We start from the raw sequence: 56,946 nt of genomic DNA, 5'->3' as shown, positions 1-56,946 counted from the left end.
TCGCCGGACACCTCGATGTCACCGGAGACGTACGCCCGCGCCAGTCCCAGCCCGCCGTTGGCCGTCGCCAGGTAGTTCAGCGCCCGCGGGCTGCGGATCTCGATGGTGACGTCCGCGTCGGGCGGGCCCGCGCTGCTGCCGTCGAACGCGGTGAACCGCACCGGCACCGGGCCCGCGATGAGCCCCTCGATCACCTTCGCCACTGCCATGGACACACCTCACCGAACGCATTTGTCGTACAGGTCGGGTAGCCGCCCGTCCGGGTCGTACTCGCGTTTCACCGCGGCGTACGCCGGACCGTTGTAGAGCTCCCAGAACTCCTCGGGCGGGTAGTGCACGGTGGAGTAGAGCGACTTGTGCCCGCCCAGCTCGTCCACCCGGGCCTCGATGAGCCGGTTGTGGTGGTCCTCGGGCTGGCCCGGGCGGCGGGCCACGCTGGACCAGAACCCGAAGTTGACGTACAGCCCGCCGGGCTTGAGCGGGTAGAGCGGCCACGGCTCGGGGTGGCGCAGCCGCAGCGGGCACAGCCACACCGGCGTGATGCCGACCTCGCCGAGGAAGAACTCCAGGAACTCCGGAGCCTGCCCGACCGGCACCTCGACGTCCTGCACCACCGCCTCCTGCGGCGGGCGGCCGCGCAGCCGGTCCAGCCGGGCGCTGACCCGGTGCCGCCGGTCGAAGCCGACGATGCGGTGGTACACGTCGGAGCGGCGGTAGCGGCGCGGCCACAGCCGGCGCACCACCGGGTGCTGGGCGCCGAACGCGCGCGAGCACCAGAACCAGTCCGTGTCCCAGCGCCACAGGTAGTCGCGCACGGGCAGGTAGTCGATGGGGCGGCGCAGCGGCGACCGGTAGTAGATCTCCTGGCCGGTGTAGTCGCTGGTCCACGGCGCGGTGTCGGTGAACGAGGCGATGGTCAGGTACATCTGCCGGGGCCCGAACACGGTGCCGTCCAGGAAGTCCACCCGGGCGTCGCCGTCGTGGCCGCTCGTGCAGATCTCGTCGAGCGCGGCGAAGCAGGCCGCGGCGTCGTCGAAGCGCCGGTGTCGCAGCTTCACGAACGGCCGCACCGGCTCCAGCTCGATGGTCAGCCGCAGCGCGTAGCCGAGCGTGCCGTACGAGTTCGGGAAGGCCCGGAACAGCGCGGCGTGCTCGTTATCCGGCCGGGCGGCGATCACCCGGCCGTCGCCGGTCATGATCTCCATCTCCAGCACCGACTCGTGCGGCAGCCCGTTGCGGAACGAGGCGGACTCGATGCCCAGCCCGGCCACCGCACCGCCCAGCGTGATCGTCTTGAGCTGCGGCACGACCAGCGGCATCAGGCCGTGGCGCAGGGTCGCGTCGACCAGCCGCTCGTAGGTCACCATGCCCTGCACCCGCGCGGTGCGGGCGGCGGGGTCCACCTCGATCAACCGGTCGAAGCCGCTGACGTCGAGCCCCGGCCCGGCGCTCGCGCGCCCGAAGCGAAACAGGTTGGACGTTCTCTTCGCGAGCCGTACGGTCTCCCCGCGGGGCAGTGACTCGTACTGCGCCCGCAGTGCGCGTACGGCTCCGGCATGGTCCTCAGCGGATGGCCCCACGTTCGCAACCTACCGCCGTAAAGACCCGCGAGCGAGACAAATCACTCGTTACCGATACCCCGGCGTGAAAGGATCCAGTCGTGCGCAAGTACGTGATCATGGGAATCCAGGGCAGCGGCAAGGGCACCCAGGCCAAGCAGCTCGCCGCGGAGTTCGACCTGGTGCACATCGCGGTCGGCGACATCTACCGCTGGCACGTGCAGTACCACACCAAGCTCGGGGCGCAGGTGCGCCGGGCGATGAGCGCCGGGGAGCTGGTCGACGACGCGCTCACCGAGTCCGTGGTGCGCGACCGGCTCGCCCTGCACGACTGGAACTACGGCTTCATCCTCGACGGCTTCCCCCGCAACCGGCGCCAGGCCCAGTTCTTCATGGAGGGGTACGACGTAGACGCCGTCATCCACCTCGACCTGCCCGACAGCGAGGTGCGCCGCCGGGTGCTGGCCCGCCGCCTGTGCTCGAACTGCGGCATGGACTACAACCTGATCGAGCACCGGCCGGTGCGCGAGGGACGCTGCGACGCCTGCGGCGGCGAGCTGGTCAGCCGCGAGGACGACACCGAGGAGGCGCTAGCCGCCCGGCTGGCCGACTACCACGCGAAGACCGACCCGGCGCTGGAGCTGTTCCGGGCCAAGGAGCTGGTCGTCAGCGTGGACGCCACCGCGAGCAAGCCCGCCGTGCAGCGCGCCATCCGCGAGCAGCTCGGCCTCCCCCTGCCCACCCGCAAGTCCCGCGCCAGCTGACCTTCAGCGCTCGCCGTCGGGGTCGGCGGGCATGAACCCGGCCGGGACGGGCGGGGCGGGGGCCGCGTGGCGGGCCGCGGAGGCGAGCGGTTCGCTGCTCAGCTGCAGGTCGGCGGCCTGCGGCGGGACCAGGCCGAGGCGTACGGCGGACGTCGGCAGCAGCGCGTCGAGCAGCCAGTCGGCGGCGACCCGGCCGCGGTTGCCGGGCAGCGACAGCAGGTGGTAGCCGCGGGTGACCACGGCCGCGGGCAGCCCGGACAGCGGCACGCCGAGCGGGTTGGCGGCCGCGTCCCAGCCGCCGAGGTCGACCAGGAACCCGAGATCGTGGTGGCGGTACGCCTTGCGCGTGCCCACCCCGCACGAGGCCGCGACGTTCTGCGCGAGCACCCGCCCCTGGCGTACCGCGTGCTGGGCGGTCATCGGGGTGTACTGGCCGGGGCGGGTCAGGTCGGGCACGGCCGCGGCGTCGCCGCAGGCGAACAGCTCGGGGTGACCGGGCACGGTGAGGTACTCGTCGACCACGAGCCGGCCCTGCACCGTGGGCAGCCCGAGGCTCTCCACGAGCGGGTCGGGGCGCACGCCGACGCACCAGACCAGCGAGCGGGTCGGCACGTACGAGTCGTCGGTGAGGCGCACCCCGTCGGCCTGGGCCTCCACCACGGAGGTGCCCATGCGCACGTCCACGCCGCGGCGGGCGAGCACCCGGGCGGCGGTGCGGGACAGGCGCGGATCGAGTTCGGGCAGCACCCGCTCGGCGGTGTCGAGCAGCAGCCAGCGGGGCCGCTCCCGGAGCCGGGGCAGCGCCTGCTGGAGCGCGTCGGTGAACAGCTGCCCGTGCGCGGCGACCTCGGTGCCGGTGTAGCCCGCGCCGACCACGACGAAAGTGCAGCGGGCGCGGCGCTCCTCGGGGTCGGTGGTGTTGGCGGCGAGTTCGAGCTGGAGGGTGATGTGGTCGCGCAGGAACATCGCCTCGGCGAGGCCGCGCAGGCCGTGGGCGTACATGCCGACGCCCGGGATGGGCAGCAGCCGGTTGACGCTGCCGGGCGTGAGCACGAGGCGGTCGTACTCGACGACGGCGCTGCCGCCCTCCGGGCCGAGGCAGAGCAGGCGGCGGCGGTCGAGGTCGATGCTCTGCACCTCGCCGGGCACGAGCCGCACCTGCGGCAGCGCGCGGGCCAGCGACACGGCGATGCGCCGCGGCTCTAGCAGCCCCGCCATGACCTCGGGCAGCAGCGGCACGTAGAGCAGGTAGTCGGTCGGGTTGATCACCAGGATGTCGGCGTTGCCGTGTGCGGAGCGGGCCAGTGCGCGGGCCGCGTGGTAACCCGCGAACCCCGCCCCGACGACGACGATGCGAGGGCGCGCCATACGGGCCTGTATTCCCCCGGGCCGCAGACGGCAAACGCGCCGCCGCGCCGGCCACACACTCTGTGTAACAGAACGGCAACGAGGCGTCGCCGGTTCGCGGCGCTTGGTAATGTCCAGTCAGGCCTCGGGTTCCGCGGCTGACGGGTTCCCATCATGAGGCCACCGGTTTCCGTACGGCGTTGCGCCGGCAGAGCAGGGGGTGCGACACATGTTGGACGTTCGGAGCGAGCGGCTCGCACGGCGGTTCCGGCTGTGGGACACCGACGGCAACGGGCACGTGGACCGCTCGGACTTCGAGAACGAGGGCCGTCGCATCGTGGCCGCGTTCGGTGAGGACGAGCGTTCCCCGCGGGCCCGCGCGGTCATGGACGCCTATCTGGCCATGTGGGAGTACCTGGCCACCAAGGCGCACGTGGATCCCGACGGCACGCTGTCGGCGAAGCAGTTCGACCGGGTGGCGCAGACCGAGATCATCCTGATGGGCGACACCGGCTTCAGCGCCGTGCTGCGCCCGACCCTCAGCGCGACCCTCGACCTGTGCGACACCGACGGCGACCGCCAGATCAACCCCGTCGAGTTCCGCAACTGGATCGAGGCGATCGGCGTCACCAAGCCGCACGCCGAAGAGGCGTTCGACCAGATCGACGAGAACCACGACGGCCAGCTCAGCATCGACGAGCTGTCCCAGGCGGTCCGCGACTACCACGCCGGCATCCTCGACATCCCCCTCCTCGGCAGGTAAGGAAGGGCACCTTCGTCGGCTCGCGTCAGCGAGACGAGCGGCTGCTCAGCTCGGATTCCGTAGTAGAAGGTGCCCTTCCTAACCTCAGGATTCGCGGACGACGTCCGATGGGGACTTGTCCGGGCGCAGGCCGCGCCAGGCGGGGTGGCGCAGGCGGCCGTCGCGCGTCCACTCGGTGAAGCGCACCTCGCCGACCAGCTCCGGGCTCACCCAGTGCGCGTCGCGGGCATCCCGGGCGGGCGGCGATGCGGCCAGCGGTGAATCCGCCCGCTCCAGTTTCGACAGCCGTGCGCGCAGGTCGCCGAGCATCTGCCGGGTGAAGCCGGTGCCGACCGAGCCGACGTACACCAGGCCGCCGGTTCCCGGGATGCCGAGCAGCAGCGAGCCGATGGTGTCGGCGCGGTTGCCCTGGCCGGGCCGCCAGCCGACGATCACGGCCTCCTGGGTACGCAGATTCTTGATCTTTATCCACGCGCGGGACCTGCGGCCGGGCTCGTAGGGCGTGTCGAGCAGCTTCGCCATCACTCCCTCCAGCCCCTGCTCGCGCGAGGTCGCCAGCAGGCGCGGCCCGCCGCCCTCGGTGTAGGGCGGCGTGTCCCAGTGCGGCCCGGACAGCCCCAGCCCCTCCAGCAGCTCGCGGCGCTGCCGGTACGGCAGTCCGGTCGTGTCGCGCCCGTTCAGGTGCAGCAGGTCGAACAGGACGTAGGTGACCGGGGTCGACGCGGCCAGCCGCCGCACCCGCGCCGCGTCCTGCAGGTGCATCCGCGGCTGCAGCGCCCCGAACGAGACCCGCCCGGCGGCGTCGAACGCGATCAGCTCCCCGTCGAAGACCGCGCTCGTCGTGCCCAGCGCCGCACCGAAGGCAAGCAGCTCCGGGTATGCCGCGGTGACGTCGAGGTCGTTGCGGGTCAGCGCGCGCACCCGGCCGCCCTCGGCGTACCCGATCGCGCGTACACCGTCCCATTTGAGCTCGTAGCCGTAGCTTCCGTCCTGCGCGGGCGGGGGCAGCTCACCGAGGGTGGCCAGCATGGGCCGGATCAGCTCCGGCAACGGCGCGCGACGGTCGGCCACAGCCCCAGTTCTACCGGACAGAGCGCCTCGGCCATCCCGAATCAGGCAGAACGAGCACCCGTGACACGACCGCGACAGCCGCCCCCGCCGATCGAATGATTTAGATACCCGACGATCGTCTCTAACGTCCCTCCCACATGCATGTGAACGGCGCGGACAACCCCACCGCGCCGTGGGCAGGAGAGGTGATTCGATGAACCTGAGGCGCTCCCTCAGCACGCTCGGGCTGACCGCGCTCGTCGCGGCGTCCACTCTCACCGGAGGGGCGGCGGTCGGTGTGGCCGCGGCGCCCGCGCCGGTCTGTGTGGAACCCGCCGCCGACGCGCACGCGAAGGCCAAGCCCGGCGGCTCCGCCAAGACCGACCCCAACGAGCTGACCGCCGACCAGGTCACCGCCAACGAGAAGGCGCTGCAGGCCGCCCTCAAGGCGCGCGGCAAGGCGCCCGCCCAGGCCGCCACCGCGGCCGCGGCCGCCGTCACCATCCCGGTGGTGGTGCACGTGATCTCCGAGGACGGCACCCGCGCCAACGGCAACATCCCGGACTCGATGATCACCAGCCAGATCAACGTGCTCAACCAGGCCTACTCCGGTGGCACCGGCGGGGCCGCGACCGCGTTCGCGTTCCAGCTGCAGTCGATCAACCGGGTCACCAACGCGGCCTGGTACCCGATCGTCTACAACTCCAACACGGAGAAGGCGATGAAGGCGGCGCTGCGCGTCGGCGGCGCGGGCACCCTCAACATCTACACCGGCCTGCTCAGCCAGGACCTGCTGGGCTGGGCGACCTTCCCGCAGTCGAACCTCACCACGTACGACGGCGCGGTCATCCTCGCCGAGTCGCTGCCCGGCGGCAACGCCAGCCCGTACAACCTGGGCGACACCGCCACCCACGAGATCGGCCACTGGCTGAACCTCTACCACACCTTCCAGGGCGGCTGTAACGGCCAGGGCGACCAGGTCGCCGACACGCCCGCCGAGAAGTCGGCCGCCTTCGGCTGCCCGACCAACCTCGACACCTGCAAGAGCAAGCCGGGCCTGGACCCGATCCACAACTTCATGGACTACACCGACGACGCCTGCATGTACGAGTTCACCGCCGGCCAGGCCACCCGCATGCTCGACGCCTGGAACGCCTACCGCGCGTGACGCCCCCTTGCGGCGATCTTGCGTGAACTGTGGGGACGACACGCCCGCAACGGGCATATCCCTAACAGTTCACGCAAGATCGCCGCGATCTTGTAGATGGGTCAGCTCTGGCGGAGCGAGGGCATGGGGATGGGGATGGAGAGGGCGGTGGCGCCGGCGCCCATGCCGTTCTCACAGGTGTTGGGCGGGGCGGTGCCGATGCCGCGGGTCGAGGGCTTCTCGGCGGCCCAGAACATGAAGCCGAGCATGCCCGCCGTCGTACCGGCGCCGTTGGGCGCGACCGACTGCACGTACGGCGCGGTCGCCTTCTGCAGCGAGTTCGCGTAGTTGTTGCACTCGGGGCGGACCTTGGCGCCCTCGGCGACGTAGAGGCCGCCGGTGAACTTGGCCGGGGCCAGCGGCGGCACCGGCGGGCTGTACTGCAGCTTGCCGTCCACATGCTCCTGCCAGTTGGCCTGCGCCGACGACACGGACGGCTGCCGCGCGGGCACCATCGCGTTCGCCCAGTCCAGCACCGGGTTGTCGGTGCGCAGCCAGTCCGCGGTCGCCTTGCGGTTCAGCTCGATCAGCCACCGGTCCCCGGCCGCGATGTCGATCGTCAACCGCGCCCGCGGGTTCGCGCCCGAGGCGTCGTACGGGTGCACCGCCCGGTACGCGGTGATGAAGTTCTGCAGCGCGGCCGTGTTCGGGTTCGTGTTCTGCTCGTAGTCGATCTCGATGCCGACCCCGAACTGGGTGGCCACCGCCGCCGCGCGCTGGCCGAGCAGGGTGCCGTTGGCGGTCAGCGCCGCGTCCCAGTCGTCGGTGTACGTGATGCCGCCGATGGAGAACATGACCCGGATGCCGCGCGAGGTGAAGTGGTTGACGATCTCCTGGGTCATGCCGCGCGGCACGCCGTTGAGGGTCGCCGCGTCGGTGGTCTGGTTGAGCAGCTTCAGCGGGTTGACGAAGCTGAGCACGACCAGGTTGACCGACGGGCGGCCGTCGCCGCGGTCGACGAGCCAGTGGTTCTGGCTGTCGAACTCGGCCACCGACCGCACGGTGCCCCACGTGCAGGCGTCGTTGCTGCAGTGCCACGCGCCGTAGATCTGAATCGGCGTCGCGGCCACCGCGAGCGGCGCGGGGGCGGGTGCGGCTGCCGCGGGCATCGGCCCGGCCAGCCCGATCAGTACGGCGATGAGCAGTGCCAGGCGTCTCATGAGGACCTCCGTTGGGGTGTCGCCCGACAGGAAACAAGGTTCACTGTTAGAGCGTCCATCGATGTCCATGTGTCACTATCGAATTGGCGATCATCAACTACGTCGCCATAGCATCGTCGCCATGAATGCAGGTGGCCCAGCGGCCGGGCATGGTGACTGGCGGTCGTGGCGGGACCGGCGTATGGCCGAGTCCGGCGCTCACGAAGCGTACGAGGCGACCCGCCTGGCGTATGAACTCGGCAGGGCGGTACGCGAACTGCGCGAGCAGCGCGGCTGGAGCCAGTCCGCGCTGGCCGACGCGGCAGGCATGACACACTCCGCGATTGCTCGGTTCGAGGCGGGCGGCATGGTCCCCACCGTGAACGTGCTGGAGCGCCTCACCCGCGCACTGGACACAGAGGTCAGCGCACGGTGCGTTCCGAAGCGCCCGGTCCCGCCGCACTCGGGGACCGCCTGAGTAAGAGACCGCTATTCGAACAGCTGCACGGGGACGAACCGAGCCGAAGCTCGCGGATCCCGATCCTGGTCGTAGCGGCGCAGCAGGCCGATGTACTCGCCCTTGTCCACTGCCCAGTCGTAGACCTCGATCGTCTCTCCGTCCTGAGCGGCCAGGAATACCAGGTCAGCGAACAGCCGGGTGGTCCGGCCGTTGCCGTCCCAGAAGGGGTGGATTCTCACCGATTCCGCGTGAGCAGCGACGCCCAGCTCTCGAGCGTTCCAGTCGTCGGTGTTCTGCCAGCGATAGGCCATCGACTCGAGCGAGCTTCGCAGGGTGGTGGCGATCTGCTCCGGAGCGATGCCGATGGTCACTTCATGCCTGCGATATTGACCGGCCCACCGCCAGATGCCGCTGTACAGGTTCGTGTGCAGATCGCGAAGAAAGCCGTCCCTCAGCAGATCCTCGACATCCAGGTCCCCATCGAGCACCTGCTGGATCAGCCGCTCGGCAACGACTTCGTACTCCGCTTCCTCGAGGTCGTAGATGTCAGCCTTACGGACCGGTTCGCCCAGGGCCTCCAGGGCCGCGGGCACCAACCAGACCAGCTCATCATCGGGCAGCGGAGTCTCACCGTAACCAGGCGCAAGCGCCATCAGTCTTGTGCTCGCCGGGCGGCGAGGTAGGCCGCGACCTTCGCCGAGCGCACATGACCGGCCGGGACATCCCGACGCTCCAGCTGAGCGGAGACCTTCGCGGACTTCGCGGCGAACCGTTTGACAACGTCCTTGGTCACCGCGCGCTTCTTGCCGGCGGCACGCTGCTCCATGACCTCACCCATCCCGTCGCCCGCACATCATCGATGCTACCGGCGCGCCAAGCAGCCGGGCGAGACGGCCGCCGCCATCGTCACCAGGAGCGAGGAAGCTGTCCGTCCGTGTGGGCGACGCCGGTCAGGCGTGGGTGCGGGCGTGGGCGGTGGCGGCCCCGGTGCGCACCATGCGGTGCCAGCGCAGCCGGTCGCCGATCAGCGCCATCACCGTGGACTGGATGACGACCAGGTACATCAGCTGCCGGTACACGATCTGCTGCAGCGGCAGGCTCCAGATGGGGCCGTAGCGCTCGCCGTCCAGCCGCAGCGCGTACGCCGCCGTCAGCGCCTGCAGCGCGGTGAAGCCCAGCCAGACCGCGGCCGTCTGCAGCGGCGGCAGGAAGATCGCGCCGTATACGCCGTAGATGTCCACCATCGGCGCGGCCAGCGGCAGCAGCACCTGGAACATGGTGAGGTACGCCAGGCCACGCCGCCCCAGCCGCCCGGACGCCCCGGACTCGACGACGGCCCGCCGGTGCTTCCACATCGCCTGCATGGTGCCGTAGCACCAGCGGTAGCGCTGCCGCCACAGCTGCCGCAGCGACGCGGGCGCCTCGGTCCACGCGATGGCGTCGGGGGCGTACACCACCCGCCAGCCGGCCCGGATGATCGCCATGGTGAAGTCGGTGTCCTCGGCCAGCGTCTGGGTGGACACGCCGCCGACGTCGACCACGGCCTCGCGGCGGAACGCGCCGATCGCGCCGGGCACGGTCGGCATGCACTGCAGGATGTCGAACATGCGCCGGTCGAGGTTGAAGCCGATCACGTATTCGAGGTGCTGCCAGCGGCCGAGCAGCCCGCCCCGGTTGGCCACCTTGGTATTGCCGGAGACGGCGCCGACGGCCGGGTCGGCCAGCGGCTGCACCAGCTCGCCGATCGCGTCGGGCTCGAAGACGGTGTCGCCGTCGACCATGACCAGGATGTCGCCGCGGGCGAACATGACGCCGGTGTTCAGCGCGGTGGGCTTGCCCGCGTTCTCCTGCTCGACGACGTACACGTTGGGCAGGCGCAGCCGGCGCACGATCTCGGCGGTGCCGTCGCTGGAGCCGTCGTCGACGACGATGACCTCGACGTTCGGGTAGTCGTTGGCGAGCAGCGAGCGCACGGTCGCCTCGATGTTGGCGGCCTCGTTGTAGGCGGGCACGATCACCGACACCGTCCCGACGTAGCGCTTGCGCCTGCGGGCCGCCTTGCGCACCCGGCGTACGTGCACCCGGGCGCACCAGACCTGCACGATCAGGCGCAGCAGGGCGAGCACCACGGCGGCGAGCATGAGCCAGGTCATCGCCCCGGCCAGCCAGCCCGAGCCCACCTGCGCCCAGCGCAGGGCGTGCCCGCGCAGCCGCAGGCCCGCCTCGGCGGGCGGGGCCGCGGGCAGTTCGAGGGCCTGGGAGACGGTGGTGAAGCGGTAACCCTGCTCCTGCAGCCGCGGGATGAGCACGTCGAGCGCCGCCACGGTCTGCGACCGGTCGCCGCCGGAGTCGTGCATCATGACGACGGCGCCCGCTCCGGCCTCCGGGGTGGCCGCGGCGACGATCTGCTCGACGCCGGGCCGGGCCCAGTCGCGGGTGTCGAGGTCGGTGAGCACGGTCAGGTAGCCCTCGTCGGCGGCCTGGCGCATGGCGTCGTACGCGGCGGCGGTCACCGCGTCGGGGGTCGCCGAGTAGGGCGGGCGCATCAGGGTGGCGCGGACGCCGGTCGCGGCGGCCACGGCGTTGCCGGTCAGGTTCAGCTCGACGCTGCGCTGCCACGCCGGGGTCGACGACAGGTCGACGTGGGTGAACGTGTGCACGGCGACCTCGCTGCCCGCGTCGACGATGCGCCGGGCCAGCTCGGGGTGCCGGTTGACCTGCGCGCCGACCACGAAGAAGGTCCCGGCGGCGTCGTGCCGGGCGAGCACGTCCAGGATCTTCGGGGTCCACTGCGGGTCGGGGCCGTCGTCGAAGGTGAGCGCGATGGTCTTGGCCGGCATCGCGCTGGTGGTGACGGTGCCGTCGGCGGCGGGCCGCTGCACGGGGCCGCCCTCGATCACCTCGTCGGCGGCCGGTCGGTCGTCGGCGACCGGGTGCGGGCCGCTGCCCTCCGCGCCGACGTGCTCGACGTATCCGTTGAGGCACAGCCCGGCCAGGGCGACCGTGAGGAACAGCGCCAGCAGCAGCCAGTGGGCGCGCGGTTCACGCCGCTTCAGGTGACGGGTCATCGTTACGGGTTCTTCTTCGACTGCGTCGGGTGCGGCCGGTCGCTGGGGCGGTTGCCGCGGGTGGCCGACGACGACTGCGGCGTCGGCTTGCCGGTCTGCTTGGCCGGGGAGGGCGTCGGCGACACGGTCGCCGGCCCGGGGGCGGGCGACGGTTGTGTCTGCCGCTCAGGGCTGGGGGACGGCTCGGCCGTCGGGGACAGCTCGGCGACCGGCCGGTCCGGCAGCAACTGGGGCAGACCGGGCAGCTGGGCCGGGTCGACGCCGAGGAAGCCGGCCGCCACGACGCCGATCATCAGGGTGAGCAGCACCCCGCCGCCCGCCGCCAGCAGTGTGAACATCCGCCGGCGGCGCCCGGTGCGGTCGACGAAGACCGGTCGGTTGGCGCCTTTTCTTCTGCTCATCTCCGCTGCCCTGACCTCGTACTCGCCGTGGCCGGAGCCGGCGGCGGGCACGTGCGCACGTGCCACCGATAGAGCGTCGGGGCCCCGCCGTCCGTCACACCGGATGAGGCGAATCTGCCGCGCGTACCGGACCGGTTCGCACAGACGGGTGGGATGTGTGCACAATCAATCGCTCAGGGTCGCGTGCGAGGGGAGCTGCCGGTGACCGACGTGCGTCCGCACGCTGCCGTCGACCTGTCGGCGGCGGTGGAATCGGCTCGCCACGGTGACGAGGCCGCGTTCAACCGGCTCTACCTCGCGGTGCAGCCCGCCCTGCTGCGCTACCTGCGGCTGCTCGTCGGGTCCGACGCCGAGGACGTGGCCTCCGAGACGTGGCTGCAGATCGTGCGTGACCTGCGCACCTTCCGGGGCGACGAGAACGGGTTCCGGCGCTGGGCCGCGACCATCGCCCGGCACCGCGCCATGGACCACCTGCGGCACCACCAGCGCCGCCCGTCCGTGCCGCTGCCGGTGGAGGCGATGGCCGATCTGCCCGCCGCCGACGACACGGCGGTCGCGGTCGAGCAGCTGATGACCACCGACGGCGCGCTGGCCCTGATCGCCTCGCTGCCGCGGGACCAGGCGGAGGCGGTCCTGCTGCGCGCGGTGATGGGCCTGGACGCGCAGTCCGCCGCCGACGTGCTGGGCAAGCGATCGGGCGCGGTGCGCATGGCGGCACACCGCGGCCTGCGGCGGCTGGCCGACGTGCTCGGCGGAGAGCGGAATCGGGGCGCCGAGTGACACCGGGCGGGCGCTCGGCGCTGAAGAAGGTGATATGAGCAAGCGATTCATATGGGTGACAGCGGCTCAGACGACCGGCGGGCGAAGCGAGGAGGGGGCATGACCGAACTGTTCGACGCGCACGACCAGGCCGCCTCCGAACGGCGGCTGGATGACGCCTTCGCCCAGCGCGCCACCGGCGACCCCCTCGCCGAGCTGCTGATGCGCGCGGCCGCGCCGGGCCGCCCGGAGGAGCACGCCGGCGCCGAGACGGTGCTGGCGGCGTTCCGCGCGGCGTACCCGTCGCCCGTCACGCGGCCCGGCCGCACGCTGCGCCGGGCGCTCACGCTCAAGGTGGCCGCGCTGGTCGCCGCGCTGACGGTGGGCGGGGTCGCGTTCGCCACGGGCACCGGCGTGCTGCCGAACCCGTTCCCGATCGGCCCGCAGCAGGACCCGGGCGACTCCCCGTCGGCGGCGCACAGCTCGCGCGGGTCGGCGCCGTCGGCGACGCCCACGCCCACGCCCGGGCCCTCGTCCAGCCTGTCCCCGTCGGCGCTGCCCGGGACGTCGCTGCCCGCCAACGCGCAGGGTCTGTGCCGCAGCTTCCTGGCGACCGCGGAGAAGGACAAGCCGAAGGCCACCGACAGTCCCGAGTACGCCGCGCTGGTGGCCGCCGCGGGTGACCAGGACCTGACCACGTTCTGCGAGGCGCTGCTGGCCAACGGCGGCCAGCCGGGTGGGGACCCCGCAACGTCGCTGGACCCGAGCCAGGTCCAGCCGAGCCCGGTCCAGCCGAGCAAGGCGCATCCGTCGAAGTCGCCGAAGGAGAACGGGGCGCCCGCCCGGGCGAGCCAGACGCCGCGGGCGCCCGGACGCGGTTTCGCGGCTCCCGGCTCCTCCACCGACCTCGCCGTGTCCGGCCAGGTGCGCCCGGTGCAGTGACGCCGCCGCCACCGGCGGCGCTCTACGGGGTGGGAGCGTCTCCGGCCCATCCGGGGCGGTCCCGGTCCCACAGTTCCGCTGTACGGACCCGGTGCGCGGCCCACGGCAATCCTCCCGCAGGTGTGTCGCGCACCGGCTGGGCCGGCCGCACACAGCCGCCGGCGGCTCCGGCGCGTGCGCTTTATACCATTCTCCGCTCTGGGTAGCCTGACCTGGTTTGTCACATTTGGTGACATATTCGGGGGGCTTATCCAGCATGAATAGTGATTTCAGGGTGGGGGCGTTCGGCACAGCCCTGCTGTCCGGCGTCCTCATGTTCGCCACCGCCGCGGCGCCCGCGCCGTCGGCCGCGCGGGCGGCCGCCCCGTCGGCGCCCGTCATCACCGAACCGGAGAAGGACAACCGCGTGCTCAGCGCCGCGGACGTGCACATGGAGACGCGTCCGCTGCAGGGCAACGACGGCGGCGACGTGCACCTGTGCACCGACTGGGAGATCTGGGCGGGCAGCCCCGGCGGCGGCGAGCGGGTCTGGTTCGACTCCTGCGCCAGCGGGACCGGCCGGGTCCACGTGCACCTCGGCGACGGCGTGTTCGAGAACTCCTTCGCCGGCCGGGCCGACCTGCTCCCGGACAGGCAGTACACGCTGCGGGTCCGCCACCGCGACACGTCCGGCGGGTGGACGGCGTACTCCGCGCGGCCGTTCAAGACCGACGTGGAGCGCAAGCCGCTGCCCGGTGAGGGTGACTGGAAGGTGCACCAGCCCGGCTTCGTGGTCGAGGAGGTGGCCGAGGACTTCGCGCTGCCGGTGAACATCGCGATGGTGCCGAACCACCCGAGCGACCCGGCCAAGCCGCTGTTCTACGTCACCGAGCTGTACGGGAAGATCATCACGGTCACCGGGGACTTCAAGAAGAAGACCTACGCCAAGGACCTGCTCGACTTCGACCCCAGCGCCCAGTTCCCGGGCACCGGCGAGATGGGCCTGACCGGCATCGTGGTCGAGCCGAAGACCGGCGACGTCATCGCGGCCATGCTGTACAAGGACGACGGCGACCTGCTGGCCAAGATCGTGCGCTTCCAGAGCACCGACGGCGGGTTCACCGCCGCCAAGCAGAACACGATCATCAAGTTCCCGGGCGAGGAGCAGTCGACCTCGCACCAGATCTCGAACCTGACCATCGGCCCGGACGGCAAGCTCTACGTGCACATGGGCGACGGCTTCGTCGCCGACACCGCCGAGGACATGGACTCCTTCCGCGGCAAGGTCCTGCGGATGAACCTGGACGGCACCGCGCCCAGCGACAACCCGTTCTACAAGGGCACCGGCAAGTTCCAGGCCAGGGACTACATCTGGGCGTACGGGCTGCGCAACCCCTTCGGCGGCGCCTGGCGCACGGCCGACGGGCAGCACTACTCGGTCGAGAACGGGCCCTCGGTCAACGACCGGCTCGCCCGGATCACCAAGGGCGGCCGCTACCACTGGACCGGCGGCGCCAGCGGGCTGACCAAGAACGCCCTCTACAACTGGAAGGAGACCCAGGGCCCGGTCAACATCGCCTTCACCGAGCCGGAGGTCTACCACGCGGCGGGCTTCCCGCAGGAGAAGTACGGCAACGCGTTCGTCACGCTCAGCGGCCCGACCTACGCCACCGGCCCGCAGCGGCGCGGCAAGAAGATCGTCGAGTTCGAGTTCGACAAGGACGGCTCGGTCGACGACCCGAAGACCCTCATCGAGTACACCGGCAGCGGCAAGACCAGCGTCGCGGCGCTCGCCCCGGGACCCGACGGGCTCTACTTCTCCACGCTGTACACCAAGATCGGCGACGCCACCGACTCCGGCGCGAAGATCCTGCGCGTGCGGTACGCGCCCAAGGGCACCAGCTCGCCGGTGACGCTGTACTCCGACAGCGGCTTCAAGGGCGAGTCCCGCGGCCTCGGCACCGGCATCTTCGACGCCGCGGCAGGCGCGTTCGGCAAGCTCAAGGACAACACGGCCAGCTCGCTCAAGGTGGCCGGCGGCTACCGCGTCGTCGCCTGCGACGGCCCAGCCGCCGCGCCCAGCCTCGGCACCTGCCGCTACTTCGGCGCCGGGTCGCACGGCTCGCTCGCCGAGTTCAACGACAAGATCTCGTCGCTCGCCGTGTTCGGCGGGCCGGTCGAGGGCAGGGGCGTCGTCGGATACCGCGAGACGAACCTGAAGGGAGCGAGCCAGCCGCTGGGCGCGGGCATGCACGAGTCGGTGGCCGGGGAACTGGCCGGCGGCGACAGCACGCCGATCAGCTCGCTGAAGATCGGCGCCGGATACCGGCTCATCGCCTGCGACCGGGACCGTGCGGGCAGCGCCGACCTCGGCGTGTGCCGGATCCTCGGCAGCGGCGAGCACGCCACCCTGGGCGAGCTCAACGGCAAGGTCTCGCTGCTCGGCGTGGTCGGCCCGCCGGTCACCGTGTTCAGCGAGCCCAAGGCGAAGGGCAAGGCCCAGAGCCTGGAGGGCGGGGTGTACGAGGGCCGTCAGAAGGAACTCGCCGAGGTCGGCGACGACACGATCAGCTCGCTGCGCGTCGAGCCTGGCTACCGTGTCGTGGCCTGCGCCAACGACGGCGGCACTGGCGGCGGGACGGGCAACCTCGGCCGCTGCCGCGCGTTCCCGGCCGGCGAGCACACGCTCACCGGCACCGACCTCGACGACGCGATCTCGCTGCTGCTGGTCTCCGGCGAGACGGCGAAGGGCGCCGGCGTCACCGCGTACACCGACCGGGACTTCAAGGGCGGCAAGTCGGCGCTCGGCCCGGGCCTCTATGAGGACACGCAGGGCGGGCTCGGGGACGCGGGCAACGACGACATCAGCTCGCTGAAGGTCGCCGCCGGGCACCGGGCCGTGGCCTGCGAGCACGGCACCAAGCCGGCCGTGTTCGACGTCGGCCTGTGCCGCTACTACGCCGCGGGCGACTACGCGTACCTCGGCGCGGACCTCAACGACCTGATCACCCTGGTCGCCGTGGACACGGTGACCGCGGGCCCGAACAAGGGCTGATCACCCGCCCGGTCCTCTGGCATGACGAAGGCCCCGTCCGCTCGTGCGGACGGGGCCTTTCACATCAGGACGATCGCGAGCCTGCCGTCAGTAGCTGCTGGAGCCGCCCGAGTCGCTGCTGCCGCCGGAGGAGCTGCCGGAGTCGCCGCCGGACCAGCCGCCGCTCGACGAGCCGCCCGAGTCACCGCTCGACCAGCCGCCGGACCCCGAGCTGCCCGAGTCCCCACCGGACCAGCCGCGGGAGTCTCCGGAGTCCCCACCGGACCAGCCGCGCGACCCGCCGTCGGGGTCGCCGCCCTGCCAGGCCGGGTCGGTGTAGGACTGATCCCCGTGAGTGCCCGTGTGGTGGTGGACAGGATGGCCGCCGCCCCGTTTGTGCAGCTGTCGCTGCTTGCCCTTGCCGCTCGACGCCGCCGCGACCGCCGCGATCACGATGATCAGCGCCACGACGACCAGACAGACGAACCCGAGCACCATCAATGTCATCATTTCCACCGGCCCAAGCTAACCCACCCGCGCACCTTCAAAACCGGCCGCGATTCACGGGCCTCCCCCACCGCCGGCCCAACCCGCGACCATCTCCCGGCGCCAGCCCCTGAAAACAGGCGAAGATCGCTGCTTCGTGTCATGATCTGCGGTCCCACCGCACTTTATGACACGAAGCAGCGATCTTCGCGAGGTCCGGCGCCCAGCCGTTCGCCCGTGGCCGAGTGGGCCGGGTCAGCCCAGGTCGATGGTCGGGTAGAGCGGGAAGCCGGCGAGCAGGTCGGTGGTCTGGCCCGCGACGCGGTCGGCGACGCCGTCGGCCATCACGTACGCGGCCTTGGACGGCTTGCCGTCGTTGCCGGTGCCGGGCGTGGTGCCGGACAGCACGGTGTGGATCAGCTCGGCGATCTGGTCCATCTCGGCCGTGCCCAGGCCGCGCGTGGTCAGGGCGGGGGTGCCGAACCGGATGCCGGAGGTGTACCAGGCGCCGTTGCGGTCCTGCGGCACCGCGTTGCGGTTGGTGACGATGTTCGAGTCGAGCAGCGCCGACTCGGCCTGCCGGCCGGTGAGCCCGTACGACGACACGTCCAGCAGCACCAGGTGGTTGTCGGTGCCGCCGGTGACCAGCGTCGCGCCGCGCCGCAGCAGCCCCTCGGCCAGCGCGTTCGCGTTGTCGACGATGCGCTGCGCGTAGTCCCGGAACTCCGGCCGCTTCGCCTCGGCGAGCGCGACCGCCTTGGCGGCCATGACGTGCGGCAGCGGGCCGCCGAGCACCATCGGGCAGCCGCGGTCGACCTGGTCGGCCAGCTCGGTCTGGCACAGCACCATGCCGCCGCGCGGGCCGCGCAGCGACTTGTGCGTGGTGGTGGTGACGATCTGCGCGTGCGGGATGGGGTCGAAGTCGCCGGTGAGCACCTTGCCCGCGACCAGGCCCGCGAAGTGCGCCATGTCCACCATCAGGGTCGCGCCGACCTCGTCGGCGATCTCCCGCATGATCCGGAAGTTCACCAGGCGGGGGTACGCCGAATACCCCGCGACGATGATCAGCGGCCGGAACTCGCGCGCCGTCTTGGCCAGCGCGTCGTAGTCGAGCAGGCCCGTCGCCGGGTCGGTGCCGTAGCTGCGCTGCTCGAACATCTTGCCGGAGATGTTGGGGCGGAAGCCGTGGGTGAGGTGGCCGCCCGCGTCCAGGGACATGCCGAGCATGCGCTGGTCGCCCAGCTCGTGGCGCAGCGCGGCCCAGTCGGCCTCGCTCAGGTCGTTGACGTGCCGCGCCTGCGCCTTGGCCAGCGCCGGGGCCTCGACCCGCTGGGCGAGCACGGCCCAGAAGGCGACCAGGTTGGCGTCGATGCCGGAGTGCGGCTGCACGTACGCGTGCTGCGCGCCGAACAGCTCCCTGGCGTGCTGTGCGGCGAGCGCCTCGACGGTGTCGACGTTCTTGCAGCCGGCGTAGAAGCGGCGGCCGACGGTGCCCTCGGCGTACTTGTCGCTGAACCAGTTGCCCATGGCCAGCAGGGTCGCGGGCGAGGCGTAGTTCTCGCTGGCGATCAGCTTGAGGGAGTCGCGCTGGTCGGCGATCTCGGCGCCGATGGCGGCGGCGACGGTCGGCTCGACGGCGGCGATGACGTCCAGCGCGTGCCGGTAGGCAAGGGACTCGCTGGACAGGGACGCGTCAGACATCGGACCTCCTAGACGTGATGGAAGAGGCCCAGGCGCACGGCACAGCGTCACGATGACGGAGCCGCTCCCCGATGGTGACCCATCCCAGCGCGCCAGTCACGGCCCACCGCCCAGCCTAACAACCCGCCCGCCCTCCCCGCCCCGCCGCGCCCACATGTTGACCGGGCCTCTCAGCCGAGGGCGCGGTCGAGGTTGACGGCGGCGGAGATGAGGGAGAGGTGGGTGAACGCCTGCGGGAAGTTGCCGAGCTGCTCGCCGGTGTGGCCGATCTGCTCGGCGAACAGGCCGACGTGGTTGGCGTAGGTGAGCATCTTCTCGAAGGCCAGGCGGGCGTCGTCGAGGCGGCCGGCGCGGGCGAGGGCCTCGACGTACCAGAAGGAGCAGATGGAGAAGGTGCCCTCGACACCGCGCAGGCCGTCGGGGCTGACCTGCGGGTCGTAGCGGTAGACGAGGGAGTCGGAGACCAGGTCGTGGGTGAGGGCGTCCAGGGTGGACAGCCACTTCGGGTCCGACGGGGACATGAACTTGGCCATCGGCATCATCAGCACCGCGGCGTCGAGCACGTCGGCGTCCTCGTGCTGGGTGAACGCCTGCCGGTCGGTCGAGAAGCCCTTGCGCATGATCTGGTAGTAGATGTCGTCGCGGGTCTGCCGCCAGTGCGGCAGGTCGGCGGGCAGGCCGCGGTGCACCGCCATGCGGATGGCGCGCTCGATGGCGACCCAGCACATCAGGCGCGAGTAGAGGAAGTTGCGGCGGCCGCCGCGGGTCTCCCAGATGCCCTCGTCGGGCTGGTTCCAGTTGCCGCAGACCCAGTCGACGATCGCGATCACCTCCTCCCAGCGGTCGCTGGAGATAGGGTGCGCCCACTTGTCGTACAGGTAGATCGAGTCGATCAGCGCGCCGTAGATGTCGAGCTGGAGCTGGCCGACGGCGTCGTTGCCGATGCGCACCGGCGCGGAGCAGCGGTAGCCCTCCAGGTGCGGCAGCTCCTGCTCGGTGAGGTCGGTTCGGCCGTCGATGCCGTACATGATCTGCAGCGGGCCGTCCGGGCCGTCGCCGCGCAGCGCCACGTGCCGGTCCAGGAAGTCCATGAACGCGGCGGCCTCCTCGGAGAAGCCCAGCCGCAGCATCGCGTACAGGCAGAACGCCGCGTCGCGGATCCACACGTAGCGGTAGTCCCAGTTGCGCTCGCCGCCGATCTGCTCCGGCAGGCTGGTGGTCGCGGCGGCGACGATCGCGCCGGTCGGGGCGTACGTGAGCAGCTTGAGGGTCAGCGCCGAGCGGTGCACCATCTCCCGCCACCGGCCCCGGTAGCGCGAGCCGGCCAGCCAGCGCCGCCAGTAGCGCACGGTCTCGGCGAACTGCTCCTCCGCCTCGGCCAGCGGGCAGGACCGGGGGCGCAGCTCGTCGGAGACCCGGTCCAGCGCGAACACCGCCGTCTCGCCCTCGGCGAGGGTGAACTCGGCCCGCGCGTCACCGCCGTCCACGGTGACCTCGACGCTGCTGGTCAGCGCCAGCGTCAGCATGTGGCAGCCGAACACCGTCCGGTCGCCGTCGCAGCGCACCTCGTGGTGCGCCCGGCCGTAGTCGAACCGGGGCGCGACCAGCGCGGCGAAGGGCAGCTTGCCGCGTACGCACAGCACGCGCCGGATCAGCCGGTGCCGCCCCGCCTCGGTGGGGTCGCCCACGATCGGCATGAAGTCCTGGATCTCCCCCACGCCGTCGTACGCGTAGAAACGCGTGATCAGGACGTTGGTGTCCGGGAAGTAGAACTGCTTGGTCTCCGCGGGCACGGTCGGGGCCAGCTCGAACTTCCCGCCCCGGTCGGCGTCGAGCAGCGAGGCGAAGACGCTGGGCGAGTCGAAGCGCGGGCAGCAGTACCAGTCGATGGTGCCGTTCACCCCGACCAGGGCCACGCTGCGCAGATCGCCGATCAGCCCGTGATCGGCGATCGCGAGGTAGCGCCCCGCGGCCCCGTCCGCCACACGGCCAGCATATGCCCAGCTCAGCCGCTCAGGAGGGGCGTGCCGGGTCCTCAGCGTCGACGCGGCGCACGGCCTGCAGCGCGCCGTCGAGGCTGACGCCCAGCTCCCGGGCGGCGGCCCGGTAGGCACGCGCGGCCGCGTCGAGGCGGGTCAGCACCTCGCCGGGCGGCAGGCCGGGCCGGCGCTCGGCGACCGTGGTGCCGTGCCGGGGCCGGGTCGTCACCAGCCCCGCGGCTTCCAGCTCGCGGTACGAGCGGGCCACCGTGTTCACGGCCAGGCCCAGGTCGGCGGCGAGCTGCCGGATGGTGGGCAGGTGCGCGCCCACGGGCAGCCGCCCGCTGCCGATCAGCTCGGCGATGCCCAGCCGGACCTGCTCGTACGGCGGGACGGCGCTGTCGTGGTCGATGGTGAGCTGCACGTACGGCTCCTCAGAACGCGGTCACGGACGCGGGGGCGCGCTCGGCACGGCTCAGCGCGCGGAGCACCGCGGCCTGCCCATGGCGGCGTACGGCGAGGCCGCTGAGCAGGGCGAGCACCGGCTCCAGGACCGCGCCGGGCAGCTGCGGGGCGGGCACGCCGACGCTGTACGCCAGGTCGTCGGAGTGCACGGCGATCTCCATCATCCGGGTCACCAGGAAGTCGTCCAGTCGCAGCGCCCACGGCCCGGCGGGCGGGCTGATCAGCCGCTCGCCCGGCGCCTCGGCGAGCAGCCCCGCCAGCTCCCGTGCCGCCTCGGCGGTCTGCGCCGCCAGCGCCGCGGCACCGATCGACGCGGCCTTCTCGCCGCCTTCGCGGATCTGCACGTTGATGTCGGCGTCCAGGTCCGCGCCGATCCAGCGCACCTTGGTGTAGTGGTCCAGCAGCGCGACGGGCGGGCCGTCCGGGGCGGGCGCGGCCAGCACCCGGGGCATGGCCACGACCTGGCTGGCCAGGTGCCCGGCGAGCCCGCTGACGGTGAACCCCGCCAGCGCACTGGGCCGCTCCCACGCGGCCGCCACGGCCGGGTCGCCGAGCAGCGCCGCGGCCGCCTGTGCCGCCTGCAGGTACGCCTCACGCAACGGGTGCATCGCCGCCTCCGGGGATCTCGGGGTCCGCCGATCACCCTAAGTCCTGTCCCGTCGCGCCGTGGCCGACCGTCCCGGCCGGGCACCGGCTGACCGTGTCACGCAGCGGGCCGTATCCGGGTCGGGATTGCTCCGTTGCTTGTGTCGCGTGCCTGACTCCCCCGAGCAGGCTGCTTTGCGTACCCGCTTGGAAGGACCCGCCCGTGGCCGACAGCCCGCTGCTCACCGTCGAACGGCCGACCGCTGCCGCGCCCACGCCCGTGCCGGTCGCGGATCGCACGCCGCGCGCGGTGACCGCCGTCGTGCTGGCCGGGGCCGGGCTGACCGTGGCGGCCGCGGTGCTGGCCGCGCTGCGGCTGCTGCCCGCCGGCTCGCGCGCGGGCGCCTGGCGCTACCGCTACGTGGGCGTATTCTCATGGGAGATGCTGCTGCCGTTCGCGGGCGCGGCGGCGGTCGTGCTGGCGCTGCTGTGGCTGACCCACCGGGTGCTCGCGGGCGGCCGGGAGCGCCTGGCCGTGGGCATGTGGCTGGCCACGGCGGTGCCGCTGCAGCTGCTGCTGCGGGCGCAGGACGAGGTCTCGCTGGGCGCGATCGTGGCCAGCGACAAGGCGAACTCGTTCTACACCCCGTCGCTGCGCTTCGGCGCGTACGAGTACCTGACCCGCTTCACCGAGATCGTGCACGAGCTGCCGCAGCACGCCCGGTCCAACATGCCCGGCAAGACGCTGCTCTACCACCTGCTCGGCACGGTCAGCACGTCGCCCGCGGCGCTCGGGCTGCTGATCACGGCGCTGTCCAGCCTGGCCGCGCTGCTGATCTACCTGATCGTGCGGGAGGTGCTCGGCGACGGCCGGGTCGCGGTGTACGCCATGATCCTGTGCCTGCTGGTGCCGGGCCGGCTGTTCTTCCTGCCGATCCTGAACACGGTGTCGCCGCTGCCGATCCTGCTGGCGCTGTGGCTGTTCGTGCGCTTCCTGCGCCGCCCGCACTGGGGCTGGGCGGTGGGCCTGGGCGCCTCGCTGTACCTGGTGTTCTTCTTCGAGCCGCTGCCGCTGGTGATGGGCCTTACCTTCGCCGCGCTGGCCGCGCTGGCCCTCTACCGGCGCGAGCTGTCCGGGTTCGACCTGCTGCGGCTGGTGTCGCTGACGCTCGGCGCGTTCGCCGCGGCGTACCTGGGCATGCGGGCCCCGTTCGGCTACGACCTGTTCGTGAACCTGGCCGAGGTGCTGGCCGACGCGACCGACTTCAACGAGCGGGCGCACCGGCCGTACGACGTCTGGGTGGTGCGCAACCTGGGCGACTTCGCGCTGTGCGCGGGCATCGCCGGGTGCGTGGCGCTGGGCTGGGCCGCCTGGGACGCGGTGCGCCGGGGCGTCACCCGGACCGCGGCCGTGCTCACCCTGTCCGGGCTGGCCGTGCTCGCCTTTCTGGACCTGGTCGGCATCAACCGCGGCGAGACCACCCGGCTGTGGATCTTCCTCGCGGTGTTCATGCAGATCTCCGTGGCCTGGGTCTGCGCCCGCTCGGCCCGGATGTGGCCGGTCGCGGTGATCGCCACCGCCATGGTCCTCCAGACCACCGCCCTCACCCCGATGATCGCCTTCATCCGCCCCTGACCGCCCCGCCTGCCCCGCCCCGGCCCGCCCCGGCCCGCTCGCGCTGCGCAGTTTCGGGGAAACTGCACGTTCGCGTCCCGCGATTCGTGCACTTTCCCCGAAACCGCAGCCGCCAACCGGACGGGGGTACGCCCGGCGGCGGGTGGGTTCGGCAGACTGGGCGGGTGCTTCCCGACTCGGCTGAGACCGGCCTCCCGGTCCGCGCGGCGCTGCCCGCGCTGCTGGACGCGCTGGCCGGGCCGGGCACCGCGGTGCTGGTCGCGCCGCCGGGCTCCGGCAAGACCACGCTGGCGCCGCTCGCGCTCGCGGGCGCGTACCAGGGCCGGATCGTGGTGGCCGAGCCGCGCCGGGTGGCCGCCCGCGCCGCCGCCCGGCGCATGGCCGAGCTGACCGGCACACCGCTCGGCGGCCCGGTCGGCTACAGCGTGCGCGGCGACAGCCGCACCGGCCGCGACACCCGGGTCGAGGTGGTCACCACCGGCCTGCTGGTGCAGCGGCTCCAGCACGATCCCGAGCTGGCCGGGGTGAGCGCGATCCTGCTCGACGAGGTGCACGAGCGCCAGCTCGACACGGACCTGGCGCTGGCCTTCACCACCGACGTGCGCGCCGCGCTGCGCCCCGACCTGCGGCTGGTCGCCGCCTCCGCGACCGCGCAGGCGGCACGCCTGTCCGCCGCGCTGGGGCCGGGCACCCCCGTGGTCACCGCGACCGGCAGCCCTTACCCGGTCGAGGAGCGCTGGCGCCCGCCCACCGGGCCGGTGGACGCGCCGTACGGCCTGCGGGTCGATCCGCGCCTGCTCGACCACGTCGCCGCCGTGATCCGCGAGGCGCTGCGCGACACCGAGGGCGACGTGCTCGTCTTCCTGCCCGGCGCGGGCGAGCTGGACGGCGTCGCGGCCCGGCTGGGCGGCCTGCCCGGCGCCGACCTGCTCAAGCTGCACGGACGGCAGGCCGCGGGCACCCAGGACGCCGCGCTGCGGCCGGGCCCGCGCCGCCGCGTCGTGCTGGCCACCGCGGTCGCCGAGAGCAGCCTCACCGTGCCGGGGGTACGCGTCGTCGTCGACGCGGGGCTGGCAAGGGTGCCGCGTACCGACCTCGGCCGCGGGCTGGGCGCGCTGGTCACGGTCCGGGCCTCGCGCGCCGCGGCGCACCAGCGGGCCGGGCGCGCCGGGCGGCAGGGGCCGGGTATCGCGTACCGGTGCTGGTCGCAGGCTGAGCACGCGCGGCTGCCGGAGCACCCCGACCCCGAGATCGCGTCGGCCGACCTGACCGCGTTCGTGCTCCAGCTGGCCTGCTGGTCCAGCGCGGACGGGGCCGGGCTGGCCCTGCTCGACCCGCCGCCGGCCGCCGCCGCGCAGGTGGCCCGGGAGACGCTGACCGCGCTCGGGGCGCTCGACGCCGAGGCCCGGGTCACCGCACGCGGCCGCGCGATCGCCGCCGTCGGCGCGCACCCGCGCCTGGCCCGCGCCCTGCTCGACGCGTCCGCGGAACTCGGCGCGCACCGCGCCGCCGAGGTGGTCGCGCTGCTGGCCGCCGACGCGCCGATCCCGACCGACGACCTGTCCGCCGCCTGGCGCCGCCTGCGCGACGGCGCCGACCCCGCAGCGAGCGCCGCCTGGCGCACCGAGGTCCGCCGCCTGACCCCCGCCTCGCTGCGTGGAGCGTCGACCGCGCCCCCGGACCAGCATGGAGCGTCCACCGCACGGCCCGATCAGCGTGGAGCGTCGACCCCGCCCCCGGACCAGCATGGAGCGTCCACCGCACGGCCGGATCAGCGTGGAGCGTCCACCGCGCCACGGGATCAGCACGGCGGCGGCTCGGATCGCGCGACGACGCACCAGGACCGCGCGAGCGGCCGGCCGGGCGGCGGGCGGCTCCCGGACGACCTCGCCGCGGCGCTGGTGGTGGGGCTGGCCTATCCGGAGCGGGTGGCGCGGCTGCGCACACCCGGCGGGCGGACGTACCTGATGGCCGGGGGCACCGCGGCGGAGCTGGCGCCAGGGTCGCCGCTGACCGGGGTGCCGTGGCTGGCCGTGGCCGCCGCCGACCGGCAGCCGGGCAGCAGCTCCGCGCGCATCCGGCTGGCCGCGGCCACCGACGAGGCGACCGCGCGGCAGTCCGCCGCCGCGCTGCTGGCCACCGGCGACGAGATCGCCTGGTCCGACGGGGACGTGGTGGCCCGCCAGGTCACCCAGCTCGGCGCGATCACCCTGACCGAGCGGCCCCTGGCCAAGCCCGACCGGGAGCGGGTCGCGGCGGCCCTCGCCGAGGGACTGCGCCGGGAGGGGCTGCGGCTGCTCCGCTGGACGCCCGAGGCCACGGCGCTGCGCGAGCGGCTGGCGTTCTGCGCGTACGCGCTCGGCGAGCCGTGGCCCGCCGTCGACGACGAGGCGCTGCTGGCGCGGGCCGGGCAGTGGCTCGGCGGCGCGCTGGGCAGCGCGCGGCGCCGCGACGACCTGCAGCGGATCGACGTGGCGGCGGCGCTGCGGACGCTGCTGCCCTGGCCGCAGGCCGCGCAGCTGGACCAGCTCGCGCCGGAGCGGCTGGAGGTGCCCAGCGGCTCGCGCATCCGCGTCGACTACACCGACCCGGCCGCGCCGGTGCTGGCGGTGAAGGTGCAGGAGGTGTTCGGCTGGACCCGCACGCCCCGGCTCGCCGGGGACCGGGTGCCGGTGGTGCTGCACCTGCTCTCCCCCGCCGGGCGGCCGGCCGCCGTCACCGGTGACCTGGTCTCCTTCTGGCGCAACGGATACCCGCAGGTCCGGGCCGAGCTGCGCGGCCGCTACCCGCGCCACCCGTGGCCGGAGGACCCGACCGCGGCCGAGCCCACCCGCCGTGCCAAGCCCCGCGCCACCTGACCCTGTCCGCGACTTTGCTCTGCACACAAATACGCAACCGGTGCGTATTTGTGTGCAGAGCAAAGGCACTGCGGCGGTGGACCACCCGGCCGGTTGACGGTATATACCGGTCGCCGTACCGTCGAGGAGGTGACCGCACCGCTGCAGGAACCGACCTTTCTCATCCTCTCCGCGCTGGCCGCGGGCCCGATGCACGGATACGGCGTGATCCAGGAGGTGGCCGCGCTCTCCAGCGGCCGGGTGACACTGCGCCCCGGCACGCTCTACGGCGCGCTGGACCGGCTCAGCGAGCAGGGACTGGTGGCGCAGGAAGGCGAGGAGGTCGTCGAGGGCCGGCTGCGCCGCTACTACCGGCTCACCGACCCGGGCGCCGACGTGCTGGCGGCCGAGGTGGAACGGATGGCTGACAACGCACGCGCGGCTTCCGCGCGGCTGCGGCAGCATGTGCGCGGCACGGCCACGGCATGAGCCCGCTGGAGCGCCGCTACCGCCTGCTGCTGCGGTGCTACCCGCGCTCCTATCGCGACGTGCGGGAAGACGAGCTGCTCGCGACCCTGCTCGACCTGGCCCCGCCGGGCCGGACCCGGCCCACCGTGGGCGACGTGGCCGATCTGGTCGAGGGCGGCCTGCGGACGCGGCTGGGCCTGGCCACCGTCGACGGTCTGGCCGACGGCCTGACCCGGGCCGCGCCGGTCGCGCTGGCGCTGGCCGGCGGGCTGAGCGCATTCCTGTGGGCTCGGGTGGAGCCGCTGGGGCCGCCCACGCTCGGGCCGGTCGCGTACGCCGCGTGGCTGGCCGCCTGTGCCGTGGCGCTGCTGGCCCCGGCCCGGTTCACCCGGCCCGCCCTGGCCGGGGCGCTGGCCGTCACCGCGGTGCTGCCGCTCGCCGCGCCGGTGACGGCGTATGACCGGCCGCCGCTCTGGGTGCTCATGGCGCTCGCGGTGTTCGGGCTGGTCGCGCTGGCGGGCACGGACGGGTTCCGGCGGAACGCCGAGCGGCGGGCCGGTCCGGCGCTGGGCGCGGTCGCCGTGGCGTGCGGCGCGGACGTGGTCACCCACCTGTGGCGCGACGGCGCGCCCGGCCACCCGCACACCGGCTACTACCAGCCCGCCGTGGCGCAGGCCGGGCTCGTGGTGGCGGCGGCGGTCGCGGTGCTCGCCTGCCTGGCCCTGGCCGATCTCCGCCGCGGCGGGTCCGCCCGGTCCTGGCTGTGGGCGACCCTGCTGATCGCGCTGCCGGGCGCCTGGCTCGGGCCGTTCGACACCGCGAGCTGGCAGGTGGCGGGCGAGCTGCCGCGCTTCGGCCGCCTGGCCCAGGTGCTGCTCGGCACCTGCCTGGTCGTGGGCGCCATGGCGTATCTCCGCGTCGAAGCCGTGCGGGCCCCCCAGAGTCCGGCGCGCGCGGCGGCCGGGCCGGTGCTGGCCGGGTACGCGGCCGGGCTGCTGGCGTTCGCGTGGCTGCTGGACGCGGTCACCGGGCAGGTCGCGGCCACGGTCGCGGTGTGCGCCGGTGCGGGGCTGCTGCTCGGGCCGGGCGCCACACGCTGGCTACTCACACGGACCGGGGCCGCCGCGGCGGGCACGCTGGCGGGGGCGTACGCGGTGGGGGTCTACAGCAACGACTGGGCCGCGGACGGGTGGGTGCAGGTGCGCACCGCGGGGCTCGCCGTGATGCTGGGCGTGGTCCCGCTGGCCTACGGCGCGTACACCGCGTTCCGCCGTCCCCGGCGCGGGACCGCACCGGTCGCGGGGCTGCTCTGCCTCGGCTGGCTGGCCTGGCTGACGCTGCCGGGACTGCCCGCGTGGGGGCCGGTGCTGCCGGTGCTGCTGGCCGTCCCGGCGATCCGGGCGGCGCTGCCCAAAGCCGCCGGACCGGGGCGAGCCGGACCGTAGAGTGGCAGCGTGGGCCTGGTACACACGGTCGGGCTGGTGCTGCATCCGGAGCGTGACTCCGCGCCCGCCATCAAGACCATCACGGACTGGGCCCGGCGCCGCGACGTGACCGTGCTCGGCCTGCCCGACGAGGTGGGCCGGATCGCGTGCGAGGCGGTCGCGGTCGGCCCGGAGGAGCTGGCCGAGCGGTCCAGCCTGCTGGTCAGCCTGGGCGGCGACGGGACGATGCTGCGCACCATGCGGCTGGGCGCGGGGCGGGCGACGCCGGTGCTCGGGGTCAACCTCGGGCGGCTCGGCTTCCTGCCCGAGATCGATGTGGACGGCCTACCGACGGCGCTGTCATCGATCGACAACCACCACTACTCGGTGGAGTCGCGGCTCGCGGTGCGCACGACCCTGCCGGACGGGCGCGAGGTCACCGCGTTCAACGACATCGCGCTGTGCCGCATCCCCGGGGACGGCCTGGCCGCGGTGGCGATCCGGGTCGAGGACCACGCGTTCGTGCGGTACGCCGCCGACGCCGTCATCGTCGCCACGCCGACCGGCTCGACCGCGTACAGCTTCTCCAGCGGCGGCCCGATCGTCTCGCCGACGGTGCGGGCGGTGCTGGTCGTGGCCGCCGCCGCGCACTCCAGCTTCAACCGGGCCATGGTGCTTTCCGCCGACGAGGCGCTGGCCCTGGACGTGCTGCCGCGCAGCGGCCGGCTGGCCGTCGAGGTCGACGGGCGGGTGGACGGCCGCGTCGGGCCCGGCGACCGGCTGGCCGTGCGCGCACTGGCCGACGCGGCGCGGGTGGTGCGCCTCGGGCACACCTCGTTCTACGAACGTGCCCGGCGCAAGCTCCAGGTACGCGGCAGCGCGGAGGTCGACGGGGCGGGCGAGGGCGCGTACCCGCCGTACGGCACGATCAACCCGTGCTGATCAGACGGGAAGAACCTACCGACGTCGCGGCGGTGCGCGCGCTGACCGAGGCCGCCTTCGCTCCCCGCTACGCCCCCGCGCCGCAGGTCGAGGCCGGCCTGCTCGACGAGCTGCGCGTCGACGAGGGCTGGCTGCCTGCGCTCTCGCTGGTCGCCGTCGTCGGCGGCGAGGTCGTGGGCACGTGGTATGCACCCGCGGGCGCGTCGGCGACCGGCCCGTGCTGGGCCTGGGGCCGCTGAGCGTACGCCCCGACCGGCAGCGCTCCGGCGTGGGCAGCGCCCTGATGCACGCGGTGCTCGGCGCCGCCGACGCGCTCGGCGAGCCGCTGGTGCTGCTGCTCGGCGACCCGGGCTACTACACCCGGTTCGGCTTCCGGCCCGCGCAGGAGCTGGACGTCGTACCGCCGGTGGCCGAGTGGGGCGGCGCCTTCCAGGCGCGGGCGCTGTCGGCGTACGACCCGGCGCTGACCGGAGTGTTCAGCTACGCGACACCTTTCCAGCGCCTGTGACCGATTAAGATCATCCGGAGGGGGTGACCGTGGGCGAGGAGCAGCACCCGACGGGCGTCTCCTGGGCCTGGGCCCGGCCCCTGCGCAAGGCCGCCGAGCGCATCCGCCCGGCGGGAGCGGCCCACCCGGCCACGCCCGAGCCGGAGCCGGAGGACCTGTCCGGCCGCATCGTCGACTGCGCCGTCTACATCGAGGGCCGGCGGCGACCGGGCGCCTGCGACTACGACTCCGGCCTGGAGGCGGTGCGGGCGACGCCCGGGGCGTTCCTGTGGCTGGGCCTGCACGAGCCCACCGAGGCGGACTTCGCCCCGATCGCCAAGCGCTTCGGGCTCGACGAGCTGGCCGTGGAGGCGGCGACCACCCGGCGGCAGCGCCCGAAGATCGAGCGGTTCGCCGACGTGACCGTGTTCGTGCTGCGCACCACCCGCTACGTCGAGCACCCGGAGCTGACCGAGACGTGCGAGGTGGTGGAGACCGGCTCGGTGGCCATCTTCATCGGCGAGCGCTACGTGATCACGGTGCGGCACGGCCCGGCCGGGGAGCTGGCCCCGGTGCGCGCGGACCTGGAACGGCGGCCCGACCGGCTGGCGCTGGGGCCGTGGGCGGTGGCGCACGCGGTGGCCGACCGGCTGGTCGACTCGTACCTGGAGGTCGCGGTCGCGTTCGAGAACGACATCGACGAGCTGGAGGACCACGTCTTCGGCAACCAGCCGCAGAACCGCGCCGCGCAGATCTACCAGCTCAAGCGCGAGCTGATGGAGTTCAAGCGGGCGGTGGCCCCGCTCCAGCAGCCGCTGGGCATGCTCGCCGAGGACAAGGAGGGGCTGGCCAAGGAGATCCGCCGCTACTTCCGCGACGTCAACGACCACCTGCTGCGTACGGTGGAGCGCATCGTCACGTACGACGACCTGCTGAACTCGATCCTGCAGGCGCGGCTGGCGCAGCTGTCGGTGGACCAGAACAACGACATGCGCAAGATCGCGGCGTGGGCCGCCATGGCCGCCGCGCAGACGGCGCTGGCCGGCATCTACGGCATGAACTTCGTGTACATGCCGGAACTCCAGTGGCGCTTCGGCTACCCCGCGATCCTGCTGCTCATGCTCACCATCGCGGTCCTGATGTACCGCGCCTTCCGCCGCTCCGGCTGGCTGTGAACGAAAGGAAGGGCACCTTCTTAACGGACGTCCGTTAAGAAGGTGCCCTTCCTTTCACCGTCAGGGGTTCGGGGGTTTGACGCTGGGGGACGGCGGGTTGGGCTTGGGCGAGGGGGACTTGCTCGGCTCGGGCTCGGGCTCGGGCGAGCTGCTGGGCTCGGTGGACGGCTCGCACTCGCCGGGCTGGCAGCTCGGCGTGGGTGAGGGCGGTGGCGCGGCCGGTGACGCACCGTCGCCCTTGTCCGGGTCGCCGATCCGGCCGTCGGTGCCGTCGGGCAGCGGCTCGGGCTTGAGGTTCATGGCCTTGTGGGCCTCGTTCATGAACTCCTCCCAGATCTGCCCGGGAAGCCTCGCGCCGGCGATGTTGTCGCCGTTCTTGTCGACGATCGGCAGCTCCTGGCGGACGTTGCCGACCCAGACCGCCGCCGCGATCTGCGGCGTGTAGCCGACGAACCAGGCGTGCGAGTTCTTCCCCGGGTACACCTTCTCCCCGTTGGCCTTACGCTGGCCGTTCTCCCAGGTGCCGGTCTTGCCGGCGGCTTCGCGCCCGGACAGCGAGTGCACGCCCGGGATCTGCTTGAGCACCGAGGTCACCTCGTCGGCGATCTCCGTGGTGAACGCCTTGCGCGACTCGACCTTCTCCCCCAGCCCCTCGACCGGCTTCCACTCGCCGGTCTGCCGGTCCTTGCGCTCGACCTTCACCACGAAGTGCGGTTTGCGGTAGGTGCCGTGCGCGGCGAAGGTGGCGGCACCGGACGCGTGGTCCAGCACGGTGATCGGGTACTGCCCGAAGCCGACCTGGTAGTAGAACGTCTCGCGGCCGGTCTTCGCGCCGTCCTGGCCCAGGTGCTGGGCCTTGCCGTCGTTGGACCACATGGTGGTGACACCGGCCCGCCTGGCCAGGTCGACCACCTTCTCCGGGCCGATCTCGCGCGCGATCTTGAAGAACGGCACGTTGTACGACTTGACCGTCATCAGCTCCAGCGTGCAGTACTTCCCGCAGCTGACGTCGTTGTCCCGGCCCGAGTTCGACACGTCGGCCTCGTCGCCGTTCTTCTTCGACAGCGGGCTGGAGTCGAAGCGGCTCTTGATCGAGTAGCCGTTCTCCAGCGCCGCCGCCAGCGTGTAGATCTTGAAGGAGGACGCGGGCGGGTGGCCGCCGAACTCCTCGGCGCCGGAGCCGTTGCTGCCCGCGTAGTCGACCCCGGTGCCGTCGTTGCCGCCGTAGTACGCGATGACCCGGCCGTTGCGCGGGTCGATCGCGACGGCCGCCGCCATCAGGTTCTTCGGCTGCCCGGCCAGCTGGGTGCCCTTGGCGTCGACCGCCTTCTCCAGCGTCTCGGTGCAGGTCTCCTTGCCGTCCTTCGTGGTGCAGGTGCGTTTCCACTGGTGGGTGCGGTTGATCTGCTTCTCCAGCGCCGCCTGCGCCCGGGAGTCGATCGACGTGGTGATCCGGTAGCCGCCGCTGCGCCAGTCCGGAATGTTCCAGGCGCGCATCTCGTCGGCCACGTAGTTGATCACATTGCCGGTGGGCCGGTCCTGGTAGCCCCACTCACCCGCGTGCTGGCCCGGCTTGTACGGCTTCAGCGACTTCTCCGGGTACTCCGCCGCCTGTCGGTCGGCCGCACTCAGCCAGCCCATCTCGACCATGTTGTTGAGCACGTAGTTCCAGCGCTCCCGCGCCGCCGCGGAGTTGTGGTGCGGGTCGTAGCCGGCGAAGGAGTCGCTCGGCTCGGGCTGGCGCAGCACCGCGCCCAGCACCGCCGCCTCCGGCACGGTGAGCTCGGCTGCGGGCTTGCCGAAGTACGCCTGCGCCGCCGCGCCGACGCCGTAGGCGCTGCGGCCGAAGTAGACGGTGTTCAGGTAGAAGCCCATGATCTGGGTCTTGCTGAACTCCTCCTCCAGCTTGCGGGCCATCACCGCCTCGCGCATCTTGCGCGCGTACGTGATCTCCAGGTCGTCGGCCGCGGCGCGCGCGTACTGCTGGGTGATCGTCGACGCGCCCTGGGTCTCGCCGCCGGTCAGGTTGTTCCACGCGGCCCGCGCGATGCCCCACAGGTCGATGCCGTTGTGCTGGTAGAAGTTCTTGTCCTCGCCCGCGATCAGCGCGTTGCGCACCGGCTCGCTCAGCGTCTCCATCGGGACCACGGTCCGGTTCTCCGCGCCGAGCTTGGCGATCTGCTTGCCGTCGACGGAGAAGACCTCGGTGTTCTCCTTGAGCGCCAGCTCCTCCGGCCGCGGCGTCTTGGCGTAGAAGTAGGTGCCCGCGATCAGCCCCACGCCGCTCAGCATGATCGCCACGCCGATCGCGGCCGCGATCAGCGCCCGCCGTTTCCGGCGCTTCGCATCGGCGGCCACCGGTCTCTTCTCGCGCCCCGGCGGCGCTACCCGTGCCCTCGCGGCCACCGGGGCGGCGGGTGGCACGTCGGGCCGGGGCACCCCGGCGCGGCCCTGGGCGGGCGGCGGCCCCATGGGTGGGCGCGCCCGGCCCACGACCGGCTCGTCGTCACCGAAAGTAGTCATGCTTCACTCCGTCCTTGAGGGAAGTACGAGTGCGGCCAGGAGCTACCGTCTCCGCAGGTTAGCCATACCCCGCATGCCCCGGTGGTCCCGACTACTTTCAGTTGTCATCGCGTGACGTGCGCCGCGCGGAACCGCAGCACAGCGCGGGGGTGACGCCCTGTGGACGTCACCCCCGGTGAGATGCGGTCTCCGGCCGTGCGGCGCGGTGGCGAATCACGGTCGTCGATCACCGATCGGCCGAGCACAATCCGGCCGACCGGACATCATCGACCGGCCCGATCAGTGGAGCGGGTGAGAATTACCCCCGGCCTGCGACGGCCGGGTCGGCTCGCCGTCGCGGTCAGGCGACGAAGTTGTTCTGGACGAAGACGATGACCATCGCGCCCTGCAGGGCCAGCGCGACGGTGGTGTAGACCCGGTCGAAGTGCGGGTTGCGGCCCATCCTGGCCAGCACCATGAACGCCACCGTGCACTCCAGCGCGTAGCGCCAGGTCGAGCTGATCGGGTAGTGCGTGTGGATCGGGTTCGACAGCGGCATGAGGATGATGATCGCCGCGAAGATCGCCAGGTACGCGTGGTCGCCGCCGAGCTTCCACGGCCCCACCAGGGACAGCACCACCAGCGCCAGCACGGCCAGCGCCGTGGTCAGGTTGGCGAGGTTGCGCAGCGCGTCGGGGTGGTAGATCGACTCGCTGCCGCTGATCAGGTCGACCACGTCGCCGATGACCAGCCACGGCGCGGTGAACCCGGACCGGAACCAGGCCTTCTGCGACTCCAGGAAGTGCAGCGCGTTGCCGAAGGTCAGGTAGCAGAACAGCATGTACGCCGCGAGCCCGGCCGGGACCAGCACCACCGCGAAGGCGTTGCGGTCGAACAGCGACGCGACCTGGCGGCCGAGCCGGCCCTCGCGCGCCGCGTCGCGCAGCCGCCGCACGGAGAAGCCGCGCTGGCGCAGGTACTCGTAGACGAACGCGGCGCCGAGCATGACCCCGGCCATCCGGGTGGCGCTGGCGTAGCCGGCGAACATCGCCGCCCACCACCAGCGGCCCTTGCGCATGCAGTAGAGCGAGGCCAGCGCCAGCGCCACGAACAGCGACTCGTTGTACGCCGCGACCAGGTAGAACCCGGTCGGGAAGGCGAGCAGGTAGAAGGTGGCGCGCCGGGCGTCCGCGGCGCCGAGCATCTCGGTGACCAGCCGGTGCATCAGGATCAGCGCGGCCAGGCAGGCCAGCGCGCCGACGATCAGGCCGGCCTCGAAGGTGCCGCCGGGCAGCAGCGCGTTCGCGGCTCGCACGGTCATCGGGTAGAGCGGGAAGAACGCGGTGCTGCGCTCGTCGTACTCGTAGCCCGAGTCCGCGATGATCACGTACCAGACGGTGTCCCAGTGGTTCCACGACGAGATCAGCTGCCCGAACGTGGTCGGCACCGGGCCGGCCTTGCTGTCCAGCCCCTCGGTGGGCATCCAGGCGACGGCGGTCACCAGGAAGTACGCCAGGATGCCCGCGGCCCAGGTGACGAACCCGGTGACCACCGACGGGCGCCACCGGTGCCACGCCGCGCCCTGGTCGGCGGTGTCCGGCGCGGGAGCCGCGGACGTCGCAGCCGACGAATCGGGCGAAATCGGCGTGTCGTCGGCGGGTGCCACCTCGGGTGCCGCCGCCGGGCGGCGGCGCACCGGGACAAGCCCTGGTCCGGGGGTCTCAGACATAGGCAGGAATATAACCACGCGGGACGGGGGTCACGTAGTCCCGTGAACGGTGTCACCGGTTGCTGGGACGCGGTACGGTTGTCCACCATGTCCGCCTTCACCCCCGGTTTGAAGCTCCACGACCGCTACCTGCTCGACCGGCGCGTCGGCAGTGGCGGCATGGCGGAGGTCTGGCAGGCCCACGACCTCGTGCTCGGGCGCCCGGTCGCGGTGAAGGTGCTGGCCGGCCCGATGGCGGCCGATCCGGCGCTGCGGGCCGGGGCGCTGCGCGAGGCGCGTTCGGCGGCGCAGCTCACCCACCCGCACATCACCGCGGTGCACGACTTCGGCGAGGTCGCCTTCCCCGACGGCCACGTCGAGCCGTACCTGGTGATGGAGCTGCTGACCGGGGAGTCCCTGGCCGACCTGATGGCCCGCGGGCCGGTGCCGTGGCCGCGGACCGCCGCGATCGGCGCCCAGGTGGCCTCGGCGCTGGCCGCCGCGCACGCCCGGGACGTGGTGCACCGCGACATCAAGCCCGGCAACATCATGATCACCCCGACCGGCGCGAAGGTGCTCGACTTCGGCATCTCCGCGATGACCGGCCTGCCCGACGCCACCGGCGCGCTCATCATCGGCACCCCGGCGTACGCCGCCCCGGAGCGGATCAGCGCCAAGGCCGCCGACCCGGCCGCCGACGTGTACGCCCTCGGCCTGCTGCTCATCGAGATGGTCACCGGCCGGCGGCACCACGGCATCGACAGCTGGGAGCAGTTCGCCGCGGCGCACGCCCGCACCGCGGCCGTGCCGCCGCTGCCCGGCGTCCCACCCGCCGTCGCCGCCCTGATCGCGGCCGCGGTGGACCCCTCCCCCGCGCGCCGCCCGCGCGCCGCCGACCTCGCCCAGGCGCTGGGCGGCCCGTCCGTGCCCGTCGCGACCACCACCGCCGCGACCGCCGTCGCGCCGAACCCCACCCTGCTCGCGCCCACCGGCGGCGCGATCTCCGGCGCGGCGCGGGTGCCCTCGCCGCCCACCCGGATGCAGGCCGCGCCGCGCCAGCCGGTCCCGGTGCGGCCGCCGAAGCGCAGCCGCACCCCCGTCCTGGCCGTCGCACTGGTGATGGCGATCATCATGATCAGCGGGGTGCTCATGATCATGTCGGCGCTGCGGGAGGACCCCGCGGGGGTGGTGGCCGCGCCCACGCCCAGCAAGCCGCGCGTCACCCAGGCCGCCAAGCCCAGCCCCACCCCCGAGCGGCAGGGCCCGCTGGAGGCCGTGCAGCTCATCGCCGACCTGACCCGGGAGATCGATAAACTCCGCAACACCGAGGTGCTCACCGACGAGCAGCTGAAGGTGCTGCAGGACGGCCTCGGTTACATCTCAGGACGCGCGCTGATCGGCCGCTGGAACGACGTGCGCAAGCGCGCCGAGAGCCTGGAGAAGCGCGTTCACAACTGGGCGCAGGACGCCGAGGACGACGCCCGCGAAACCCTGGAGCCCGTCGAGGACCTCCTCAAGGAGATCGGCGACTTCGCCAAGAACCGAGACTGACCCCATCACCCGGCCCACCGCAGCCCCCCGCCGCAGTCTCGGGGAGAGCGCACCTCCGCCAATCGCGCAGTTTCGGGGAAATTGCGGCTCTGGGCCGTGCCGGTCGTGCAGTTTCCCCGAAACTGCGGGCACGGCCTCAGCGCGGTAGGGCGCGCTGGAGTTCGGCGCGCAGCGCCGGGGTGAGGATCTCGCCGGTCTGCTTGGCCAGGCGGGCCATCTCGAAGCCGACCACACCCAGGTCGGCGTCGTTGTCGGCGATCACGGCCAGCACCGAGCCGTCCCGGATGGCCATGGTGAGGAAGTAACCCCGGGCCATCTCGATCACCGTCTGGCGCACCTCGTCACCATCGGACAGCTGGGACACACAGCCCGCTATGCCGAGCAGGCCGGACGTGATCGCGGCGAGCTGGTCGGCGGTGGCGCGGTCCAGGTTCGCGGAGACCGCGACCACCAGGCCGTCGGAGGACGCGACCACGGCGTGGCGCGCGCCCGGCACCCGGTCGGCGAACCCCGCGACCAGCCAGTTGAGGTCCTGGGCCGGTTTGCTGAGCATGGCAGTGGTCATGGCTCCCCCTTGGTTTCGTCCGGTCCGGGCGGCGACGCCGCCGCGCCGTCCCCGGCCTGCCCGCGCCGTACGCCCTCGTAGAGGCGGGTCAGGGTGGCGGCGGTGGCCGCCGGATCAGGCTCGCGCCCACGCTCCGGTGCGCGCGACGGCTCCACGGTGGCCGGGCGGGGCCGCCCCCGCTCGCCGGCCGGCTCGGCCAGCAGCGTGGCGGGCAGCTCGGCCGCCGCCCGGGTGCCGCCGCCGGGCACGGAGGTGAGGCGCACCCGCACGCCGTGGCGGGCGGCGAGGTGGCTCACCACGACCAGCCCCATCCGCTCGCTGGCCGCCAGGTCGACCTCGGCCGGCACCGCCAGCAGCGCGTTCGCCTCGGCCAGCGCCTGCTCGCCAAGACCGATGCCCTCGTCCACGATCTCCACCAGGGCGCCGCCGTCCACCGCGTGGGCGCCGACCCGCACCGCCGTGGCGGGCGCGGAGAACGCCGTGGCGTTGTCCAGCAGCTCCGCCAGCAGGTGGCCGATGTCGGCGGCGGCGTGGCCGGCGATGTACAGCGAGTCGTCGACGTCGGCGCGCACCCGCTCGTACTGCTCGATCTCGGAGAGCGCGGCCAGCGCCAGGGCGGCCAGCGGCACCCCCTCGCGCCACCGGCGGCGCGGCTCGGCACCGGCCAGGACCAGCAGGTTCTCGTCGTTGCGGCGCAGCCGGGCGGCCAGGTGGTCGAGCTTGAACAACGCCGACAGCCGGTCCGGGTCGCGCTCGTCGCGCTCCATCTCGTCGAGCAGCCGCAGCTGCCGCTCGACCAGGATCTGGCTGCGCCGGGCCAGGTTCGTGAAGATGCCGTTCACCGCGCGCCGGGAGCGGGCCTGTCCGGCGGCCAGCGAGACGACGGTATGGCGCACCTGCTCCAGCGCCGTCGCGGCCTCGCCGAACTCGTCGGCGCCCGCGGGCGCGGGCGGGGGCGCGGCGGGCGGCTCCTCCTGCCCGGACCGGGCGCGCTCGAACGCCGCGGGCAGCTCCTCGGCCAGCGCCAGCGCCCGCGTACGCAGCTCGCGCAGCGAGGCCAGCAGGTCGCGTCCGATCACGACGGCCACCACGGTCACCGCGGCGATCGCCAGCAGCACCAGGAACGACGTGGTCACCACCCGTCCCCACGCCTGCTCGGCGGCGGCCGGGCCGCCCGCGACGGTCGCGGCCAGCCGGTCGGCGGCCCGCGCGTCGGCGACGGCCTGGTAGACCAGCACGGCGGAGGCGGCGGTGAGGGCCACCAGCGGTGCGGCGACGGCGGCTGCGAAGCGGGTCGCCACCCGCCGTTCGTGCGCTCCCGTCGCCACCGGTCCTCCTTAGGCCACCGAACGGTGACTCGCGGTATGTTACCCGTCACGCATTGAAAAGTGGATAGGTGAGCGCGAATGAGACAACCGTCTCGGTGAGGCATATGGACAGTCACGCGTGATCCCGGTACGGTTGCCGCCATGACCTTCACCCGCAGCCAGTGGTGGCGCGCCAGACCGGCGGCCATCGACACGCGCGGGTAGGCATACCCAGACCGCGGCCGCCTCGTCGAGGCGGCTTTTGTTTTACCCGTCGCCCGGCGCTCGGCCCCCCGAACCGGGAGACCCATCGATGAACCTGCTCCACGATCTGCTCGGCGCGCCCGACCCCGGGCCGTTCGCGCTGCTGCGCCGCGAAGGCGCCGAGCACCTCGAGGTGCTGCGCGGCTCGCTGTCCACCGTGGCGCGGCTGGCCGACATCCCGCTGCCCGAGCACGCGCCCGGCGACGAGGCCTCCGCTGATGGCTCGTCCCGGCAGCCCGCCTGGACGGCGGACCGCCGCGGACTCCCCACCAGCGTCCCCCGCACGCTCGCGCTCGTGCCCTACCGCCAGTTCGCCGAGCGGGGGTTCGCATGCGTCGACGACGGCACCCCGCTGGAGTGCCTGACCGTCGAGTCGTATCACCGCATCCCGCTGGACGAGGCGCTGGCCGCCCTGCCGGACACCGTCCCGGACGTGACCGACCTGGGCTTCGACATCGACGACGCGGCCTACCGCGAGCTGGTGGCGGCGGTGCTGCGCGACGAGATCGGCCAGGGCGCGGGCTCGAACTTCGTCATCCACCGCACCGCGCGGGCCCGGACCGACGCCGACCCGCGGCGGCTCGCCGGGGCCGCGCTGCGCCGCCTGATCACCGGCGAGCGCGGCGTGTACTGGACCTTCCTGGTGCACCTGCCCGGCGGGCGGACGCTGGTCGGCGCCTCCCCCGAACGGCACGTCAGCGTCGACGACGGCCTGGTCATGATGAACCCGATCTCCGGCACGCTGCGCCACCGCGACCTCGCCCCCGGCCCCGGGGGGCGGGACACGCTGCTGCGCTTCCTCAGCGACCGCAAGGAGGTCAACGAGCTGTCCATGGTGCTGGACGAGGAGCTGAAGATGATGGCCGTGGTCGCCGACCGCGGCGGCCAGGTCCTGGGCCCCTACCTCAAGCACATGACGCACCTGACCCACACCGAGTACCTGCTGGCCGGGCGCACCGGGCTGGACGTGCGGGAGGTGCTGCGGGAGACCATGTTCGCGCCCACCCTCACCGGCAGCCCGATCGAGAACGCGGCCCGCGTCATCGCCCGCTACGAGCACAGCGGCCGCGCCTACTACGGCGGCGTGCTGGCCCTGCTCGGCCGTGACGCCGACGGCGGCCAGACGCTGGACGCCCCGATCCTGTTCCGCTGCGCCGACATCACGCCCGGCGGCGAGATCGCGGTCAAGGCGGGCGCGACCCTGGTCCGCGACTCCACTCCGGACGGTGAGGTCGCCGAGACCCACGCCAAGGCGGGCGGTGTGCTCACCGCGCTGGGCCTGCGCACCGCGCCGGCCGTGTCGCCCGGTGCGGACATCCGCGACCTGGCGGCCGATCCGGCGGTACGCGTCACGCTGCTTGCCCGCAACGAGCGGCTGTCCCGGTTCTGGCTGACCGAGCGCGAGCCCGAGCCGGTGACCGGCGCGCTGGTCGGCCGCACCGCGCTGATCGTGGACGCTGAGGACACGTTCACCGGCATGCTCGGCCACGTGCTGCGCTCGCTCGGCATGCGGGTCACCGTCCAGCCCACCACCGCGATCGGCCCGCTGAGCGCGTACGACCTCGTGGTGGCCGGGCCTGGTCCCGGCGACCCGGCCGACGAGACCGACCCGCGGGTCGCCGCGCTGGGCGGGGTGGTCGAGGAGCGGCTGTCCCGGCGCGCGCCCCTGCTCGGCGTGTGCCTCGGGCACCAGGTGCTCAGCCGCCGCCTGGGCCTGCGCCTGCACCGGCGGGACGTGCCCTACCAGGGCCTGCCCTGCGACGTCGACCTGTTCGGCGCCACGCACCGCGTCGGCTTCTACTCCACCTTCACCGCCGTCGCGCCGGGCAGGCTGCTGGCCACCGCGTACGGCGACGTCGAGGTGGCCCGGGAGGACGGCACCGGGTTCGTGCACGCGCTGCGCGGGCCGGGCTTCGCGGGGGTGCAGTTCCATCCGGAGTCGGTGCTCACCGAGCACGGCCCGCGGCTGCTCACCGAGCTGGTGGCCGGCATCCTCGCCCCGGCCGAGGCGGGCAGCCCCGTGGCGTGACCGGCCTCCCGGCCGGGCGGGGCAGGAGGTGCCGTGTCCCGGGCGGAGTTATCCACAGACCGGCCGAGGGGCGTTGTGCGGCCCCTCGGCCGGTGCGACGCTCGAGCCCATGACGCTGCTCGCCGGGGAGCCGGCCCGGATGCTGGCCCTCGCGGCGCATCTGGAGACGCTCGGCGCGGACCTCCACCGGGCCGCCCCGCCACCGCCCGGCCGGGTCACCGGCGTCGACGCGCGGGTCGCCGACGCGCACAGCGCGGCCACGCGGTCGGCGGCCGTCGCGATCGGGCGCCTCGCCGATCGCCTGCTCGCCGACGCCGACCTTCTCTACCTGGTCACCGCCCGCTACGACCGCGCCGACGACCAGGCCGCAGCCGCGCTCGGCGCAGGCCGCTCCGCCCAGCCCACAACTTCTGAGTTGTACCCACAACTCAGAAGTTGTGAAGCGCCGGGAGAAGGTTGCCGCCAGGCCGACGCACCCAGCCGACCTTCAGGCTTGCCGTGACTCCGCCGGGCCCGGCCTCTGACGGCAAGAGCGCCTTGCCGCCCGCAGGAACTCCTGGCACGGGCGTGGTGCTGCGGCCCGGAGGAAGCGGTGCCGGGGCGGTGCTGCTGGCCGTGCCGCCGGTGTGGGCGCTACCGGTGCTGGGCGCGCCACTGCGGGCCGCCGCCCAGGAATGGCGGGGGTGCGCGGCAGCCGCCGACGAGACCGGCACCGGACTCGCCGCCGCCTCCGCAGAACGGGCGGGATGGCACGGTGCCGACGCGGACGCCTACGACGCGGGCCGTCTGCTCCTGATGGACCTGGCGGGGACCGCGCGAGCGCTCGCCACGCGGGCCGCGGACACGCTGGAGACGCTGGCCCGGCGGATCGACGGCATCCAGCGGCACCTGGACGAGAGTCTCGCCCGGCTCGCGGCGATGGTGCCGCACCAGGGCGGCCCGGACCGGCCACTGTTCGCCGTGACCGGCCCCGCGCAGGCCCGGCGGGTGCACGCCGCCCTCGCCGAGGCCACCGCACTGCGCGGCGATCTCGAAAGCGCCGGCGAGGACGCCGCCGCGGAGCTTGCCGCGATCACCGCGGCGTGGGAGGCGCTCGCCGAGCGGGGCCGTCCGCTGCCCGCCATGCCCGCTCCCGAGCCGACCGGGGCCGCCGCGGTCGTCACCGGGGCCGGGCTGACGCTGGTGGACACCGGGGCCGGGGACGACGGCGTGCGCGTGACCACGGACCCGGCGGGCGGGACGGTGGTGCGGGTGGGCGCCGCGACCGTGGCTGTGGTCGGCGACGGCAGGCTCGTCCTGCGCACCGGCGCGGGCCGGGACACGGTCGAGGTCGATGCCGCGGTGCGGCTTCCGGTGACCGTGCTGGCCGGAGCCGGGGACGACCGGATCATCGGCGGCGACCTGCTGCACGGCGCGGGCGGCCGCGACGCGCTGCTCGGCCGCGACGGCGACGACCTGCTGCTGGGCGGAGACGATCGCGACTACCTGGACGGCGGCGCGGGCGACGACCACCTCGACGGCGGGGACGGCGACGACACCGCCTACGGGCTGGACGGCGCGGACCTGCTGCGCGGCGGCGACGGCGGCGACCATCTGTCCGGCGGCCGGGGCGGCGACGTGCTGCTCGGCGGCACGGGCGACGACACGCTCACCGGCGGCGCAGGCCGCGACCTGCTCGACGGTGCCGCGGGCACCGACCGCGCCTACCGCGACGCCACCGATCCGGTGGATCCCACCGGTCCCGCGGATCCCGCAGTGTCCGCCGACCCCGCTGGTCCCGCCGTGTCCGGTCGCTCCGGCGACGCCGGCGAGGCGGCCGGTGCGGCCGAGTTCGCGCACCTCGCGCCCGCCACGGTGCCCGGTGGGAGGCTGCTGATCGAGGGCTCGGCCGAGTTCGCGGCGCGGGTGGCGTCCGATCTGGACCTGCTGCGCGCCTCGCCCACCGGGCGGCGGCTGCTCGCCGAGCTGGACGCGGCGCTGGCCGCCGGGGACGGCTGGCTGCCCGGGGACGGGCCGGACTCGGTCACCATCCGCGAGCTGGGCGCGGGCTCCGGCAACGGGTTCGCCGGGACCGACGGCGACGACGACCGGTTCGTGATCGCGTACGAACCCGGCTTCGACTCCCTCGCCGGAGACGCGCCGCCGGTCGTGGTGCTGTTCCACGAGCTGGGGCACGCCTGGGCGCACCTGACCGGCAACGGCGTGCCGGGCGCGTACACCGGCGACGACGTGATGTGGGACGGGCGCTCGTGGGTGCCCGTCCCCGCCGCCGAACGGGCCGTGACCGGGCTGCCCGTGGACGATGACGGAGATCCGACAACGCCCGAGCGGCTCGCCCCGCGGCACCCGTATCCGCTGACCGAGAACGCGCTGCGCGATGAGCTGGGCATTGTCCGGCGCGACCGGTACGGCTCCCCGGCGCGCCCTGAGTGACACGGTGACCACCGTCTGCTATGGAGGTCCGGCCGATTGCATCCAGACACCCTTGTTTGACACAGTGTGCGCGCGTTGATCGCAACGCGGTCACTTGTGGCGGCTAGGGGAGGAACGAAACATCATGATGGGTCCACAGCACGCGCTGTCCGGCGCGGCCACGTGGCTGACGGGGTCCTGGGTGGCGGCCCAGTTCTTCGACTACCCGCAGTCGGCCACCACGATCGCCATCGGCGCCGCGGTGTGCGCGGGCGGTGCGCTGCTGCCCGACCTGGACATGTCCGGCAAGGTCACCAAGGGCCAGGGCGGCTCCACGGTGTCCCGCAGCTTCGGCGTGGCCTCGCTGTTCGTCGCCGAGGTGGTCGAGAAGATCTCGGTCGGCGTCTATACCGCCACCAAGCTGAGCAAGGACCCCGACCGTAACAACGGCCACCGCACGCTGACCCACACGCTGCCGTTCGCGGCGCTGATGGGCTTCGGTGCGACCTGGCTGTGCACCCACTACGGCAAGTGGGCCGTGATGGGCATCCTGTTCTTCATGTTCGGGTTCGCGCTGCGCGGCCTGTTCGACAAGTGGGCCGACCGCGCGGGCTGGGTCATCGTCACGCTGACCTCGGGCGCGGCGGCGTACTTCGCGTACGAGTTCCTGCCCACGATCGAGCGCGGTTACCCGATGATCGGCCTGGCCGTGGGCGTCGGCTGCATCGTGCACCTGATGGGCGACATCGTCACCCGCGCCGGCGTGCCGATCCTGTGGCCGATCCCGACCGGCCGCCGCATGTGGCGCATGATCGGCCTGCCGGACACCTTCGCCATCGAGGCCGGCAGCAAGGTGGAGACCACCGTGCTGCGCACCGCCTTCACCGTCATCTCGGTGCTGGCGGGCGCCGGCCTGCTGGCCCCGGCGCTGCTCAAGCGCTTCGACATCGAGATCTGAGCTACTTCGCGTCGCCGTAGGAGTCCGCGACGGCGACCGTGAGCGGGAAGCGCACGGGCGAGCTGCCGAACAGCAGCTCGCCCGTCGCCTTTCCCCCGGCCTCCAGGGCGGCGACCACCAGCTCCGCCTCGTCGGCGGGGCAGTGCACGATGACCTCGTCGTGCTGGAAGAAGACCAGCTCCGCACGGGTGTCCCAGAGCCGGGCGCGCAGCGTGGCCAGCAGCGAGGCGGCCCACTCGGCGGCGGTGGCCTGGATGACGAAGTTGCGGGTGAACCGGCCCCGCGAGCGGCCCGACGCGCCCTCGTCGGCCCAGGACGACTCCAGCGCCGACGGCGGGCAGGTCCGGCCCAGCCAGGAGCGCACCAGCCCGCCGGTCTCCCCGGCCCGCGCCGCCGCCTCGACGTACGTCCACGCCTTCGGGTAGCTGCCGCGCAGCGCCGCCAGCGCCGGGGCGGCCGCGCCGCCGGTCTGCCCGTACATCGCGCCGAGCAGGGCGAGCTTGGCCTTGGCCCGGTCGCCGCCGAACGACTCGGCGGCCAGCGCCGCGTACAGGTCGCCCGAGCCGGCGGCGCGGGCCAGCCCGGTGTCGCCGGACACGGCGGCCAGGATGCGCGGCTCCAGCTGGCCCGCGTCGGCGACGACCAGCCGCCAGCCGGGCTCGGCCCGCGCCGCGCCGCGCACCGCCTTGGGGATCTGCAGCGCTCCCCCGCCCCGGGTGGCCCAGCGCCCGGACACGACCCCCGCGACCACGTACGCGGGCCGGAAGCGCCCGTCGTGCACCCACTGCTCGCGCCAGCTCCAGCCGTGCGCGGTCCAGATCCGGTACAGCTCCTTGTACTCCAGCAGCACCCCGATCACCGGATGGTCGACGGCGCGCAGCGTCCAGGAGCGCGTGTTCGGCACCTCGATCCCGGCCCGCCGCAGCGCCCGGCGCAGCTCGGCGGGCGAGTCCGGGTGCAGGCCGGGCGCGTCGAGCAGCTCGGCGATGCGGCCGGACAGCTCGGCGAGCCTGCGCGGCGGGCCGCCCACCGGCGACGGCTCGCCGAGCAGGCCGACCAGGATCTCGTCGTGGGTGCGGGCCTGCCAGGGCAGCCCCGTGTGCCCCATCTCGGCGGCGACCAGCGCGCTGGCCGACTCGGCGGCGACCAGCAGCCGCATCCGCTGCGGGTGCTCGGTCGCCGCGATCCGGGCGAGCTGGTCGCGGTACACGGTGCCGAGCACGTCCAGCGGTGCGGCGCCGCCGGGCGCCTCGGCCGGGGCGGGCGTGTCGTCGAACAGGGTGCCCTGCCGGTCACCGGGCGGGCGGCCGGGACGGGCGGCGTGGTCGGCGGGCACGGGCGCGCCGACCAGCCGGGCGTACGCGGCGGCGGCCGAGCGCGGCTCGCCGTAGCGGCCGGCGTACCCGAGCAGCAGCGCCTCGGCCAGCTCGACGTCGTGGCAGCGGCGCACCCGCACGCCGCGCTCCAGCAGCGGCGGGTAGACCTGCTCGGTGCACCCCCACAGCCAGCGCGGCCCGGCGGCGTCCCGCGCGGCGACGGCGGCGGCGAGATCGGCCACGGGCTCGTCCGGCCCCGCCTGCGCGCCCGCGGCGTCCAGCGGGCGCAGCACCCCGCCGCCGCTGCCGTCCGCCACCACCGCGATCACCGTCACGCCGACCATTGTGCTGCTGGGGGCGGACATGCCGATTCACCTCCGGCCTCCCGCGATTACGGCTATAAGGGACTTATGACCGAGACGGGGCCGGTCTTCGACCGGATCGGCGCGACCTACAGCGAGGCGTTCGCGGACCGGCCGGGGCAGCTCGCCGCCGGCCGCTGGCTGATGGACCGGCTGGCCGGCCGGGACAAGCCGCTGGTCCTCGACGTCGGCTGCGGCTCCGGCGAGCCCACCGCACGCCAGCTCATCGACGGCGGCATGCACGTGGTCGGCATCGACACCTCGCCCGTGATGCTGGAGCTGGCCCGGCACACCGTGCCCGAGGCGATCTTCGTCGAGCGCGACCTGTTCGACCTGGACGGCCTGCACCCGACCCAGCAGCGTTTCGACGGCGTGGTCGCCTTCTTCTCGCTGCTGCTGCTCCCCCGCCCCGACGTGGAGAAGGCCCTCGACGACATCCACCACGTGCTGGCCCACGACGGCGTCTTCGCCCTGGGCATGGTCGAGGGCGACACCGACCACCTGATGCGCGACTTCCTCGGCACCCCGGTCCCCCTGACCTCATACCCCCGCGAGGACCTGCGCCACCTCCTCAACCGCCACGGCTTCATCGTCGAGGAACTCCGCGCCGACTACTGGGAACCCGCCCCGATCCCCACCGTCCCCACCACCCCCCAAACCCACCTCTACGCCTACTGCACCGCCGCCCGCCCCGACTAAAACGCGACGATCTTGCGTGAACTGCGGGTACGACACGCCCCTTTCGGGCATATCCCTAACAGTTCGCGCAAGATCGTCGCGATCTTGACAGGTGCCGCGTGGGCGCGGGGTGGAGCTACTTGACGGCGCCGGCGGTGAGGCCGGACTGGATCTGGCGCTGGAAGATGGTGTAGACGATGATCATCGGGATGATGGCGATCGACAGGGCCGCGAAGAGGGCCGGCCAGTCGGCCTGGTAGCCGGCCGCGGTGGAGATGCTGGCGATGCCCTGGGTGAGCAGCCACTTCTCCTGGCCCTCGGCGCCGCCGGGCAGCAGCGAGACCGGCAGCACGTACTGGTTCCACTGGCCGATGATGTTGAAGATGGTGATGCTGATCAGGCCGGGCTTGGCCATCGGCATCATCACCGTGAAGAACAGGCGGGTGTGCGACGCGCCGTCGATCATCGCCGCCTCGGCCACCGCGTTGGGCAGCGTCTTGAAGAACGCGGCCAGGAAGAACACGGTGAACGGCAGCGAGTACGCGATGTACACCAGGATCAGGCCGGTGTGCGTGCCCAGCAGGCCCAGCTCCTGCACCACGATGTAGAGCGGGGTGAGCGCCAGGTACACCGGGAAGGCCAGGCCGGCCACGAACAGGAAGTAGATGACCCGGTTGCCGATGAAGTCGTACCGGGCCAGCACGTACGCGGCCATCGCGCCGAGCACCATCGTGCCCAGCGTCGAGAAGAACACCACGACCAGGCTGTTGATGAAGTACTGGCCGACGTTGGCCTCGGTCCAAGCGCGCCCGAACGAGCCGAAGTCCCACTCGCTCGGCAGCGCGAACGGGTTGCCGATGAAGATCTCGGTGTTGTTCTTGAACGCGGCCAGGAACGTGAAGATCAGCGGGTAGATGATCAGGATGGCCCACACGGCCAGGGCGACGTGGGACAGCTTGTTCAGCACACCGAAGCTGCGCCGATTCTCAGACTTGGTAACCACGACAGACCCCGCTCAGTGCTCGACCGCGTCGCGCTTGCCGCCCCGCAGGGACAGCACCGCGAAGATGATGGTGAAGACGGCCAGCGCCACGCCCAGGGCCGACGCGTAGCCGTAGTCCGACTCCCGGATGCCCGACTTGTAGATCTGGACCGGCAGCACGGTGGTGGCCCCGTCCGGGCCGCCCTCGTCGATCGAGAGCACCATGACCAGCGCGAACGCGTCCATGGCGAGGATGCCGAGGTACACCCAGGCGACCTTCACGGTCTCCATCAGCAGCGGGATGGTGACCCGGAAGAAGATGGTGATCCGGTTGGCACCGTCCATGACGGCCGCCTCGTAGATCTCCGCCGGGATGCTGGACATGCCGGCGGCGAACAGCACGACGTAGAAGCCGACCGCCTGCCACACCAGCACGCCGAGGATGGACCACAGGCCCCAGTCGGCCATCCACTGCACCGCGTCCACCCCGAACAGTTCGAGGAAGCGGTTGAGGATGCCGCTGCCGTCCGGGGCGTACACCCGGCCGAAGATGACGCCGACGATGACCACGGCCAGGACCTGGGGGAGGAAGAACACCACCCGGTAGAACTTCGACCCCCAGACCCCGGTCATGGTGCCGCCGCGGGTGCCCCCGCCCATGTTCAACAGGAACGCGAAGAACAGGGCGAGGGCGATCGTGATCACCGGCAAGGTGACCAGCAGGAAGACGTGGTGCTTCGCCGCCAGCCAGACCTTGTCGTCGTCGATGAGCTTCTGGAAGTTCTCCAGCCCGACGAAATCGAAATTCGGGGACAGGCCGCTCCAGTTCGTCATGGACACCTGGACCGCCGCGGCGATCGGGCGCAGGACGAACATCGCGTACAACGCGAGTGGTGCGATCAGGAACCCGATGACGAACGGGTACTTACCTTGCCGCATGATCACTTAACTCCGCTCGAGGGTTAGCGGGAGAACTTCTTCTCGGTCTTGTCGGCGGCGGCCTGCATCCGGGTGCAGAACTCGTCCGCGGTGCCGCCCTGGAACATCAGCTTGTTCGTGGCGGCGCGGCACTCGTCGTCCAGGTTCTTGTACCAGGCGTCCCAGCGGAAGCTGAAGTTCGCCGGGCCGGCCGCGGTGAGGGCCGCGCTGGACGAGGCCAGGCCGGGGGACATCTCCAGGCCCTCGGTCGAGCCCTGCACGACGGTGAGCACCTTGGTGAGCTCGGTGAAGCCCTTGGCGCCCGCCTTCGACAGCATGTGGCGCAGGTACTCCTTGCCACCCTGGACGTTCTTGCCCTTGCTGGCGACGAAGTACATCTCGCCCGCGGCCGCGTACAGCGCGGTCGCCGGGAGCTTGTCCGACGCGGTCGCGCCCGGGATCGGCATGACCTGGTAGTTGAAGCCGGCCGGGGTGTCCTTGGCCTGCTCGTTCTCCAGCCAGGAGCCCGACGGGTAGAAGCCCACCTTGCCCTGGTTCTGCTGCAGCTGCACCTCGGTGTGCTTGAGGCCCAGGTGCGCCTTGTTGCCGTACTTGGCGCCGATCTCGCCCCACAGGGTGGCGGCCTGCTTGACGGCGTCGTTCGTCCAGGCGCCCTTCTCCAGGTTGTCGATCGCCTTGAGGACGTCCGGGCCGCCGATCTTCGCGGCCGTGGTCAGGATGACCAGGTACTGGTAGTAGGCCGCGTTGGCGCCCGCGTACGAGTACGGGGTGATGCCCTTGGCCTTCATCTTGTCCAGCAGCGCGGTGAAGTCCGCCCAGGTGGTCGGCGCGGTCCAGCCGTTCTCCTGGAACAGCTTGCCCGAGTACCACAGGCCGAACACGGTGTACGCGTAGTTCAGCACGTACGGCTTGCCGTTGAACGTGCCCTGCTCGACGGTGCCCGGGACGAGGGTCTCGGCCACGGTCTTGCCCGCGATGTCGAGCGACGGCGCGGCGAACAGGTCGGACAGGTCGGCCACCTGGCCGGCCTCGACGAGCTTGCCCTGGTCCATCAGCTTCGAGCCGGCGTTGTTGACCATGTCCGGCGGGGTGTTGCTGGCGAACCGCGGCTGCAGCGTGGTCGAGATCTCCTGCGCCGAGGAGAAGTTCACCTTGGACTCGGGGAACTTCTTCTCGTACGACGGCTTGTGCACGTCGGTGGCGTACTTGGTGCCCAGACCGCCATCGAAGATCACAATCTCGACCGGGGCCTTGGTGTCGACACCCAGGGGGTTCTCGGCGGTGACCTGGCCGGTGGCCTGGGAGGTGGGCTCGTCGCTGCCGCCGCCGACGCAGGCGGAGAGCAGACCGGCGGCGGGGGTGGCGAGCAGGCCGACCGCCGCGGTCCGGCGCAGCACGCTGCGACGGCTCAGGGCCGACGGGCTGTCGGTGTGATTGGACATCATTGTCTCCTCATTTTCGGGTCGCGGTGATCGTGACTCGAGTAAGTGGTGAGGCGGTGCATGTGGCGGTCGCGGTTACCCGCGGCGGACCCGGCCGCACCGGGGTTCAGTGCGGCACCACACCGGGCTCCGTTGCTCGGTGTGGTGTCGGCCCAGTGCTCGATCGCGTCGAGCACGGTCGGGGGCAGCACGGCGGCGGGGGCGGTCACGACTCGCCCTCCCGGCCCTGGCCGTTGCTGAAACGGTGCGCGTCCACCGCACGGGCGGTGCGCTGGAACGCGGTGTGGGAACGGTCGTGGGTGCGCTGGGCGACCGCGATGTAGAGCAGGTCCAGCACCACCAGCTGGGGGTGGCGCGCCGACAGCGCGTCGGGCCGGAACGAGGTGGCCTGGCTCGCGGTGAGCAGCACGATGTCGGCCAGCTCGGCCAGCGGCGAGCGCGGGAAGCCGGTGAGCGCGATGGTGACCGCGCCGTGCGAGCCGGCCTCGGCCAGCATCTCCACGGTCTCCCGGGTCTGCCCGGTGTGCGAGATGCCCAGCGCCACGTCCCCGGCGCGCAGCAGGGCGGCGCTGGCCAGGCCGTTGTGCACGTCCGGCCAGGTCCACGCGGCGATGCCGATGCGGTGCAGGGAGAACTGCATCTCGGCGCCGACCAGGGCGGAGCCGGACGCGCCGTAGATGTCCACCCGGTTGGCCGCGGCGATCGCGGCGGCCGCCCGCTCGACCTCGGCGAGGTCCAGCATCGCGGCGGTGTCCCGCATCGCCTGGGTGTCGGCCGCCATTATCTGGCCGAGTACGCGCTCCAGCGGGTCGCCCGGCTCGATGGCCCGGCCGATGTCCTCGGCCCAGCCCGCCGAGCGCGCCGCCCGGCCGGTCTCCCCGGCGATGGCCAGCCGCAGGTCGGCGTAGCCCTCGAAGCCCAGGGCGCGGCAGAAGCGGGTGATGGTGGCCGGCGAGGTGCCCGAGCGCTCGGCCAGCTCGACGATGGTGGCGCGGGCGGCGCCGGCCGGATCGGTGAGCACCTGCTCGGCGACGCGCTGCAGGGCGCCGGTGAACTCGGGCAGCTGGGCGCGCACCCGGACCAGCACGCTGTCGGGACGGTCCAGGCCGAGCCGGGCGTGCGGGATCTCGGCGGCGGCGGTCTGCGCCGCCGCGCCTGGTTCCACGCGCTCCACCACTGGTTTCTCCTACTGACCGGGTCCCGAACAGTTAACCGAAAGGAAGTTAACTGTTAGTGGTAAAAGTTCTTACTAGAGGCACCCCTTTGTCAAGTCCGTGGGCATAGTTTTTAAACCGTTACCTCGCGATGCTGCCGCGCACTTGCTCCCGGCGGCCAGTTTGGGGAGCATGAATGCCGCTTAGGCCACACCAGCGCTGACCGTTTGGGGGAGGAACGAGCTGATATGCCGGACAAGCTGGTGCTGGGGCTCGACATCGGCGGCACGAGCACCCGGGCCGTGCTGGCCTCCCCCGACGGGCACCGGCTCGGCACCGGCCGGGCCGGCGGCGGCAACCCCACCACCCACGGCGACGCCGCCCTGACCGAGCTGACCACCGCCGTCCGCGCCGCGCTCGCCGGCCACGACCCGGCCGACGTCGGCGCCGCCGTGCTCGGCATGGCCGGCTACCCGAAACTCCTCGCCGACGCCGTCCTGCGGGACGCGTTCGAGGCGGCCTGGGCGGGCACCGGGCTGCGCTGCGAGCCCCACCTGGTCAGCGACGTGCTGGTGGCGTACGCGGCGGGCACCCCCGACCCCGACGGCACGGTCGTCGTCGCGGGCACCGGGGCGATCGCCGCCCGCGTCCGGGGCCACCGGCTGGACCACGTCGCCGACGGCCACGGCTGGCTGCTCGGCGACCTCGGCTCCGGGTACTGGCTGGGCCGCGAGGCGGTCCGCGCCGCCCTGCGCGACCTCGACCGGGAACGCCCGCCCGGCACCCTCGCCGCGGGCGTGCTCACCGAGCTGCTCGGCACCGCCGAGCTGTCCCCGCGCCGCCGGGACACCGCCGCCGCCCTCGTCCAGGCGGTCGTCAAGGCACCGCCCATCGCGCTCGCCCGGCTCGCTCCCCTGGTCCTGAGCTGCTACGACGCCGCCGATCCCGCCGCCGTGGACCTGGTCCGGCGCGCCGCGGCCCACCTCGCCGACACCGTCGCCATGGTCCGCGCCCCCGGAGAGACCACGGTCCTGGTACGCGGCGGCGGCCTGCTCACCAACGACACCCCCCTCGCCGCCGAACTCACCGCCATCCTCACCGCGAGCTGGCCCGGCGCGGCCCCCCGCCCCGCCGGCGACGCCGCAGCAGCCGCCGCCTGGCTCGCCGCCCTCCCCACCACTGCCGCCCCGGCCACCCTCCACACCCACCTCCTCACCCCCTGACCCCACCGACCGCGCCCACCGGCCCCGCCCGCGCCGCACCCGCCCGCGCCGCACCCGCCCGCGCCGCGCCCCGCCCCGCCCGCCCCGCCGGGCCGCGCCCCGCCGGCCAAGATCCGTCGACTTGCCTGGCACCTGGGCGTATCTTGGGGACGCATTCGCCCAGGTGCCAGGCAAGTCGGCCGATCTTGGGCCGCCCGGCCGGAGCGGGCGACACGCGGGGCTCGCGGAGTCGCGCGGGACGCGCCCGGTAACCTGCTCCGGTGCAGGTCTGTCAGTCGATGAGAGAACCGGCGCGATGACGGACGTGAAGGTCGTCGCCGCGGCCGGCACCCGCTGCGGCACCTGCGCCGAAACGCTCTACCTCACCGCGCAGGTCCCCCAGCCCAGGTCCAGCCGCACCCGCACGGTCGGCCTGTGCCCGCAGTGCGACGCCGGGCGCCCCGAGACCCAGGGCCTGCTGGCGTACTTCGCCGAGCACCAGCGCGTGCGCCCCGAGGACCTGCACCAGGTGCACGAACTCGTCGGCCGCTGGCTGGAGGCGCTCACCGAACGCGCCGACCGCGACGGCTCGCTGGCCGCCGACGTCGAGGCATGGTGGGCCGCGCGGGCAGGCTGAATCCGGTTGCCGCGCCCGCCCCGGCGGGTTATGAAGCTCGTATGGTGACCTTCCGCGCCGCCACCGCGGCCGACTTCGACGACGTCAACCGGCTCATCCAGCGCTCGTTCCTCAACGACGACGGCGGCCGGGAGTGGGACGAGGAACGCGCCCTGTTCGAGCCCGAACGGGCCGTGCTCGCCGTCGACGGCGACCGCGTCGTGGGCCACGTCGGCACGTACACCCGCGAGCTGAGCGTGCCCGGCGGCGTGCTGCCGGCCGGTTTCGTCACCGCCGTCGCCGTCGCGGGCACCCACCGCCGCCGCGGCCTCGCGTCCACCATGCTCACCCGCCAGCTCACCGACATCCGGGAGCGGGGCGAGGCGCTCGCCGTGCTGTGGGCGAGCGAGGGCGGCATCTACGGCCGCTACGGCTACGGCATGGCCAGCCGGCGGCTCAGCTTCGAGATCGACCGCCGCGAGGCGCGCCTGGACGGCGCCAAGTTCGACAAGGCCCGCCTCGACGGCCTGTCCCTGCTCGCCGGACCGGCCGCGGACTTCCGGTCCGAGATCGGCATCGTGTACGAGCAGCAGCGCCCGCTCCGGCCCGGCTTCGCCTCCCGCGACGCGCGCTGGTGGGACTACCGGCTCGCCGACCAGGCGTGGCATCGCGGCGGCGCCGGGCCGATCCAGGCCGTGCTGTGCCGCGACGGCGACACCGTGCTCGGCTACGCCCTCTACCGGTTCCGCTCGCAGTGGAACGACAGCGGCCCCAACGGCCAGGTCAGCGTCATGGAGACGGTCGCGGTCACCCCCGCGGCGTACACGGCCCTGTGGGAGTTCCTGCTCAACGTGGACCTCACCCGCACCGTCGGCCTGTGGCTCGGCGCCGTGGACGAGCCCCTGCAGTACCTGACCAACGACCCCCGCCGCCTCGGCATGCGCCTCGGCGACGGCCTCTGGGTCCGCCTCGTCGACATCCCCGCCGCCCTCTCCGCCCGCCGCTACCCCGTCGACGTCGACGTGGTCCTGGAGATCACCGACGACCTCCTCCCCGACAGCGGCGGCGTCTTCCGCCTGCGCGGCAACCCCGACACCGCCACCTGCGAGCCCACCACCGACACCCCCCACCTGCGCCTCGACACCGCCACCCTGAGCGCCCTCTACCTGGGCGGCAACACCCTGGGCGCCCTGTCCGCCGCCGGCCGCGTCGAAGAACTCCACCCCGGCGCCCTCACCACCACCGACCCCGCCCTCTCCTGGCCCCGCGCCCCCCACGGCCTAGAAATCTTCTAACCCCACCCCCACCCCCACCCCCACCCCTCTCCCGCGCCCCGCCCCCGGCCCCGCCCCTCTCCCGCGCCGATCTTGCGTGAACTGTGGGTACGACACGCCCTTTCCGGGCATATCCCTAACACCTCGTGCAAGATCGTCGCGATCATGGGGCGGACCGGCCCGGCCGGCCGGGCGACAGGCGCCAAGATCGCCAGTTCGTGTCGCGATGTGGGGTAGGACCACAGGTTTCGACACGAACTCGCGATCTTGGGGCTGGGTGGGGAGGCGGTAGGGGTGGGTGGGGTGCAATCGGGGTGGGGTGTCGGGGTGGGCTGCCAGGATGGGGGCATGCTGTTCGCCGGGATCGCCGCCACCTCGGCCGCCGTGGCGGCCACGTCGGGCCGCAAGGCCAAGATCGAGCTGCTCGCCGCCGCGCTGCGCGAGCTGGCCGCGGGCGGCGATCCGGTGGAGATCGCGGCGGGCGCCGCATACCTGAGCGGTGAGCTGCGCCAGCGCCAGATCGGCGTGGGGTACGCGGCCCTGCGCGACCTGCCCCCACCGGCCGACGTGGCCACCCTCGACATCCGGGCCGTCGACGCCGCGCTGGAGTCGATGGGACTGATCAGCGGCCAGGGCTCGGTGGCCCGGCGGCGGGACGCGGTCGGGGCGCTCTACGGCGCGGCCACCCTGCCCGAGCAGCGGCTGCTCACCGGCCTGATCGGCGGTGAGCTGCGCCAGGGCGCCCAGGCGGGCCTGCTGGCGGACGCGATCGCGCTGGCCGCGACGGTCCCGGCGGGGGTGGTGCGCCGTGCCCTGCTCCTGTCCGGCGACCTGAAGTCGGTCGCGGTGACCGCGCTGACCGAGGGCGAGCCGGGGCTGGCCGCGCTGCGGCTGTCGGTCGGCACGGGCCTGGCGCCGATGCTGGCGCAGTCCGCTCCGGACCCGGAGCAGGCGCTGGAGGTGACGGGAGTGCCCGCGGCGGTGGACGCCAAGCTCGACGGGATCCGCATCCAGGCCCACCGCGACGGCGACGAGGTACGCGTGTTCAGCCGCAGCCTGGACGACCTGACCGCGCGGGTGCCGGAGATCGTGACGGCGCTGCGCGCGCTGCCGGTGCGCTCGATCGTGCTGGACGGGGAGGCGCTCGCGGTGGACGAATCGGGGCGGCCGCGGCCGTTCCAGGAGACCTCGGGGCGGGCCGCGCAGCGCGCGTCGGGCCTGCTCACGCCGTACTTCTTCGATCTGCTGCACCTGGACGGGGCGGACTGGATCGACGAGCCGGGCACGGCGCGCTGGGCGGCGCTGGACGACGTGATCCCGCAGCACATGCGGGTGGCCCGCACCCTGGCGGACACGCCGGAGGAGGCCCGGCGGGCGTTCGGGGCGGCGCTGGCCGCCGGGCACGAGGGCGTGGTGGTGAAGGCGGCGCGCGCGGCGTACGAGGTGGGCCGCCGCGGCGCGGCCTGGGTGAAGGTGAAGCCGCGGCACACGCTGGACCTGGTGATCCTGGGCGCGGAGTGGGGCAACGGGCGGCGCCGCGGCTGGCTGTCGAACCTGCACCTGGGCGCCCGGGACGCCGACGGCGGCTTCGTCATGCTGGGCAAGACGTTCAAGGGGCTGACCGACGCGATGCTGCGCTGGCAGACCGAGCGGCTGCTGCAGCTGGCGGTGGAGCGCGACGACTTCTGGGTGCGGGTGCGGCCCGAGCTGGTGGTGGAGATCGCGTTCGACGGGGTGCAGCGCAGCACCCGCTACCCGGGCGGGGTGACGCTGCGCTTCGCGCGGGTGCTGGGCTACCGGGAGGACAAGAGTGCCGCCGAGGCGGACACGCTGGACGCGGTCCGGGCCCTCGGCGGCGCCGTGGAGAGTGATCCGGTCACTGCTCCGGAATCATGATCCAGAGAACGATGTAGATGATGAACTGCGGACCCGGCAGCAGGCACGACAGCAGGAACAGCAGCCGTACCAGCCAGGCCGGGAGGCCGAAGCGCTCGCCGAGACCGGCGCACACGCCGGCGATCCAGCGTCCGTGGCGCGGCCGGTAGAGCCGCCGACCTGATGAGGCCATCTCCTCGTCAACTCCTCGAAGACCGTTGCGGCGTGTGTTCGCCGCGGCTGTCTTCGACGGTACGAAACGGGATCATCCCCGCCCTCGGTCGCAAGGCGGATCCCGGCGCCGGGACGCCCGTACGGGCGTCCCCTATGGCGCGGATGTGCTACTTCATCTGCCCGGCGGTCAGACCGGCCTGGACCTGGCGCTGGAACACCGTGTACACCACCAGCACCGGCAGCATGGCCAGGGTGAGCCCGGCGAACAGCCGCGAGTAGTCGCCGCGGTAGCCCTCGCTGATGGCGAGGCTGGCCAGGCCCTGGGCGAGCACCTGCTTCTCGTCGGAGGTGATCAGCACGACGGGCAGCAGGTACTGGTTCCAGTGGAACAGGAAGTTGAAGATGCCGACGCTGATCAGGCCGGGTTTGGCCATCGGCAGCATGACCCGGAAGAAGGTCCGGAACGGCCCGCACCCGTCGATGTAGGCGGCCTCGGCGACCGCGTCGGGCAGGGTACGGAAGAACGCGGTGAGGAAGAACACCGTGAACGGCAGCGAGTACGCCGCGTAGATCAGCATCAGCCCCGGCAGGCTGTCCCGCAGCCCCACCCCGCCGACGATCTTGAACAGCGGCACGAACGCCAGCACGACGGGGAACATCATGCCGCCGACGAACACGAAGTACACCAGCCGGCTGCCCACGAACCGGTAGCGCGCCAGCGCGTACGCGGCGGTCGCGCCGAGCAGCATGGTCAGCGTCAGCGAGCCGAGCAGCACGATGGTCGTGTTGACGAAGTACTGCCCGATGTGCGCGTGGGTCCAGGCGCGGGCGAAGTTCTCGAAGCGCAGCGCCCCCGGCAGGCCCCACGGGTCGTTGAGGATCTCGTTGTCGTCCTTGAACGAGCTGACGATCACCCACAGCAGCGGCACGGCGGTGAGCAGGCCCCAGAGCAGCAGGAACGCGTGCGAGAACACGTTGA

The 56,946-nt window shown here is 73.0% G+C and carries 50 protein-coding genes and 1 riboswitch (2 of these 51 only partly in view); of the genes, 25 read left to right on the top strand and 25 right to left on the bottom strand.

All coding sequences use genetic code 11. The features are described 5' to 3' along the window. Both Cba03nite_RS15470 and Cba03nite_RS15465 read right to left on the bottom strand, forming a co-directional pair. A protein-coding gene (locus Cba03nite_RS15470) for an SAM-dependent methyltransferase (RefSeq protein WP_203746357.1) crosses the window boundary here: on the bottom strand, positions 1–209 show its 5' end (the start). The gene continues 1,024 nt to the left of window position 1, outside the view; only the first 209 of its 1,233 coding nucleotides appear in the window; the start codon lies at positions 207–209; the stop codon falls past the left edge of the window. 9 nt (positions 210–218) lie between these two features. After that, a complete protein-coding gene (locus Cba03nite_RS15465) occupies positions 219–1,580 on the bottom strand; it encodes an FAD-binding oxidoreductase (RefSeq protein WP_203746355.1) in 1,362 nt (453 codons plus the stop codon). Between the two features lie 80 nt (positions 1,581–1,660). On the opposite strand from Cba03nite_RS15465, the gene Cba03nite_RS15460 reads away from it, so the two are divergent. Next, positions 1,661–2,323 (top strand): adenylate kinase family protein, encoded by a 663-nt coding sequence (locus Cba03nite_RS15460; protein ID WP_203746354.1) that lies wholly within the window; start codon positions 1,661–1,663, stop codon positions 2,321–2,323. 3 nt (positions 2,324–2,326) lie between these two features. On the opposite strand, the gene Cba03nite_RS15455 is transcribed toward Cba03nite_RS15460, so the two are convergent. Further along, complete coding sequence (locus tag Cba03nite_RS15455; protein ID WP_203746353.1) at positions 2,327–3,691, bottom strand: NAD(P)/FAD-dependent oxidoreductase; 1,365 nt, start codon at positions 3,689–3,691, stop codon at positions 2,327–2,329. 208 nt (positions 3,692–3,899) lie between these two features. Between Cba03nite_RS15455 and Cba03nite_RS15450 the strand changes: the two genes are divergently transcribed. Beyond that, positions 3,900–4,433: an EF-hand domain-containing protein gene (locus Cba03nite_RS15450; RefSeq protein ID WP_203746352.1), complete on the top strand. Its 534-nt coding sequence runs from the start codon at positions 3,900–3,902 to the stop codon at positions 4,431–4,433. Between the two features lie 84 nt (positions 4,434–4,517). Here the strand turns inward: Cba03nite_RS15450 and ligD are convergent, their stop codons facing one another. Next, positions 4,518–5,504: a non-homologous end-joining DNA ligase gene (gene ligD, locus Cba03nite_RS15445; protein ID WP_239125761.1), complete on the bottom strand. Its 987-nt coding sequence runs from the start codon at positions 5,502–5,504 to the stop codon at positions 4,518–4,520. 193 nt (positions 5,505–5,697) lie between these two features. On the opposite strand from ligD, the gene Cba03nite_RS15440 reads away from it, so the two are divergent. After that, a complete protein-coding gene (locus Cba03nite_RS15440) occupies positions 5,698–6,651 on the top strand; it encodes a zinc metalloprotease (RefSeq protein ID WP_203746351.1) in 954 nt (317 codons plus the stop codon). A gap of 101 nt (positions 6,652–6,752) precedes the next feature. Here Cba03nite_RS15440 and Cba03nite_RS15435 read toward each other — a convergent pair whose 3' ends face one another. Further along, the gene (locus tag Cba03nite_RS15435) at positions 6,753–7,850 is read right to left on the bottom strand and encodes a glycoside hydrolase family 18 protein (protein WP_239125760.1); all 1,098 of its coding nucleotides are present in this window, start codon (positions 7,848–7,850) and stop codon (positions 6,753–6,755) included. 121 nt (positions 7,851–7,971) lie between these two features. On the opposite strand from Cba03nite_RS15435, the gene Cba03nite_RS15430 reads away from it, so the two are divergent. Then, complete coding sequence (locus Cba03nite_RS15430; RefSeq protein ID WP_203746350.1) at positions 7,972–8,307, top strand: helix-turn-helix domain-containing protein; 336 nt, start codon at positions 7,972–7,974, stop codon at positions 8,305–8,307. Between the two features lie 11 nt (positions 8,308–8,318). Here Cba03nite_RS15430 and Cba03nite_RS15425 read toward each other — a convergent pair whose 3' ends face one another. From Cba03nite_RS15425 to Cba03nite_RS15410, 4 genes are all read right to left on the bottom strand, one after another. Next, positions 8,319–8,942: a Fic family protein gene (locus tag Cba03nite_RS15425; RefSeq protein ID WP_203746349.1), complete on the bottom strand. Its 624-nt coding sequence runs from the start codon at positions 8,940–8,942 to the stop codon at positions 8,319–8,321. Beyond that, complete coding sequence (locus tag Cba03nite_RS15420) at positions 8,942–9,115, bottom strand: hypothetical protein (RefSeq protein ID WP_203746347.1); 174 nt, start codon at positions 9,113–9,115, stop codon at positions 8,942–8,944. The genes Cba03nite_RS15425 and Cba03nite_RS15420 overlap by 1 nt, the downstream gene beginning before the upstream one ends. 124 nt (positions 9,116–9,239) lie before the next feature. Next, entirely contained in the window at positions 9,240–11,357 is a 2,118-nt protein-coding gene (locus Cba03nite_RS15415; protein WP_203746345.1) for a bifunctional polysaccharide deacetylase/glycosyltransferase family 2 protein, read from the bottom strand. A 2-nt stretch (positions 11,358–11,359) separates the two neighbouring features. Next, positions 11,360–11,824 carry a hypothetical protein gene (locus Cba03nite_RS15410; RefSeq protein ID WP_203746343.1) on the bottom strand — a complete coding sequence of 155 codons (465 nt, stop codon included), beginning with the start codon at positions 11,822–11,824 and terminating at the stop codon, positions 11,360–11,362. A gap of 135 nt (positions 11,825–11,959) precedes the next feature. On the opposite strand from Cba03nite_RS15410, the gene Cba03nite_RS15405 reads away from it, so the two are divergent. The 3 genes from Cba03nite_RS15405 (at position 11,960) to Cba03nite_RS15395 (ending at position 16,493) form a co-directional block, all read left to right on the top strand. Next, positions 11,960–12,538: an RNA polymerase sigma factor gene (locus Cba03nite_RS15405; protein WP_239125759.1), complete on the top strand. Its 579-nt coding sequence runs from the start codon at positions 11,960–11,962 to the stop codon at positions 12,536–12,538. Between the two features lie 99 nt (positions 12,539–12,637). Beyond that, entirely contained in the window at positions 12,638–13,459 is an 822-nt protein-coding gene (locus Cba03nite_RS15400) for a hypothetical protein (RefSeq protein WP_203746339.1), read from the top strand. A gap of 256 nt (positions 13,460–13,715) precedes the next feature. Further along, positions 13,716–16,493, top strand: a complete 2,778-nt coding sequence (locus Cba03nite_RS15395; RefSeq protein WP_203746338.1) for a PQQ-dependent sugar dehydrogenase — start codon at positions 13,716–13,718, stop codon at positions 16,491–16,493. Positions 16,494–16,580: 87 nt separating this feature from the next. Here Cba03nite_RS15395 and Cba03nite_RS15390 read toward each other — a convergent pair whose 3' ends face one another. From Cba03nite_RS15390 to Cba03nite_RS15370, 5 genes are all read right to left on the bottom strand, one after another. Further along, on the bottom strand, positions 16,581–16,970 hold the full coding sequence (locus Cba03nite_RS15390; RefSeq protein ID WP_203746337.1) for a hypothetical protein: 390 nt from the start codon (positions 16,968–16,970) through the stop codon (positions 16,581–16,583). Positions 16,971–17,213: 243 nt separating this feature from the next. Then, the gene (locus Cba03nite_RS15385) at positions 17,214–18,659 is read right to left on the bottom strand and encodes a glycine hydroxymethyltransferase (protein WP_203746336.1); all 1,446 of its coding nucleotides are present in this window, start codon (positions 18,657–18,659) and stop codon (positions 17,214–17,216) included. A gap of 19 nt (positions 18,660–18,678) precedes the next feature. Further along, a riboswitch (ZMP/ZTP riboswitch) is annotated at positions 18,679–18,769 on the bottom strand. 60 nt (positions 18,770–18,829) lie between these two features. Continuing rightward, entirely contained in the window at positions 18,830–20,644 is a 1,815-nt protein-coding gene (locus tag Cba03nite_RS15380; protein ID WP_203746335.1) for a glycoside hydrolase family 15 protein, read from the bottom strand. Positions 20,645–20,672: 28 nt separating this feature from the next. Then, the gene (locus tag Cba03nite_RS15375) at positions 20,673–21,062 is read right to left on the bottom strand and encodes a GntR family transcriptional regulator (protein ID WP_203746334.1); all 390 of its coding nucleotides are present in this window, start codon (positions 21,060–21,062) and stop codon (positions 20,673–20,675) included. Positions 21,063–21,072: 10 nt separating this feature from the next. Further along, positions 21,073–21,711, bottom strand: coding sequence for a maleylpyruvate isomerase N-terminal domain-containing protein (locus tag Cba03nite_RS15370; protein ID WP_203746333.1), 639 nt, complete (start codon positions 21,709–21,711; stop codon positions 21,073–21,075). Between the two features lie 200 nt (positions 21,712–21,911). On the opposite strand from Cba03nite_RS15370, the gene Cba03nite_RS39745 reads away from it, so the two are divergent. From Cba03nite_RS39745 to Cba03nite_RS15340, 8 genes are all read left to right on the top strand, one after another. Then, positions 21,912–23,324 (top strand): glycosyltransferase family protein, encoded by a 1,413-nt coding sequence (locus Cba03nite_RS39745; protein ID WP_239125758.1) that lies wholly within the window; start codon positions 21,912–21,914, stop codon positions 23,322–23,324. Positions 23,325–23,488: 164 nt separating this feature from the next. Beyond that, positions 23,489–26,182, top strand: coding sequence for an ATP-dependent RNA helicase (locus Cba03nite_RS15365; protein WP_239125757.1), 2,694 nt, complete (start codon positions 23,489–23,491; stop codon positions 26,180–26,182). 129 nt (positions 26,183–26,311) lie between these two features. After that, entirely contained in the window at positions 26,312–26,650 is a 339-nt protein-coding gene (locus Cba03nite_RS15360) for a PadR family transcriptional regulator (RefSeq protein ID WP_203746329.1), read from the top strand. Then, a complete protein-coding gene (locus tag Cba03nite_RS15355) occupies positions 26,647–28,074 on the top strand; it encodes a hypothetical protein (RefSeq protein WP_203746327.1) in 1,428 nt (475 codons plus the stop codon). Before Cba03nite_RS15360 ends, Cba03nite_RS15355 begins: the two co-directional genes overlap by 4 nt. A gap of 9 nt (positions 28,075–28,083) precedes the next feature. Further along, positions 28,084–28,995 (top strand): NAD(+)/NADH kinase, encoded by a 912-nt coding sequence (locus Cba03nite_RS15350; RefSeq protein WP_203746325.1) that lies wholly within the window; start codon positions 28,084–28,086, stop codon positions 28,993–28,995. Continuing rightward, the gene (locus tag Cba03nite_RS39740; RefSeq protein WP_239125756.1) at positions 28,989–29,234 is read left to right on the top strand and encodes a GNAT family N-acetyltransferase; all 246 of its coding nucleotides are present in this window, start codon (positions 28,989–28,991) and stop codon (positions 29,232–29,234) included. Before Cba03nite_RS15350 ends, Cba03nite_RS39740 begins: the two co-directional genes overlap by 7 nt. Continuing rightward, on the top strand, positions 29,213–29,503 hold the full coding sequence (locus tag Cba03nite_RS39735; protein ID WP_239125755.1) for a GNAT family N-acetyltransferase: 291 nt from the start codon (positions 29,213–29,215) through the stop codon (positions 29,501–29,503). Before Cba03nite_RS39740 ends, Cba03nite_RS39735 begins: the two co-directional genes overlap by 22 nt. A 29-nt stretch (positions 29,504–29,532) precedes the next feature. Further along, a complete protein-coding gene (locus Cba03nite_RS15340) occupies positions 29,533–30,657 on the top strand; it encodes a magnesium and cobalt transport protein CorA (protein WP_203746323.1) in 1,125 nt (374 codons plus the stop codon). A 60-nt stretch (positions 30,658–30,717) separates the two neighbouring features. Here the strand turns inward: Cba03nite_RS15340 and Cba03nite_RS15335 are convergent, their stop codons facing one another. Then, positions 30,718–33,180: a transglycosylase domain-containing protein gene (locus Cba03nite_RS15335; RefSeq protein WP_239125754.1), complete on the bottom strand. Its 2,463-nt coding sequence runs from the start codon at positions 33,178–33,180 to the stop codon at positions 30,718–30,720. 340 nt (positions 33,181–33,520) lie between these two features. Continuing rightward, on the bottom strand, positions 33,521–34,888 hold the full coding sequence (locus tag Cba03nite_RS15330; protein WP_203746322.1) for a mannosyltransferase family protein: 1,368 nt from the start codon (positions 34,886–34,888) through the stop codon (positions 33,521–33,523). Positions 34,889–34,975: 87 nt separating this feature from the next. On the opposite strand from Cba03nite_RS15330, the gene Cba03nite_RS15325 reads away from it, so the two are divergent. Continuing rightward, positions 34,976–36,418 (top strand): serine/threonine-protein kinase, encoded by a 1,443-nt coding sequence (locus Cba03nite_RS15325; RefSeq protein ID WP_203746320.1) that lies wholly within the window; start codon positions 34,976–34,978, stop codon positions 36,416–36,418. A 136-nt stretch (positions 36,419–36,554) separates the two neighbouring features. On the opposite strand, the gene Cba03nite_RS15320 is transcribed toward Cba03nite_RS15325, so the two are convergent. Continuing rightward, the gene (locus Cba03nite_RS15320; protein ID WP_203746319.1) at positions 36,555–36,983 is read right to left on the bottom strand and encodes a roadblock/LC7 domain-containing protein; all 429 of its coding nucleotides are present in this window, start codon (positions 36,981–36,983) and stop codon (positions 36,555–36,557) included. Next, positions 36,980–38,311 carry an ATP-binding protein gene (locus Cba03nite_RS15315; RefSeq protein WP_203746318.1) on the bottom strand — a complete coding sequence of 444 codons (1,332 nt, stop codon included), beginning with the start codon at positions 38,309–38,311 and terminating at the stop codon, positions 36,980–36,982. Before Cba03nite_RS15315 ends, Cba03nite_RS15320 begins: the two co-directional genes overlap by 4 nt. Positions 38,312–38,603: 292 nt before the next feature. On the opposite strand from Cba03nite_RS15315, the gene Cba03nite_RS15310 reads away from it, so the two are divergent. From Cba03nite_RS15310 to Cba03nite_RS15295, 4 genes are all read left to right on the top strand, one after another. Next, complete coding sequence (locus Cba03nite_RS15310) at positions 38,604–40,583, top strand: anthranilate synthase family protein (RefSeq protein ID WP_203746317.1); 1,980 nt, start codon at positions 38,604–38,606, stop codon at positions 40,581–40,583. Positions 40,584–40,692: 109 nt separating this feature from the next. Beyond that, on the top strand, positions 40,693–41,085 hold the full coding sequence (locus Cba03nite_RS15305; protein WP_203746316.1) for a hypothetical protein: 393 nt from the start codon (positions 40,693–40,695) through the stop codon (positions 41,083–41,085). Between the two features lie 65 nt (positions 41,086–41,150). After that, positions 41,151–43,016 carry a M91 family zinc metallopeptidase gene (locus tag Cba03nite_RS15300; RefSeq protein ID WP_203746315.1) on the top strand — a complete coding sequence of 622 codons (1,866 nt, stop codon included), beginning with the start codon at positions 41,151–41,153 and terminating at the stop codon, positions 43,014–43,016. A gap of 124 nt (positions 43,017–43,140) precedes the next feature. Continuing rightward, the gene (locus Cba03nite_RS15295; protein WP_203746314.1) at positions 43,141–43,953 is read left to right on the top strand and encodes a metal-dependent hydrolase; all 813 of its coding nucleotides are present in this window, start codon (positions 43,141–43,143) and stop codon (positions 43,951–43,953) included. Position 43,954: 1 nt separating this feature from the next. On the opposite strand, the gene Cba03nite_RS15290 is transcribed toward Cba03nite_RS15295, so the two are convergent. Further along, positions 43,955–45,613: a bifunctional 3'-5' exonuclease/DNA polymerase gene (locus Cba03nite_RS15290; RefSeq protein WP_239125781.1), complete on the bottom strand. Its 1,659-nt coding sequence runs from the start codon at positions 45,611–45,613 to the stop codon at positions 43,955–43,957. Between the two features lie 66 nt (positions 45,614–45,679). On the opposite strand from Cba03nite_RS15290, the gene Cba03nite_RS15285 reads away from it, so the two are divergent. Beyond that, the gene (locus Cba03nite_RS15285) at positions 45,680–46,330 is read left to right on the top strand and encodes a class I SAM-dependent DNA methyltransferase (RefSeq protein WP_203746310.1); all 651 of its coding nucleotides are present in this window, start codon (positions 45,680–45,682) and stop codon (positions 46,328–46,330) included. 115 nt (positions 46,331–46,445) lie between these two features. On the opposite strand, the gene Cba03nite_RS15280 is transcribed toward Cba03nite_RS15285, so the two are convergent. The 4 genes from Cba03nite_RS15280 to Cba03nite_RS15265 all read right to left on the bottom strand — a co-directional run bounded on the left by Cba03nite_RS15280 (position 46,446) and on the right by Cba03nite_RS15265 (position 50,798). Then, positions 46,446–47,276, bottom strand: coding sequence for a carbohydrate ABC transporter permease (locus Cba03nite_RS15280; protein WP_239125753.1), 831 nt, complete (start codon positions 47,274–47,276; stop codon positions 46,446–46,448). Positions 47,277–47,324: 48 nt separating this feature from the next. Then, the gene (locus Cba03nite_RS15275) at positions 47,325–48,230 is read right to left on the bottom strand and encodes a carbohydrate ABC transporter permease (RefSeq protein WP_203746306.1); all 906 of its coding nucleotides are present in this window, start codon (positions 48,228–48,230) and stop codon (positions 47,325–47,327) included. A 23-nt stretch (positions 48,231–48,253) separates the two neighbouring features. After that, a complete protein-coding gene (gene ngcE / locus Cba03nite_RS15270; RefSeq protein ID WP_203746304.1) occupies positions 48,254–49,672 on the bottom strand; it encodes an N-acetylglucosamine/diacetylchitobiose ABC transporter substrate-binding protein in 1,419 nt (472 codons plus the stop codon). 205 nt (positions 49,673–49,877) lie between these two features. Beyond that, positions 49,878–50,798: a MurR/RpiR family transcriptional regulator gene (locus Cba03nite_RS15265; RefSeq protein WP_203746610.1), complete on the bottom strand. Its 921-nt coding sequence runs from the start codon at positions 50,796–50,798 to the stop codon at positions 49,878–49,880. 276 nt (positions 50,799–51,074) lie between these two features. Here Cba03nite_RS15265 and Cba03nite_RS15260 point away from each other — a divergent pair, with 276 nt between their 5' ends. The 4 genes from Cba03nite_RS15260 to Cba03nite_RS15245 all read left to right on the top strand — a co-directional run bounded on the left by Cba03nite_RS15260 (position 51,075) and on the right by Cba03nite_RS15245 (position 55,814). Beyond that, a complete protein-coding gene (locus Cba03nite_RS15260; RefSeq protein ID WP_203746302.1) occupies positions 51,075–52,049 on the top strand; it encodes an N-acetylglucosamine kinase in 975 nt (324 codons plus the stop codon). Positions 52,050–52,344: 295 nt separating this feature from the next. After that, positions 52,345–52,665 (top strand): DUF6300 family protein, encoded by a 321-nt coding sequence (locus Cba03nite_RS15255; RefSeq protein WP_203746301.1) that lies wholly within the window; start codon positions 52,345–52,347, stop codon positions 52,663–52,665. A 41-nt stretch (positions 52,666–52,706) separates the two neighbouring features. After that, on the top strand, positions 52,707–53,939 hold the full coding sequence (locus Cba03nite_RS15250) for a GNAT family N-acetyltransferase (RefSeq protein WP_203746299.1): 1,233 nt from the start codon (positions 52,707–52,709) through the stop codon (positions 53,937–53,939). Between the two features lie 327 nt (positions 53,940–54,266). Beyond that, on the top strand, positions 54,267–55,814 hold the full coding sequence (locus Cba03nite_RS15245; RefSeq protein ID WP_203746297.1) for an ATP-dependent DNA ligase: 1,548 nt from the start codon (positions 54,267–54,269) through the stop codon (positions 55,812–55,814). Here Cba03nite_RS15245 and Cba03nite_RS15240 read toward each other — a convergent pair. Further along, complete coding sequence (locus tag Cba03nite_RS15240) at positions 55,795–55,986, bottom strand: PspC domain-containing protein (protein WP_203746295.1); 192 nt, start codon at positions 55,984–55,986, stop codon at positions 55,795–55,797. The two genes, Cba03nite_RS15245 and Cba03nite_RS15240, sit on opposite strands and share 20 nt — an antisense overlap. A 148-nt stretch (positions 55,987–56,134) precedes the next feature. Beyond that, positions 56,135–56,946: the 3' portion of a carbohydrate ABC transporter permease gene (locus Cba03nite_RS15235; RefSeq protein ID WP_203746294.1), read on the bottom strand. The gene runs 97 nt beyond the window's last position; 812 of the gene's 909 nt are visible here — the last part of the coding sequence; its start codon lies beyond the right edge, outside the window — the gene reads right to left on this strand; it ends in the stop codon at positions 56,135–56,137.

Origin of the sequence: Catellatospora bangladeshensis (genome assembly GCF_016862575.1) — a bacterium.
In the GTDB taxonomy this organism is placed as follows: domain Bacteria; phylum Actinomycetota; class Actinomycetes; order Mycobacteriales; family Micromonosporaceae; genus Catellatospora; species Catellatospora bangladeshensis.
The sequence above is the reverse complement of the archived record's forward strand: the minus strand, read 5'-3'. Positions and strand labels throughout refer to the sequence as shown.

What these genes read in the sequence shown, in the direction of transcription:
- Cba03nite_RS15355 (WP_203746327.1), top strand. Translation starts at nt 26,647, where the DNA reads ATGAGCCCGCTGGAGCGCCGCTACCGCCTGCTGCTGCGGTGCTACCCG.
- Cba03nite_RS15385 (WP_203746336.1), bottom strand. Translation starts at nt 18,659, where the DNA reads ATGTCTGACGCGTCCCTGTCCAGCGAGTCCCTTGCCTACCGGCACGCG.
- Cba03nite_RS15275 (WP_203746306.1), bottom strand. Translation starts at nt 48,230, where the DNA reads ATGCGGCAAGGTAAGTACCCGTTCGTCATCGGGTTCCTGATCGCACCA.
- Cba03nite_RS15255 (WP_203746301.1), top strand. Translation starts at nt 52,345, where the DNA reads ATGACGGACGTGAAGGTCGTCGCCGCGGCCGGCACCCGCTGCGGCACC.
- Cba03nite_RS15290 (WP_239125781.1), bottom strand. Translation starts at nt 45,613, where the DNA reads ATGGTCGGCGTGACGGTGATCGCGGTGGTGGCGGACGGCAGCGGCGGC.
- Cba03nite_RS15420 (WP_203746347.1), bottom strand. Translation starts at nt 9,115, where the DNA reads ATGGAGCAGCGTGCCGCCGGCAAGAAGCGCGCGGTGACCAAGGACGTT.
- Cba03nite_RS15440 (WP_203746351.1), top strand. Translation starts at nt 5,698, where the DNA reads ATGAACCTGAGGCGCTCCCTCAGCACGCTCGGGCTGACCGCGCTCGTC.
- Cba03nite_RS15415 (WP_203746345.1), bottom strand. Translation starts at nt 11,357, where the DNA reads ATGACCCGTCACCTGAAGCGGCGTGAACCGCGCGCCCACTGGCTGCTG.
- Cba03nite_RS15295 (WP_203746314.1), top strand. Translation starts at nt 43,141, where the DNA reads ATGATGGGTCCACAGCACGCGCTGTCCGGCGCGGCCACGTGGCTGACG.
- Cba03nite_RS15370 (WP_203746333.1), bottom strand. Translation starts at nt 21,711, where the DNA reads ATGCACCCGTTGCGTGAGGCGTACCTGCAGGCGGCACAGGCGGCCGCG.
- Cba03nite_RS15430 (WP_203746350.1), top strand. Translation starts at nt 7,972, where the DNA reads ATGAATGCAGGTGGCCCAGCGGCCGGGCATGGTGACTGGCGGTCGTGG.
- Cba03nite_RS15245 (WP_203746297.1), top strand. Translation starts at nt 54,267, where the DNA reads ATGCTGTTCGCCGGGATCGCCGCCACCTCGGCCGCCGTGGCGGCCACG.
- Cba03nite_RS15240 (WP_203746295.1), bottom strand. Translation starts at nt 55,986, where the DNA reads ATGGCCTCATCAGGTCGGCGGCTCTACCGGCCGCGCCACGGACGCTGG.
- Cba03nite_RS15390 (WP_203746337.1), bottom strand. Translation starts at nt 16,970, where the DNA reads ATGGTGCTCGGGTTCGTCTGTCTGGTCGTCGTGGCGCTGATCATCGTG.
- Cba03nite_RS15330 (WP_203746322.1), bottom strand. Translation starts at nt 34,888, where the DNA reads ATGTCTGAGACCCCCGGACCAGGGCTTGTCCCGGTGCGCCGCCGCCCG.
- Cba03nite_RS15250 (WP_203746299.1), top strand. Translation starts at nt 52,707, where the DNA reads ATGGTGACCTTCCGCGCCGCCACCGCGGCCGACTTCGACGACGTCAAC.
- Cba03nite_RS15285 (WP_203746310.1), top strand. Translation starts at nt 45,680, where the DNA reads ATGACCGAGACGGGGCCGGTCTTCGACCGGATCGGCGCGACCTACAGC.
- Cba03nite_RS15400 (WP_203746339.1), top strand. Translation starts at nt 12,638, where the DNA reads ATGACCGAACTGTTCGACGCGCACGACCAGGCCGCCTCCGAACGGCGG.
- Cba03nite_RS15320 (WP_203746319.1), bottom strand. Translation starts at nt 36,983, where the DNA reads ATGACCACTGCCATGCTCAGCAAACCGGCCCAGGACCTCAACTGGCTG.
- Cba03nite_RS15335 (WP_239125754.1), bottom strand. Translation starts at nt 33,180, where the DNA reads ATGACTACTTTCGGTGACGACGAGCCGGTCGTGGGCCGGGCGCGCCCA.
- Cba03nite_RS15455 (WP_203746353.1), bottom strand. Translation starts at nt 3,691, where the DNA reads ATGGCGCGCCCTCGCATCGTCGTCGTCGGGGCGGGGTTCGCGGGTTAC.
- Cba03nite_RS15435 (WP_239125760.1), bottom strand. Translation starts at nt 7,850, where the DNA reads ATGAGACGCCTGGCACTGCTCATCGCCGTACTGATCGGGCTGGCCGGG.
- ngcE (WP_203746304.1), bottom strand. Translation starts at nt 49,672, where the DNA reads ATGTCCAATCACACCGACAGCCCGTCGGCCCTGAGCCGTCGCAGCGTG.
- Cba03nite_RS15260 (WP_203746302.1), top strand. Translation starts at nt 51,075, where the DNA reads ATGCCGGACAAGCTGGTGCTGGGGCTCGACATCGGCGGCACGAGCACC.
- Cba03nite_RS15395 (WP_203746338.1), top strand. Translation starts at nt 13,716, where the DNA reads ATGAATAGTGATTTCAGGGTGGGGGCGTTCGGCACAGCCCTGCTGTCC.
- Cba03nite_RS15450 (WP_203746352.1), top strand. Translation starts at nt 3,900, where the DNA reads ATGTTGGACGTTCGGAGCGAGCGGCTCGCACGGCGGTTCCGGCTGTGG.
- Cba03nite_RS15425 (WP_203746349.1), bottom strand. Translation starts at nt 8,942, where the DNA reads ATGGCGCTTGCGCCTGGTTACGGTGAGACTCCGCTGCCCGATGATGAG.
- Cba03nite_RS15310 (WP_203746317.1), top strand. Translation starts at nt 38,604, where the DNA reads ATGAACCTGCTCCACGATCTGCTCGGCGCGCCCGACCCCGGGCCGTTC.
- Cba03nite_RS15325 (WP_203746320.1), top strand. Translation starts at nt 34,976, where the DNA reads ATGTCCGCCTTCACCCCCGGTTTGAAGCTCCACGACCGCTACCTGCTC.
- Cba03nite_RS15305 (WP_203746316.1), top strand. Translation starts at nt 40,693, where the DNA reads ATGACGCTGCTCGCCGGGGAGCCGGCCCGGATGCTGGCCCTCGCGGCG.